The organism is Microcoleus sp. AT8-A3, assembly GCF_036705675.1.
Taxonomy (GTDB): domain Bacteria; phylum Cyanobacteriota; class Cyanobacteriia; order Cyanobacteriales; family Microcoleaceae; genus Microcoleus.
The window spans coordinates 142,700-183,198 of the sequence record NZ_JAUBVD010000007.1 but is presented as its reverse complement, the minus strand read 5'-3'; the positions used below and the strand labels follow the sequence as shown (position 1 = coordinate 183,198).

The window sequence follows — 40,499 nt, the reverse complement described above, 5'->3', positions numbered from 1 at the left end:
CCGCCCGTCCAAAACGGACGGGCGGGACGCCCATCCCACAATAACAATGAAAATTGTAAGTTATTTAATTCGCGATCCTAAGTGGACTGAATGATACAAGAATCTCTGCCCTTCTAGGGCCCAGAGTTGTCAAATTAACAGCCTCCCAGCGTTCCGCGTTTTTCTGCAAACTTCGATCGGGGGGCGCGATCGAAAACGCTTGATTTCACATGAGAGGAGAAGCCTCTGTCCCTGGGAACCCTTGCCTGGTTAGCGCTAGGTACAGCTACTGTATAGTCCATTTCCTCCCTCTCTACACCACCGCCTGAGAGGATTTCATCTACTGTAATCTTTTTCAGGGAATCCTGGTCTACACTGTGAAAATTTTCTTCAAATTCTTGATTATTTTCCATACCGACCGCCATTGAAAAAAGTGACTAAATAAAAAATTACTAAATATAATATATCCTCAAATCAAGGATCGAGCAATACCCGAAATTTATTTTTTGCTATGAACTCTATGTGTTATTCTGAGTTTGGTAAAAGCTGTTTCTGCTTAGACCGCGATCGCCCCCTTCCCAAATTAAGAAATTTACCCTCTAAAAATTGACATGATTACTGTTGCACTTCCCAAAGGCGGACTGTTAGGAGATAGCATTCGGCTGTTTAAATCGGTTGGATTAGACTTCAGTGCTTTTCTCGATTCCTCGAACCGACAACTTCAAATTTATGACCCGACGGGCACTGCCAAAGCTTTGCTAGTAAGGACGCACGACGTACCTGTTTATGTGGAATACGGTCAAGCGGATTTGGGGATTGCTGGCTATGATGTTTTGCGGGAAAAAAAGCCGAAAGTTGCCAATTTAATTGATTTAAATTTTGGCAAGTGTCGGCTGTCTGTGGCGGTGAAGGAATCTAGTTCTTATCGACGAACTGTGGATTTGCCTCCTCACGGTAGAGTTGCTTCTAAGTTCGTACACTGTGCGAGGGAATATTTTCACAATTTGAATTTGCCGGTGGAAATTGTGCCGCTTTACGGTTCTGTGGAATTGGGGCCGATTACGGGTATGTCGGAGGCAATTGTGGATTTGGTTTCGACTGGCAAAACTTTGCGAGAAAATGGTTTGGTGGAAATTGATGTTTTGTTTGAAAGTTCGGCTTATTTAATCGGTCATCCTCTGAGTTACCGTTTGAATACGGGGGGGGTGAATGAGTTGATCGGAAAGTTGAGAGAGCAAGTTTTGACCGCTGTTTGATGGTCTAAAATTAGAGTAGACTTATGGCATAAATCTTTCAGTAATAGGGAAATCACAGACGCAACGCAGATACAATTCACGATAGTTAGGAATGAGAATTAAATAACTTCCACTCTTGAAAGTGGGATGGGCTCTTATAGCCCGTCCTTTTTGGATGGGCTATAAGAGCCCATCCCACAATAACAATTAAATTTGTAAGTTATTTAATTCACGATAGTTAGCGACTTTTTCCAGAGTTCTAAACTCTTGTGGGAAGTATGGGTTGGGCTTCTCGCCCGCCCTAAAAGTTAAATCTTTATGAGCTAGTATTTGCCGTAAGAAATAGGACTGAAATCCTCAGTACGAACTGGTTCTATTTAGTTGATTTCTGAGCGCTTACTTACAGGTATAAAACCTAGTTTTTCCTGGCAGCGATTGATATAAAAACTGACGACTGTATCAGCAGGGTTTTGTTCGATTAGTTGCTGAAAATATCCCAAGGCTGCGACAAATCTTTCGGATTGCCATCCTTGAATTCCTTTGTCAAATAAACCCTGGGTAAGCTGCTTTGCCTCAGAGTCGGGACAAGAGGCTGCCCAGATTTCGTAGATTTCAATAGCTTGCTGTTTGCCGCGCGGCGTTACTCGATCGATCCAGCGATAGTAATAATTGTTGCTGGGCAAATGGCTGTCAGCAGCAGTCGCCCCAGAAGTAGAAATAATACTCTCCTGTGTTTCCATTTCTAAGTCGCACTTTAATAATAGACTTTCTTTTGAGTGGGAGTTGGAACTTATGCCATTTAGAAATTCTCTCGCATGAACAATGGCATTTTCGCTAACAATAATTTGGCAGCCGTATATTTTAGTTAAATTTTCTAACCGAGAAGCTGTATTTACCACATCGCCGATGACTGTAGAGTCCATGCGGCGATCGGAACCTAAAGTGCCGATCATGCCGATACCTGTGTTAATTCCCGTACCAATATTGACGGGAGATTCTAAATTGTATTGGTGGCGACTGGCATTAAATTCTTGCAAGGTTTCTTGCATTGCTACTGCGGCTTCGATCGCATTCATGGCGTGAGAATTGGGCTGGTCAAATACTGCCATGATTGCATCGCCTAGGTATTTGTCAATAAACCCGCCGTGAGACGTTATGCACTCGTTCATTTTAGTAAAAAAAGCGTTCAACCATTCAAAAGTCTTTCGAGCTTGTTGAGATTCGGCGATCGCAGTAAACCCGCGAATGTCGCAAAATAAAACAGTCAGCTCTTCTTCTGTGGCATTGCCCAACTGAATAGATTCTATTCCTTGCGGCGCAATTCGTTCGAGAAGTTGCTCTGGCACAAATAGCTGAAATTTTTCTGACAGATATTCGTTGGCTTCCCAAGCTGCGGCGATTTGGCGTTTGCTTTGCTCTTTTACCTGCTGGTGGAATTGGGAAGATACTGCTTGCGATCGCATTTGACTCAACTGCAAAATATTTTCCACTTTCGCCAGCAACAAGCGACTGTTAAAAGGCTTTGTCAAATAATCATCTGCCATCATTTCTAACCCTTTGATGCGAGATATATCGTCATCGAGGGCAGTTAAAAAAATCACCGGTACAGTTTGCAATTCCGTATCCTTCCGTAGGATATCGCACACATCAAAACCGTCCATCTCCGGCATCATAATATCTAGTAAAATTAAATCGGGTCGAGAGGCGCGGGCAAGCGAGAGCGCTTCATGGCCAGATAGCGCTGATACTGTAGCGTATCCTTTTAGGTGCAATAACTCTTCCAGTAAAATAAGATTAGCTGGCTCGTCATCAACCAACATGATGCAGGGCGACTTGTTTGACATGGAATATGATAGGTAAAGTTTGGCCACCGATCGGCAAGGACAAAGGATTTAGGTATTTAGCTAGGATTGACGCACGATCGCCTAGAAATCGGATTTTTTCCGAAAATACTGCATACAGACTTTTAATCGGGGTAAAAAACCCGGTTTCTTTAGTCTAATAGCGTCCAGAACTGATTGTGTTGTGTTCTTTAGTCTTTCCCCTCGTTTCTGAAAAGAGATGTCCCCGATCGATCGCCGAAATAGTTGAGTTAGGTTAATATAAGTTGATTTTACATTCAATCTAAAATTTATCTACTATTGAGTTTAGCGTTTCGCATCATGAAATGTAATAAATTACACCTCTGTGGCAGTGAACCCAGCATTAGTGGCAGTTGGAAAAGTCGGAGGCCCAGCAGTGGCAAATACAATAGTGCGATCGAAGACAGCCTCACGTGGGGCTGTTTTCTTTTTCCCTAATAGTCTTGGACGCACGGGTGGCCAGAAACCGGGTTTTTTTACGAAAATCCTCTGCTGTAGTCCGCAGATTAGGTAAAAAACCCGGTTTCTTTGTCGGCCCTGGCGTAAGTTCTGTCTAAAAAACCGATTCCTACGATCGGTTATCGGCCATGAGGTGTCAAATCAGTGCGATCGGGCAAAGCAAACACAACTTTTAATCGGATATTGGGGACTCGCTGGCGACACAACTGAAGATGTCCGTCAGCGTCCGATCGATTGCGGTATCGCCCGACAATCGCCCATTGCAAATTGGGAAGTAAACGGGCAACCGCCCAAGGCTTGAGGCACTCTTTGTAAGTCATAATGGTTTTGTCTCCATTGCATAAGGGAGCCAGAGCCAGCGCGGACACTTGGTAGGTAGAGGCGCTGGCTTTTGATTTATTACTCATATTATGACGCTAGCGTGTATATGTCAATATGTAATTATTAATATGTATATGCGAAAGTTATAGTTCTGACACTGAAATACTCATAAGCTAATGAGTATGTACAGAGTAAAAATCAAAGTAAAAGAGCTTAGCGAGGAGCGGAACTGGAGCCTGAGCGAACTAAGCAGGCGTTCAGGCGTCCCATACAATACCGTTCGCCGTTATGCTATGCAGCCAATGGCAAAAATAGAAATAGACCCAGTTAGTCGCATTAAGGAAACTTTTGGTTGTTCTTGGGATGAGTTGTTGGAATTGCTTGGGGATGATTCTTTTGATGAGTGAGTGCGATCGCTTGTTCATTTTTATAGGAGGGGTGCGATCGCCCCCACCCTCATCAAATCAATCCACTTGGATGCGATCGCCCTCCGAGACATTACAGAGTGCGATCGCTCAATTGAACAAAAACAACCCCGGATCGACGTGAAAAAACCTCCCCAAAGCCTCAGCTTGTTTCTTGCTGATTTCTAGCCGATCGTTAATTACCTCAACTACCGCCTCACTCGAACCCATAATTTCTACTAAATCCTCTGCTTCTAGACTCCGAGCATCCATCAAATGCAGCAGCCTTGACTTTGGCGTTGATGTATTAAGTTGATAGTGCCGCTCTTCAAAATCCTCAATCAGTTTTACCAGCAGTTCCAACAGCGCATCTTCTTCTGGAGTCAGATTTGGACGAGAGAGTAATCCTTCAACAATCTCCAAAAATATCTCGTTTTCCTCTTCAGTTTTGATAATTCGAGGCTGATATTGAGAGAGCAAGCTACTGTAAATTTTTAGATCAAAAGTAACAGTCATTTTTCCAGGTTTCCTTATCATACTCGGCATGAGTGAAAACGTATTTTATATAAATAATTTGCTTCTCATAGTTAATACTCGCGATTAAGCGATATTTATTTCCTTTGATATTAAAAACTGTAAAATTTCCAACTGCTTCAGCTTTGAGATAAACAGCTTGAACTTCAACAAGATTAGTCCAGGCTGCTTTACTGGCAATTTTATACCAGTCATCGAGCGCTTCGCAGGAATCAGCGTGACTTTGGCAGTAGTCTCTTAATTTTTTCCGACTGATAACGTGCATTTAGCTATCATTATGATATTTTCTAGATGTCTGAATCGCGTCATCATCTATTATATAGCGCGTCTAAATCATTTTAAGCAAATTTTTATTGGCACTTTGATGGACAAGCTTTTCTCATCCCGCGCCAGCTAAGAGTTACTTTGACAAGCTTTGTATAAATGCTGTTTAAGTGAGAAAAGAACGGACAGTAGCGATCGTCAAATTCAAATCCAGCGGCTTGCTCAAATAAGCAGAAGCGCCAGCTTCCAAACATCGCTCACTGTCACCGGGCATAGCCATCGCCGTCACCGCAATCATCGGTACCGAATCCCAGACAGGATCTGCTTTAACTCGGCGCATCAACTCAAAGCCGTCAACATCCGGCAACTGAATGTCCATCAAAATCAAATCCGGCAGCAACTCCGGGGCTGCAGAGGCTGCGAGAATACGATCGGCCATCGCCTTCCCATCCGCGAGTATCTCTACCCCGTACCCCTCCAATTCCATCACCTCAGAAATTAACATTTGGTTAAAAAGCTGGTCTTCAACAACCAAAATTCGCTTGCTGGCAATTGGTAAAGCGATCGCAGAAGCAGGAACTAACTTGGTATCCAAAGCACAAGAAGCAAAGTTTCCCAACTGTTGACGCATCTCCGTCAACGGCAGCCAAACGCGGAAAAGACTTCCCCGATCGCAAACAGATTGAAAAGAAACAGTTCCCCCGTGCAATTCTGCCAAACGCTTAGTCAAAGCCAAACCCAAACCTGTACCTTCGTGCCTCCGAGTCAGGGAAGAATCCACCTGTTGAAAAGGTCGAAATAGCAAGTGCCAGCGGTCTTGAGGAATGCCGATGCCGGAGTCTTTTACCTCAAAACAAAAATAAGGAGTGCTGGCATTTATAGGAGAACAATCCGGTCGGTAGTCGCCGTCTATTTCACTGCCGTAGGCCAGACGCCCGCTGAGTTTAACTTGTCCCTGTTCGGGGGTAAATTTGATGGCATTGGAAAGTAAATTAATCACAATTTGTCGCACTCGCCGTTCGTCGAGCCAAACTTTAGTAATACGGTTGTCGAGTTCTAAAGACAAACCGATCCGCTTTTTGTCTGCCCGTGGCTGCATCATTTTCATACAGTCTGTCGCCAGTTCTTGAACGCGAACAGGCTGTAAGTTGAGTTCTACTTTCCCGGCTTCAATTTTAGAAAGATCGAGAATATCGTTGATTAGCTGCAACAAGTGCTGACCGCTTTTTTCGATCAGTTCTACATAGTTGATTTGTCGATCGCTCAACTGTCCGGCCGTTTGCCGCAGCAGCAAGTCAGAAAAGCCGAGAATGCTGTTGAGAGGCGTCCGCAATTCGTGGGACATTGAGGCTAAAAACTCGGATTTCAACTGAGAAGAATACTCTAATTCTTCATTAACTTGGCGCAAGTTCTCTTGTGTCTGAGCCCGCTCGATCGCCGCCCCCAGAGTCCGGCAAGCAGCTTCGAGTACGTCTTGGTGGACGGCGGCTTGCAGTTTTTTGATGTTGCGGGACTCCAGCGTCAGCACTCCGATGATTGTGCCGTTGGTAGCTGCGATCGGAAAAATACCCAGTTGTCCGATTCCCGGATGCCGAAATTCCGGCACGGCATTGGGATGTTGGGCATAATCCTCGACAAACACAGGTTTACCAGTTTTCACCACTTCCCACAGTAAACCGATGCCGTAGGGAATGCCTTGGTCGAGCAATTCTTGCATTCCTGCGACTACTGGTTCCCCGTAAGTAGCCAAAAATTGACTAGAAACTTGGTTGCAAATCCCCGACGCTTGCCGATCGTTTCCCTTGCCGTTAATCACCTTGACATCTCCGAAAGCTGCATTCATTGCCTCTACTAAATAGGTGAGGGCAAACTGACCTATTTCTTGCAAACTGTCAGACTTTTGCAGGCGTTCAGTTAAACCTAAAAGAAAGCTAAGCCGCCTGACTTCTGCGTTCAAGCTAGCTTGGGAGTTTCGGTATACCGTAACGTCTCGAAAGGTAAATAGCCGTCCGCCGCTGTTGGTAATCGTGGCGCACACCTCCAAACAAACCGCATTGGATTGCTCGAAATAAAATGATAAACTTTCATCCTGAGATTTTTCGAGTGCTTGCTGAAACTCTTGCCACTGCTGAAGGGACAAGTAACCCCGATCGACAATTTCCGCAAACAGCAAGTGGCACTTCGGCTTTGTTTCCAGCCATTCTGGGGACAGTTCCCAGATTCCCGCCAATTTTTTGTTAAACAAAACTAAGCAATCAGACGAGTCGAACAGAGCGATCGCATTGTCTACTTGATTGAGAATCAGTTCTTGGTCTGCCCTCAACTGGTGCAAGTCTCTCTCCATTTTCTCTGTGTGTGTAGCTCTTAGTTTCGTTGTCATAACTTTCTAGGGATATGGCAAGAGTTATTGTATAACCCCTTACTTAATCTGACATAACTTTACGTTTTTTGGCAGTGAGGGCGATCGATCTGCCTTGTGATCTGAGACACTTGCTAGTTTACGAGGGCGATCGGATCCCGCTTTGAACTGCGTCGCCTACATTGCTTAATCATGAGGCAATAAGGAGGGAAAGCATAATGACAGAAGCAGAATCTTTTAATAACAATACTGTCGAAATTGAGGGCATCTGACTTGAAACTATTGTGTCCAACCCTGTGCTAAATTGACCCATAATAATAAAAACTAATTCCACTGATAAGAAATCAGCATCTAGCAATCCTCGCATCATTTGTGAATTTCTTACGGACTCCCAGCGCGTTCGGGGAGGGTTGGCGTGGGGTAAAAAAAATACGACTTTTGCAAGAATTGCTATATGTCAAAATGCAATCATGACTTTACCCTTAAATTTTATTAGCAATAACTTGATGATTTGGATTAACTGGTAAAGCAAGTGTTGGATTCAAAAACCTAGGCATAAGGCTCGCTCTAAGCACCCGGAGAAAGTGATATCAGTTTCAAAAAAGCAACTTTAGGCTCGCGATCCCAACCCATACACAATCAGTTATTCCCCATAATTTAATCTAAAATTGTGCGACTGAGCGCTCACGCCGAAGTCGAAAATCTACGAGGGTATGAGTTATGACGATCGCACTTATGAGTAAGGTGTGCAGTGCACACCCTACAAATGCGAGTTAAGCTAATCCGCATTTAAATTGCAGAGTCAAATAAATCTTTACTCTTGTGGGGAGTAGGGGTTGGGCAGGAGATCCCACACTTAACATACAATTTAAATGCTGTACAGGTTAAAGCGTAAGTATGCTTAATATTTCTTAGGATTTTTCGGAAAAGGAATGCCCAAACTTTCGTGAAAAACAACCTGAGTTTTATAAGTCAAGCGCCGGTTAACTTGTTTGATGATTTTTTCCAAAAGCGCATCGCCGGTTTTTTCTATTAAAGGTTGAGACATCGATCGAATAAACTTGGGAAAGCAAACTCCCACAGCCAAATCCAGCTTCCAGCTAGTAATGGTAATCACAGGCGGCAGCTTAGCACGTTCCGAGCTCGGCCAATCGGCGGCAAACTCCTGAGACGGTATCTCCCCTAGCTTCATTGCCGATCGAAAATCCACTTCATACCCAGGCGAGGTATAATTCGGAACCGGAATAGTCTTAATCAAATAGCAGCCTTCAGCATCCGGCGGCAGCAACTCTAAACCAATTCTCGCTTCAACACGGTAGCCGAAAGCCCCAAAACGCCCGATTAATAAATCATAGCCGTTTTCGCCGATCGGCTGGGCCTTCATCGGCGAAGCGCACTGGCAAAACCAACTCTTGTGGTTGTTCAAATGCTTCGCCACCGTCTCCGCATCGGCGTACATCTCCATGCTGTCTTCAAAATGCGTGTGAAACCAAATCGGCTCAACTTCCTCTGGTGCATCCGCGCTTCCACTTTCGGGCTGTCGGAAACTCGCATCTGGGTAGTAATTTTCGTCAGAAGCTTCAAAAGTTTGATATTCAGCGGAATCTTGCTTCATTCTATACTCTCCTGTAATACGCACCGGTCGGGTTGGGGATGTGTTAAGGGAGTTTCCTCCCTACAATTGAGAAATTGATAGCAACAAAACTTACCCTAGTTCAGCATAACTCGACATATGAAAGCATTTGTAGCAGGAGCCACAGGTCAGACTGGCCGCCGCATCGTCGCAGAATTGGTCAAGCGAGGTATTCCCGTGCGCGCCTTAGTCCGAAATCTAGACACAGCGAGGCAAATTTTACCACCGGAGGCTGAGTTAGTGACTGGGGATGTATTAAATGCAACTTCCCTAGGCGATGCCATCGGCGATAGTACGGTATTGCTGTGTGCGACAGGGGCGGCCCCTGGTTTTGACCCGACAGCGCCTTACAAGGTGGATTTTGAAGGTACTAAAAATTTGGTGGATGCAGCTAAGGCTAAGGGAATTGAGCATTTTGTGCTGGTGACTTCTCTGTGCGTCTCTCAGTTTTTTCACCCGCTGAATTTGTTCTGGCTGATTTTGGTTTGGAAAAAACAAGCCGAGGAGTATTTGCAAAAAAGCGGCCTAACTTATACGATCGTCCGTCCGGGCGGCCTCAAAAATGAGGATAATTCAGATGCGATCGTCATGACTGGTGCGGACAAAATGTTTGAGAGCAGCATTCCCCGCACCAAGGTAGCCCAAGTGTGCGTGGAGGCGCTGTTTCAGCCGACTTCTCGCAACAAGGTTGTGGAAATTGTGGCGAAGTCGGAGGCTCCGCAAAAGAGTTTTGAGGAGTTGTTTGCCAGTGTGATTTGATTGAATTAGGACGCACGGGTGCCCAGAAACCGGGTTTTTTCACGAAAATACCCGTTGCAGCCAGCACAAAGGTAAAAAACCCGGTTTCTTTAGGCCCAGGTAGCGAACAAAGAAACCGGGTTTTTTTACCGAGATTGAGGGTTTTAGGCAAGTTTTTGGTTAAAAAACCCGGTTTCTGGGCATCAGCGCGCAAGTCCCATCAGTACAAACCGCAGGGGAATTGCCAGTTTTCCGATCGCCAAATCTGGCAAAATCTTAATAGTTTTACCATTCGCCCTTAAACTTTCGTTCTCCCAGCATGAAAACTCTCAAGTGGCCAGCTTGGTTCCCCTATCCGATTTCGTGGTTAAGGGCATTTGCTCTCGCTCAGAGTTTTAGTTTTGTCCTTCGCAGGGGCATTCCTTTTGTCAGCGACAATATCGGCTTTCTGAGTCTACTGCTGGCGGCTTGGCTGATTCAGTTGCCTGTGTTCTTTGTTTGTCACTTTTTAGCAGTCAAAATCTTAAATCCCTTACTAATTATGCTGCCGGGGCGCTTTCGCGTTGCGCGCAAGTTCAAGCGTCGGCATACGGGTATTCGATCGCACTTGCGAGAAGGCTTGAATGCTGTTGTAGTGATTTTTTTTGCCTTTAATCTGTCGCTGTTGGTGCAACTTGCGATTTTTTATTGGCCCGCGCGATCGATCGATCCGGCTCAATTACTAACAGGAATATCTACTCTGACAAATGTTGCCATAGCCGGTGAATTAGATTTCTGGATGATTAAATTGGCGGGGGTTTTATCGAGTCTAACGCTGGTAGCCGCGCCGCTATATCAATACGATTTTCGGGTGCGCCGGATGCGGGCGGCTCGAAAATTGGCGGAAATTTCGGAAATGGAAATGAGTTGGCTAGAAGCTGAGAAATTGAGCCGTCGCAAAAGAGGTTTGCTGAGGCGAGCAGAGATTCAAATCCTCGGATTTATACTTTTAATCGGCGCTGTGATTGGCGGCGGTGTTTTTTTGGTTGACAGTTTGCGGGGAAATCAGCAGTTGTCGCAGTCGGTAAGCGGGCGGGGAAAATTCCCGCCGCTGGCTATTAAAACGGGCGATCCTTATATTCGGGCGCTGATGCGTACTATTTCTGCTAGCGAGTCGAATGTTGCTCGCCCTTATCACGTTGTTTACGGTGGCAAATACATATTAGATTTGAGCCGCCATCCTGACTGGTGCGTGAAGATTGTTAATGGCCCGAATCGAGGCAGGTGTACTACCGCTGCGGGCAGGTATCAATTTCTGACTACGACTTGGAAGGAGAAGGCTAAGCGCTATCAGGCGCGTCGTGCTAATTTTTTATTCTGGGAAGATTACAGTTTTGAACCAGAAGATCAGGATGCTGTGGTTTATGCTTGGTTGAGCGATCGCAAGTTTTGGAAAGCTGATATTTCTGAGATGTTGCGACAGGAAAGATTAACTGACGTGTTGCGGATGCTTTCGGGAACTTGGACGAGTTTGGGATATGGAATTGAAACCAATTCTATGAGTTCTCGTTTGCCGAAAGTCTACCGGGAAATGCTGCGGGAAGAATTGGAAAATGCTGGTTCTTAGGTTAAATTAACACAAAGAAGGGTAGGGACACGGCAGTCTCCATTGGTGTCAACTTAACGTTAAACAGTCCGACTGTCCGACAGTCCGACAGGGAATGAATTCCCTGCCTCAAAGCTAAAGTCCTCGCTATGAGGACTGAGAATAAAATTTTTTAAACTCATTAGTCCTCATAGCGAGGACTTTAGGTATTAGACAGGGGTTTCAACCCCTGGCGGACTGACGGGTAGGCGGGAATATTGATGGACTAAAAGCTTAAGTTGACACCTATGGGCCAAGCCGTGTCCTAGAGATATCCGGTGCAATCCACCATATTTGATATAATTACTTCAATTTTGGTAAAAATGCTGTCAAACATTTGTACAATTCTAATCCCGGCCATGCTTGCAGGGGATAAAGCCTGTCGAAATTAATGGGGTTTCCCGGTGCTAATTTCCACTCGGTTTTCTGTGCTGTTTTTGGGGAAATTTCGATCGCTACCGTGATGTTAATAATGTTGTTGTGCTGGGGGATGCCCCGGAAGCAGTAACTTTTGCCCGTGCGTTTGTCGGAATCGCTGCCGGTGATGTATCTGTCTTGTTTGCGAAATTGAATTTCTCGAAAAGGTCGATCGAGCGCAAAGGAGTCTCGGTAGCGGTAGTCTCCGTCGCCCAAGCTTTCGACAGTCGGCTTGATTTGACTTATCACTGTTGCTGCACTAAGAGTTAGCATCATCGATCCGCATTCCTCCTGTGAAATCGGTGATTTTGGTTGCTGGTGTCTGAGTCGTCGTGGGCGGCTGAAACAAACCCGCCGTGTAACAAATTAATAAAAGCCCTTAAGCAGTTTAAGTTGATCCCTATCTATCGTGAATAATTATTTCATGCTTTCATCTCTGTTACCTATCTGAGTAATAATAGAAACATACAGCAAGCCGTGAGAAAATTTACGGGCGCATATTTAGGGATTAATTGACGATACTGCGAGGATACTGCTATGTTTGGCGTGACGCGAGAAACACAAAATTTAGGGCGGGTTGAAACCGGAAATTCCCAACGGCGAGGCTCTTTCACCTCTGCGTCTAAAAGTACCCGTATTCGGCTATCTCGAGTTTACAAAGATGAGGCTCTGGTGTCGGCTGCGCTAGCGGGACTGCCAGCTCTTTTGGCATCCCTGGAAAGCTTTCGCGAGGAGTAGAACCTGGCATTTTCTATTGCTATATATGGCGCGTGGATGCTTGTGATAGCGGCGGCCAACCGAGCAGGGGCTGTTTTGATTGCACCTAAAATCCTCCTCGATTTGAGTAGAGTTTTGCTGTGCTGAACTATTGCAAGACTCAGAAACCTGGTTGTTTATACAAAAACATTTTTACAGCCCTTTGTTATGGTATGAAAAATGGTATAAAAACCAGGTTTATTGGTATGTGTCCGTAAGTCTTGTGTTTACAAAATTTATTTGTCAGTGTCATCGGGTGCGATCGATGCCTCTACCTCTTGGGAGGAACGGCTTAACATAGAGTCGTGCAGGTGTTCGCTGTGCTGCCTTTCTTGAGCCATTAATTCTCTGGCTTTTTCTTCAGCAATTCCCTCCCCATGTGTTTCTAGCTCGTGGGAGGAACGATTGAGCATAGCTTCGTGCAAGTGTTCGCTATGCTGCCTTTCTCGTGCAATTAGTTGTCTAGCTTTTTCTTCAGCGTTCATGAGTAGTATCTCCAATTGTTTGTTTGAAGTGATTCTTATATTAAGATGCCACAATTCGAGGGTAAATGTAGCAAGATTAACATAAAATTTTACAAATAATTGTATAAAAAAAATTGAGTTGGCTGGCGGTGGGTATCGGGATCGGTGGTTGCTGAGCTAATTATTGCCAGACGCCGGAAAAGATATTCTTGACGGCGATCGCAATTCGATTTAAGTCTTCCTTCAGCAGCGGTGGCCAAGAAACTCCTCTGCGGAGTCCAGCTTCAAATTGCTGCAAACCTTCTACTGACAGTAAATGCAGTGCCGATATCAATTGTCGATCGAGCATTGGAGATTCTTGCAGACTCTCAAACAATATTTTTAAAGCTAATAAAATCGATGTCACCTGTCCGGGTACGGGCGGTTGACCTTGTTTGAGACGCATCAGGAAGGCGTCGGGATTTTTCTTGGTTTCCAGGGCGGTTCCTTGGTCGATCAGAAAACTGCGGGCGGTTTTGTAATCCATTTGACGTGCGATCGATCGGAGTGCAATTAATTAGCAGGCATTATATCACTTTTTGGCTCGCTCAATTTGGTAATATATTTCCATACAGGCTACACTACAGCTACTGGTGAGGTGCGCCCATAAGCACGCTACAGCTACTGATTAGACACGTAGCATTCATCCCACAGTCGCCTGGAGCAAAGTGAAACGGACAGGGAAAAATAAAACAATGGCAAAACACCAAAGAAATAGCAGAAAATCCAAGATTTATCGCTACTTGTGGCTGCTTTTTTTGTGTCTGAGCTTTCTGTTAGTTCCGCTCATCAAAAAAATAGTTGCCTCTACGCCATTTCCCCCACCCGCTCCTATTGAAAATAATGCTAGTTTTGGAGCAAGGATTCAAAGGACGATGGGGCTACTTGCTGCTAGCACTCCAACAGACCGCCGCCAAGTGCGTATTCTATTCTACGGTCAATCCATCACAGAACAAGATTGGTGGAAAGATGTAGTGAAGGATTTAATACAGCGATTTCCCAATGCAGATTTGATTGTGGAAAATCGGGCGATCGGAGGATTTGCCGCCCCGATTTTAATCCGTCCCAGCGAACACGATTTGTATCCTTTTTATCCAGACTTGCTAATTTTTCACGTCTACGGAGGCGGTGAAGATTACGAAGCCATAATTGCCAATGTCCGCAGCCGCACTGCTAGCGAAATACTCTTGCATTCAGACCATCTTGACTGGATGCCTACAGGCAACAGCGACGATCCAAATTCAGTCAAAAGATACGAATGGCACAACACTCATTCTACTAAATGGCTGCCGGAGTTGGCCGATAAATACGGCTGCGAAATAGCCGAAATTCGTGAACCTTGGCGCAGGTATTTGAAAGACAATCGCTTGCAGCCACAACAGCTATTGAGCGACAGCATTCACCTCAACGATTGGGGAAACTTTCTCCTAGCGGCCCTGATAAAACCGCATCTGCGATACAAGCCAAATTCTCCTCAACCGCCGCAGGATTTAGTGAAAACCTATACAGTTGGCACCGATGTTAAATGGCAAGATGGCAAGTTGGTTTTAGAATTTGAAGGAAATAGAATAGATGCGATCGCCGATAAAACCTTCAACGGCAAAGCAATTTCTGCTAGAATTGCGATCGACGGCAAAAAACCCTCAGAATTTCCTGAACTTTACAGCATCACCAGACCTAGCGTTACTCTTGGCGTCGGTTTGCCAGCAATCATCCAAATATCCAGTCAAAAACCGCTAATCGTCGAAGATTGGAAAGCCATAATCACTGAAATTAACAGCGACGCCAGCAAGTTTAAATTTGACGTTATAGGTTCTAAAACAGGTTACGACGGCAGCGGTACAAACGACGAAATGTTTGTCTCAAACTCTGGCCGCGTCGTGATTGAACCGAGAAACTGGTGGCTGAAAAATTCTTATGAAGAGTCTAAAAAACCGACGCCTAAAGGCTTTGAAATTTCCTGGCAAGTGCGACCAATGTTTGTTGATTCATACGTTCCTCCACAAATTACAGATTCAAGCCGCGAGTATTCTACAACATTGGCTCAGAATTTGAGCAACTCCAAACACACCCTCGAAATCGTCCCCGAAACAGATGGGAAAGTTCCAATCCAGGCAATTCGAGTGTATCGCCCTCCTTTCTCCTTCTCCAATCTACCATCTGAAGTTGAGAGTTTTAAACCGCAGATATCAGCGGATGAACACGGATGAACGCTGATGCAATTTTATCGGCGTTTATTTGCGTTCATCTGCGGTTTAAAAAATCTTCATGTTATTTTATAGAAATCCTGGTGGCATTCGGGTTGATGATTGTTCAAACCCTTAATATTTAAGCGTCTTGACTCCTGAATCCTGCTATAATCGCCAAGATTATCAACCTTTGAGCATCCTCAACTCGTGAAATATCAACAACGATAAAAAGAAATCTGCTACAAAAATCAACACCCAAGAAGTTACCACCGCCGCCGTTGCAGCTTGGCCTACTCCTTTCCCTCCGCCCACCGTCGTCAATCCCCAACCGCAACCGACAAGGGCAATTATCAACCCAAAAATAAAACTTTTAATCACCACAGTTACTAAATCCCCAGGCCCCAAAAAAGTCCGCACCGATTCCAAAAATACCGACGGTTCCAAATTATAAAAATGAACCGCTACAAATAGCCCGCCCAAAATTCCCACCGCTACCGCAAAAATTGTTAAAATCGGCAGCATGATGCAGCAAGCTATCACCCTCGGCACTACTAAATAATCAACCGGATTTGTTCTTAACATATACAGGGCGTCTATTTGTTCCGTCACCTGCATTTCTCCTATCTCCGCCGCAAAGGCCGAACCTACTTGTCCCGCCACCACGCCCGCCGTTAAAAGTGGTGCTAATTCGCCACAAAATGCCACAGCAAACGCACCTCCCATCGCCCCAACCGCCCCAAAGCGAACCAATTCTCTGGCGGATTGAAATGTAAAAATCATGCCGCCAAAAAAGGCTATTAGCAGCACGGATCGGAAAGAATCCAGGCCTACTGTTACTAAATGTTCCATGATTTTGCGACGGTCAATTTTGCCTTGGAGTATGCGTAGCAGCACTTGGCCCCCCAGGAACAACGTCAAAAAAAACCGCTGAAACCACCTGTTATTGAAGGTTTCATCTAAATGTCGATCGCGCTTTTCTTGGTATTTCTTAACCACTGACGGAGGGCTCGCGATTAATTGCAAACAGGGCGAAGCACTGCTAAATAGAGATTTTCGGCAATCCTACAGCAATTATTGCACGATTTGTCAACATATATTTTTTGTCTCTGGGCCCTGCGGTTGGTGGGTTAGGCGCGGTTTAAGATTTATTTATTGGTGACTTAACTTAATCGCCGCGCCCAACCCACCCTACAATATGACTAAAATCTAAAATCCTAGGACTACGGGAGCAAGTAACAAGTCGATAAACTTATCTAACTGTTCATTATTCTTTTCGGCTTGATCCTTGCCAATTCTCAGCAGTGCCGATATCTTCTCTTCCGAGGCATCATCAATCGGCAGCGGTTGTTCGTGGCTCAAATCGGGAGTAATTCTCAAATATTGATTCGGTCTTTCAACCGCATCATAAATTTGAATTAGTTGATAATTTACAGTTTCAGCAACTCCCGTCATCATGATATTAATCAAAGGCTCTACCCACTCAATTTGACCCCAATTTTTTACTTTTTCGTAGGGGTATTTTTTCTGAGCTTCTCCGGTTCCCAAGGATAAAATTACCATATCTTTTGCTTTCGGGCCTCGGTAGGAGTCATTGTCAGGAATTCTGAATTTATTTCTAACTTCTGCATAAGCACAAAGTGCGGGATTGTTGGCGAAGACTCCCCCGTCAATTAAAGCGTAGCATTCATTGCTAAAAGAATAGATTTTAGAAGCCTCAAAATAAGAGGGAGCTGCCGATGTGGCTCTGGCGATATCTCTAATAAAATAGTCTTCGGCTGGATATTCTTTAGCATCTATTTGATCGAAAAAGTGAGCTTTTCTCCTTTCGATGTCGTAACTGGAAATTAAACAAGGTTTTAGCAGTTCGCTGAGTTTGCAATCTCTAAAATTTTCCCAAAATAATTTTTCTAAGGGCTCGCTGGGATATTTCTCATCTCTCACACCATTTAGAGATCTGACTTTTTGCCACAATGAAGTCTGAAAAACGTCGCGGCCACTCTCAATCGAAAAATTAACAGCGTCTTGGGCTGCCCACCGAGGTCTGGTGGGATTTTCGGCATCGGGACACAAATAGATGCAAGTTAAAATTCCTCCTGCACTCGTGCCGGCGATTAAATCAAAATAGTCAGCTATTCTCGCATCAGGGTTGCCACTTTTTTGTTGCAGCTTTGACTCAACGCTAACTAAAATTTGCGCTGGAATAATTCCTCTAATTCCGCCTCCATCTATGGATAAAATTCTGGTATATTTCGCCATAATTGTTGCCTATTCTGAATATTTTCTCGTTTGCTAATCTCAAATCCCCAAGCCTCCGAATCCATGCACCGCTTAATCTAAAATCTAAAATTTCAAATCTAAATTTAATTGGCGGGCTGCGATCGTATAGCGAAAAATGTATTCTACAATTTCTACGTAATTGTAGGCGGCGGCTGGCGACTCTGCCCAGACTGTAATGCCGTGATCGCGAATTAACAAAGCGGGTACAGAGGGCGCAGAAATGGCAAAAAATTCGCAAATTTCCTTGGCTATCTTAGGGACTTCTAAATAATTTGTAAAGAGGGGTATCGACACTTGCGGGTTTTCCTCCCACATTCCCAAACCTTTCAGCATTTCGATCGCCGGTAAAGGCACTGCATCTCCTGCGGTTAGCCGAGAAACTAAATTTGCCTCGATGGAGTGGACGTGATAGCAAGCTTTCGCGTCTGGAAAACAATTGTAAACGGCTAAATGAATGCTGGTTTCGGCGGAAGGGCGGCTGTCAGCAACAGGTTGCTCGACAATTGCGCCGTCTAAGTTCATTCTGATAAAATCTTGTTCAGTTAACTGCCCTTTCGCGCGGCCACTAGCAGTAATCCAGAAAGTGCCATCTGGTAAGCGGGCTGAAAGATTCCCAGCAGTCCCAACCATCCAACCGCGATCGTAAAAATGTTTGGCTGCTGCAATTAAATCCGATCTCAAATCACCACTCATTCTTGACAAATCCTCAGTTTTTAATCTACTTTTTACGTTAATAGGAATTGCGCTGGTTTATCTAAACGTAGTGCACTGCGTACCTTATATCAAATCCGGTAGCATCGGACTTATATGCACGGGGGCGGGTTTATTATATTGTCTATTATGGGCAATTATTGTTTGTGAACCCGCCCCTACAAAATTTAACATCATACAATACCGATGCAAACGGAATTTATATTACCTGAGAAAGGCGATAGTTTCAATTCCATTTTTGGGACAAATTTTCCAACACATCAAAAAAATTATCCCATTTAGTATAAGGCTTTTGCTGTTCGTCTAGATACTGGGCAAGCCGATCGCGCGCAAACACCGACGAAGCCTGCAAAGCCATATTAAAATCCGTTAGCGAATCTCCGATCGCCACCTGTTCCTCGGCCGGGTGCTGGCCCATCACCCGCACCTTAGACACCAATTCCTCATCTCCTTCAAACTCAGAATTGACTTGCAAGCGAGGGCCACTAGCGTCCACATCCACAGCGTAAATAACCCTCGCCCGGTGTACCAAATCGCCCATTACCGTCTCTACCATAATCCGAAGACCGCCGGAAACGATCGCAAAATCTACCTTTTTTTTGTCCAAAAAATCCAGCAATTCCACCAATCCCGGCCGCATCAGCTTTCCCCTAGAAAATTCCACAATTTCCCCGTAACGTTCCGAGGGAATAGACTCTAGTAACTGCCGCACTCCCGATCGCAAACTCAGCCTTCTAGCGTATATTTCTGGCATCAGTTGAGACGACAGTTCCGGTGCGAAATGCTTGAGCATTGCCACAAAAGTTTCTTCAACAGTTATCGTGCCGTCAAAGTCGCAGAATACCACCCGTTGCTGATTGTTCGGGATTGAAGATTTTGGCTTGTCATCGGTCATTGTCAGTCGCACCTTTCGAGAACAGGAAAAGTTTACACAATTTATCCTACACTGTCGAGCCATCGAGCGCGACTGCCCAAAACTAATAGTGACGTGCTGTTTGTTGGCAATTTCCCGCAGGATTTTATGCAGATTCTTCGAGAGAATCTTCATCATCCAGGGAATCTTCATCATCCAGGGAATCTTCATCATCCAGGGAATCATCCAAGGAATCTTCTACCTCCTGCTTTTGGTTTTTTGTCTTTTGGGGGTTAGACTTAGCAGGCAAACAGATTAAATTATCATCCTCAGTATTAATCAAACCTTTCGATCGCAACTTACCCATCAAGCGCGTCACCGTCACCCGCGTTGAGCCAATTGCGCTGCCAATTTGAGCGTGAGTCAATGTCCAAGGCAGTCGGTAGCCCCGAACCACATCCGGTTCGCCGTCACCTATGTAAGGTTCGCCGAACTCTTCGATCAACAAAGTGAGAAATCCCAGCAGTCGGTCGATCGTCCGGCGCTGTCCCAAAGTGCTCAGCCAGAGAAGTTTCCGCTGGTGTTGGTAGCGAAACGCATCCAAAATTTCCCTACGAAAGTGAGGCCAATTATCCAAGTCGTGCCAATACATCCACACTACGTGAGTTTGATCGGCGTGGGCGTAAGCTTGGAGAGTAAACGGAGACTGAGCAACCAGTTCAAAGGGCTGACCGGCGCCAACGAAGCCCAAAAAAGCTTCTTCTGTAGTTTTGTCAGCGGATTTCGACTTCCCCGCAGCAGCGCTAACTTGAGCACTGCCTACGAGCCGCACAGAACCTTTCTGGACTAAATACAGCAGTCCGGGTCTTGCGGGAATCCGCTCGTCTTTGCTAAAAGTCCGGCAGCGGTAGTGTTCCTGGGCCCAGTCGATAATTCGCTGCCAAGTGATAAACGGTCGATCGATAGTCTCTACAGATGTGGAAGTTGATTGCATAAGTGAGGCTCTGGGATATATTTAAGAGTGAGAAAAACAGCTTCTGCCAGCAGTGCGATACCAAGTGAGACAACCAACCCCCGATCGAGCTTGCACGCTTCTTAACTGTGCTGACTTTTCTTAGTTTTACCGAAATATTTAATGTAGCAAAAAATACATCAAAATGGTATAGTTCAGCAAAAAATTTGTCGTAAATTATTGTATATTTAGCAAAAAAATCGCTATAAAGCCGATTAATTCGATGTAGCCTCGTCCGGGGGAGCCGATCGACTATCTCTGAGATCAGCAGTTTAACGTACAAGAAAAGTGCAAGCGGTAACAGTCGATCGTTGCTCTTACGGTAGGATGAGCCGATATGGATACAGCAAATATGGAGCAGTGCCCGGAAGTTACAGTGAAGTGTTTCTTGCTTTCCAGGTTCCAAAGGGCGATCGGCCAGCAAGAGGCACTAGGGAAAATTCCATTAAATCTCATAGGTGGCACCATTCTCAAGAACGGGCAAGATGCCCATTCCACAAGAGATGAATTTGTTCTCAAGAACAGGCAAGATGCCTGTTCCACAACAAGTGAATTTGGTTGTGGGGTGGGCATCCTGCCCGCCCAAGATGCCTGTTCCACAAAGAGTGAATTTGATTTTGGGGTGGGCATCCTGCCCGCCCATAAAAAGCTTATTGAGAATGGTGCAATAATTCCGTTAAATCGGAGTAAAGATAGCGCGCGGGTGCTGTACCTGTCTGCGATCGCCCTGAAATTGGCTAAAAGTTGGCAGCAGACACCGCAGACAATCGCCGCCGAGTTGGCCGAAACTCTCCAACCGCTGTGCTACCCAGATTTCGCCGTTAAAGTCGCACGGGCTGGAATTATTGAGTTGGAGTTGACTGATGCAGGTTTAGCCGTCTGGTTGCAGCGTTTAGCTCAAACGAACCTCCCACTTCCAGAATCTCGAATATTATCTCCTGTTGTGTGTGCCGATCGACTGTTTCCGATTCAGTACAGCCACGCGCGCTGCTGTTCCCTGCTGCGAATGGCCCACCGCGATCGGATAATTGCGATCGCCCAGCCAGATGTCGCTACAGCGCCGGAAATTTGGTCGCTGGAGAGTCCAAATCCTATCCCTTGGATCGACGAGGGCGATCGACTGCGGTTAGTGCATCCAGCAGAACGCCGTTTAATATCCCAACTGTTAACAGTGCTAGACAATTTATATCCTAATTTTGAGGTAAAAAAACGCGAACAACCTGTCAATTATTTCAAATTAGCCAATAGTTTGAGCGAAGCATTTCAGATTTTTTACAGCCAGTGCCGAATTTGGGGAGAAGTTAAAATAGAACAGCCACAACTCGCCCAAGCTCGATTAGGTTTAATATTAGCAACTCAATCTTTGCTGCGATTTATCCTAGAAAATTTCTTGAACGCTATTGCTCCTTTAGAACTTTGAATTAGTCCGTATAAAAAAGTAACAAGTAGCATAAAAAAAAGTATTTTACTGTATTTTGGCGCTGGTTTCGGACAAGTTTAATTTTTGAAATCGCAGCGATAAATGAGTTATTTTTGCCCGCTTAAACGAATTTCCAAAAAAGTGCGATAACCCGTTATATTATGTCCGGTCGATTCCCTCCGCTTCGCTTCGCCCAAAATCATGTAGGGGCGGGTTCACCAACAATATCTGCCAATAATTGACAATCTCAAAAACCCGCCCCGGCCGGGATATTATGGTCAATCGATCGGACATGATATTACTCTTTGACAGAGAAATAGCAGCAGCGCTATGCAGTTTAAACCAGTGTGAATTTTCCGCCAGCGGTGCGATCGCTCCTGATTAATTTCCGCTGCAATTCCCCACGAAAAAGCCATCAAAAGCGTCCCATCGAGTCCGTAATAAAAATGAGAAACCAGCCATACATTATCCCTGTGAAAAATCCCGTCTTGAAATCCCAAGAAAAAGCCTGCATCTAGTTTAAGGCGTTGCAGGCGAGATTTGCTTTTTTCCTGGTTTTGCGATCGGCAGTGTTACTGTAAATGTACTGCCCACACATTCTTCACTGCTCAACGTAATTTCGCCACCGTGCAAGTCCACGCATTTTTTAACAATGCTCAGCCCCAGTCCAGTACCGGGAATTCGACCGACATTTTTAGCCCGGTAAAATGAATCAAAAAGCCGTCCTTGGTCTGCTAAAGGTATGCCAATTCCTGCATCCTGTACCGAAAAAATAGCCTCGGTTTCAGTAACTTTTAATTCAAAAATTACTTCGGTATTGGGGGCAGAATACTTAATAGCATTGGACAGCAAATTGCCCAGAATTCGCCGGAGCAAGCTTACCTCCAAACACGCCATAGCCGATTGATGGTGATTCACAAAAATCAGCGTCACCCGATCATTTTCAGGTTTCAGCTTCAGGCTGCTCTGAAATTCGCCTACCAACTCATTACAAAACTTTGCTAAGTCTAGCGGTAGCAAGCAAAACCCGGCTTGTCCTGACTCAACACGCCCCAGCAGCAGAACATCATCTAATAACAAATCTATACCTTTGGCGGCTGCTTGAGTTTTGTCTAGAAGTTCTTGTGTTTTCTCATCTGTTAATGTCAACTTGTACTTGCTAAGAAGTTGTGTAGTGCCGATGATGAAATTCAAAGGATTGCGAACGTCGTGGGCAATCATGTACAGCAAAGATGTTTTCATCTCATTGAGTTCTTGGGCTGTTTGCAGAGTGCGATCGAGTTGGTCGTGAGACAATTTGAGAGTTAAAGACAACTGGCGCGATCGCAGCAAAATCTCCACCCGCGCTTGCAATTCAATCTTCTCGATCGGAGCGATAATCAAATCATCAATACTTTGCCAAATAAATTGCGTTGCCATCCCTACATCCGAGCGGGATGTAATCAAAAGAAAAGGCAAGCATACCGGGTGTTCTGCCTGTTTTTGGGCTGCCACCCATTGCCAGTGGCGTTTCAGGGAAATACCGTCAATTATCCCCAGGTCAAAAGATTGATTAAATGGTAAAAAATCCTCACTATTATCTGTGGAGTTTGGCAGCAATACCTCATAGTAAACAGCTAGCCATTCTAATAACAGGCGGCGATTTTCTTTCTGTTCGACAAGCAATAAAATTTGACTCACGCAGATTCTCCTAGCAAGCTGTGCACAATGGATAGCAAATCTCTAACGATCAAAGGTTTTACCAACATATTCCGAGCCCCGTGGCAGAGGCTTTCGTGCCCAATAGCAGCGCTTTGTTTGGGCGAGAGTATCAGAAAAGGGATTTGGTGATTTCGCAGTTGTTCGCAGCAGTCCCAAATCCGGCGATCGAAACCAGAAATATCTACTAAAGCCATCCCGATCCTAGCAGGCTGACTGATAGCTTGTGCAACATCTTCAAAGTTATAAGCCGCGATCATCTGGTATCCTTCTTTGTTAAGAAATTGTGCTAATAGTTCCAAGTTTCGATGATTGCGATCTACGGCTAAAATTATTGATTTGCCAGTCATTTATCAGGTTCCTGTGAATACGGGTTATACCATTTTAGATTTTAGATTTTAGATTTTAGATTGGAGAGTGAGTGATTATATATGGGTTGGGATGTGGCATAAAGTTGGATTCTTTTTCTATCTGGAATTAGCTTACTTGTCGGCGAACTATTACATAGGTTTTCAGTTGAGTGAAGTACAGATGCTGGGGTACAGGACACTGCCGCGTACCCTGTACCCCTACTGTATTTCATAGAATTAAAAACTACACTACGATAAAAGTCGAAAAATACACAAATTTACCAATATATTTAAGTTTTCCAGGACTTAGGCTAGTGGTGAGGTGCGCGGTGCGCCCCCTACTCATTAGTAGATTCACGACTGCGAAATTAGCTGCACTTGCCCAGAAACAGCAGGACAAACCCCGATTCAATCTTCATCCGCTCCCCCCTCAATCCACACCGGCGCCGAACTCAAAATGCCGCGCAGCCCCGCTATCGGTTTGCTGACTTTGATTCCGTAGCGAGTAATCTCGAGTTCTCGCAGAGTTCTCTCGAAATTGCTGACTCGTTTTTTAATTACTCCGATCGCCTTGCGGATTTCTGTCCTATTATGCAATTGGCGTTCCAGATAGCGTATAAACAGAAGATTATCCGCCAAATAGCTAATTCCGATCTCGGTCAGCCGAAAATCTCCGCTAATGGCTTCTACCTCATTAATCAAGATAACGGTGACTCCCATATTCTTCAGATACTTGCACAAAGCGTGCAAATTGTTCACCAAATCTTGCCCCTGCATCGAAAGCTGATAGCCAGAAATACTGTCAATCATCACAATCCGCGTCTTTTCCTGCTCCACCTCCTGCCGTACCATACAGGCAAACTGATCCGGCGAGTACAGCAAAGGTTCCACGGGTATCACCGAAAGACTTCCTTGTCCAATCATCGCCCCAACCGGGATGTTAACTGATTCGCAGCGGCGCAGCAGAGTAGAACTTGACTCCTCAAAAATGTAAACTACCGATCGCTCCCCCCTTCCTGCAGCTTCCTTCATAAACTGAATCCCCACCGTCGTTTTACCCACGCCGCTAGGCCCGCTAATCACCGTCACAGTCCCCCGTTCCAGTCCCCCGTGCAGCAGTTCGTCAATTTCTGGAACCCCAGAAGAAATCGCTTCCGCAACAAAATCCTGTTGAAAGTTGTCTGGAAGCAGTCGCGGAAACACCTCCATACCAGCCTGAGTCAGGCGCAGCGAATGGCGGCCGCTGCGGAAGTTAGAGCCTCGCAGCTTGGTGACAGTCAGGGCGCGTCCTTCAGGGCGCAGTTCTAAATAAATTACCCCGTCGCTGATGAATTGCAAATCGTCATCGGGAGCACTTGAAGTGCCTTCGGAGGTAAACACCACCGTCGCCCCCCCTTCGACTAAAAACCGCAGAAAAGACAAAACTTGCTTGCGAAACTGAAACTCATCCGCAGCTAAGTAGCGAAATTGAGTGATTGCGTCCAAAAACACCCGTTGTGGCTTGACAGCTTGGACTCGCTCGATAATCTTTTGTGTAGTCGGTTCTCGCTCCACCTCGGAGGGGGAGAAAATATCATAAGTCTGAACTTCTGTAAAAAATTCTGAGGATGGGCTCAAATCGAGGAACGCCATCGCTTCCATATCAAAACCGAGACTTGTGGCATTGGCCCGCAATTGCGCTTCCGGTTCTCCTAAAGTAATAAACAGGGGCGTTTCTCCCAGAGCCACACCTGCTGCCAAAAAGTGAAAGCCCAGTGTAGTCTTGCCAGTACCCGGGCCGCCGCGCACCAGATAAGAGCGTTGAGGAATCAGGCCGCCGCCAATCACTTCGTTGAGACCGGTAATTCCCACAGAAATTCGGTTTTGAGACATTTGTTTCTTCATGTTTTGAATATCGGGCCCGTATTAATATTTAATGGTTTTAGGCAGTGTTTTGATAATTTTTTTTACCGGGCGTCTGATAACCTTCATGAAATCTTTTTCTACCGAAAATTACGTAAGCATACAAGAATTAGAAAGTATTGTCGGGGCTGCTGGCATCTGTCGCTGGCAAGATACAGAGCCATTTTGGCAAGAACGGGTAGAAAAAGCAGTTGCCCCCGACACGAAAATGGATTGTACTGTTTACCCCAATACTCAGGAAGAACTGGCGGCCGTCATTGCTTGGGCACAGCAACATCGCTGTGCAGTCTTGCCTTGTGGCAGTGGCAGCAAACTTGATTGGGGCGGTTTAGTTAAATTAGACTCCGATCCCCCCCGGCCCAGGGCGGGCACGGGGGCACCGCCCCTACAAAGGGGGGAGCAAGATGTTGTCAAAGTGGGTCTTTTTAAGGGGGATTTAAGGGTATCTCCTGATGCAGCGGGGCTTGTGGCTGTCAGCACTTCGCGCCTCAATCGGCTTGTAGAACACGCTGTGGGCGATTTAACGGTGACTGCGGAAGCGGGGATGAAGTTTGCGGATTTGCAACAAATTTTAGCTGCAGCAGGTCAATTTTTGCCGATCGATCCAGCATATCCGCAACAGGCAACTTTGGGCGGCATTGTCGCTACTGCTGATGCGGGTTCCTTGCGGCATCGCTATCGGGGGGTGAGAGATTTGCTATTGGGAATTACCTTTGTGCGATCGGACGGTAAAATTGCCGTAGCCGGGGGTCGAGTTGTTAAAAATGTCGCCGGTTACGACTTGATGAAACTGTTTACTGGTGCTTACGGCACATTGGGCGTCATAAGTCAAGTAACTTTCCGAGTTTATCCGCTGCCTGAATCATCGGGAACCGTAGTGCTGACAGGGGAAATTAATGCTTTGTCCCAAACGGCTCAAATCTTATTATCCTCTGCTTTGACACCAAGTGCCGTTGATTTGCTGTCACCTGAATTAGTGGCAAAATTAGGCTTAGGAAAGGGCACGGGATTAATCGTCAGATTTCAAAGTATCGCCCCAAGTGTTAAACAACAATCAGCCCGCTTGCTGGAAGTTGGCGAAAAGTTGGGTTTGCAAGGCACTAGCTACGGCGAAAATGATGAGAATCAGTTATGGCAAAGATTGCCAGAAACAATGTGGGATTCTGGCACAAAGTCGGCAATTATTTGCAAAATAGGAATCAGACCGTCGGAAGCTGTAACGGCAATTAACACATTGCCGATACAGAACGCTTGGATTCATGCAGGCAGCGGTTTGGGGGTTTTGCGGTTTGAGAATGCGACGGCGGATACGTTGTTGCAGGTACGCAGAGGGTGCGAAGCTAAAGGCGGTTTTCTGACTGTTTTAGCAGCGCCGACCGATATCAAGCAACAGTTAGATGTTTGGGGCTATACTGGAAGTGCGATCGATTTAATGCGCCGGATAAAACAGCAGTTTGACCCGGAAAATCTTTTGAGTCCCGATCGTTTTATCAGCGGTATTTAGTTTAAAGTTTATAGTCAGGAGTTGGGTATTTCTTGAATCCCGGTCTATGTCATTTGTGAACCAGATTTGTTTTTTAACGAACCGCGAAGGCGCGAAGACCGCGAAGAAAGAGAAAAGAAGAGAAGTTTTGTTTGCTTGATGGATTTAGGCTTGCTAAGCATAGCAACCGCGCCTGACTGTTAGGAAGTTCTTTTCTTAATTGCTGAAATATAAGCAATCGATTGCTTCTGACTTCTCTCCTAGATAACTAAACTTTTTTTCTTATTCCTTCTTTCTTCTTCCGACTTCCATCGGACTGACATCCGTTACATCCGTTACATCCCGTACATTGCTCGTTGCCGAACTTTCTCCCATATATGCAAACTTCAGAAAAATCTCAACTTCCCAGCGACAATTTAAGACCTGCAAAAGAAAGCAATTTTCTAGCACAAAATCCCCACTTACAAACCCTCGAAATCCCAGGTTTCGACGCGAACAATCCGCCCGATCCGAAATTAATCGACACTTGCGTACACTGCGGCTTTTGTTTGTCAACTTGTCCGAGTTATCGCGTACTCGGCAAAGAAATGGATTCCCCCAGAGGCCGCATTTATTTAATGGATGCAATTAACGAAGGCGACGCACCTTTAAACGAAGCAACCTCACAGCATTTCGATACTTGTTTGGGCTGTTTGGCCTGCGTTACAACTTGTCCGTCTGGAGTTCAATACGACAAGTTAATTTCCGCTACTCGCCACCAAGTTACTAGAAATCAGGAACGCACTTTTTCCGACAATGTAATTCGCACTCTGATTTTTAATCTCTTCCCTTATCCTCACAGATTGCGGCCTTTGCTTGTACCGCTATTTATTTATCAAAAATTAGGACTGCCAAAACTTGTCCGCAAAACAGGTTTGCTGAAAAAAGTCTTTCCCCGCTTGGCGGCGATGGAATCAATTTTGCCGAAAGTTACTGTCGATTCTTTCCGGGATAATTTACCAGAGGTAATTCCGGCACAAGGGGAGAAACGCTATCGAGTCGGCGTGATTTTAGGCTGCGTGCAGCGGCTGTTATTTTCGCCAGTTAATGAGGCTACTGTGCGTGTTTTGACGGCTAACGGTTGCGAGGTTGTGGTTCCTAAAAGTCAGGGATGCTGTGCTGCTTTGCCGGAACACCAAGGCCAAGCCCAACAGGCGAAAGCTTTGGCGAGACAAATGATTGATAGCTTTGAAAATACGGGTGTTGATTTTGTGATTATCAACGCTGCTGGGTGCGGCCATACTTTGAAAGAATACGGTCACATTTTAGCGGATGACCCTGATTATCGGGAGAAAGCTGAGAAATTTGCTGCTAATGTTAAGGACGTGCAAGAGTTTTTGGCAAGTGCGGGAATTACGGCAAAACTCAATCCTTTGATTGACGGAGATTTGACAATTGTTTATCAGGATGCTTGTCATTTGTTGCACGGCCAAAAAATTAGTTTGCAGCCGCGTCAGTTGCTGCAACAAATCCCTGGGGTGAAGTTAAAAGAACCTGTGGATGCGGCTTTGTGCTGCGGGAGTGCGGGGGTTTACAATATGCTTCAGCCGGAGGTTGCTGATGAATTGGGAGTGCAAAAGGTGGAGAATTTGCTGAATACTGGGGCGGAGTTGATTGCTTCTTCTAATCCGGGTTGTTCTTTGCAAATTAAGAAGCATTTGGAGTTGCAGGGAAAAACAGTTACTTTGATGCACCCAATTGAGCTTTTGGATTATTCGATTCGCGGGGTGAAGTTGCTGAGGAAGTAGTTTTGTAGGGCGGGCGGTGTCTGCCCTATTTTCGCTGCTGAGTGAGATTTTTTTTATGAACCGCAGAGGGCGCAGAGGGCGCAGAGGAAGAGAAGAGAGAGAAATATGAATAGGTTATTGTATTGAGAAAGTACGCGCGGCTTAGCTATCCCGCTCTTAATCGCACTTTTCACTCTTCCTACAAGCTAAAATTAAATTAAACAGTCCCTAACCCCGGACAACAGTTATGGTAACTCAACTTAAGTCTCCTCAAAAACCTGATGTAATTTACCCCGACAGCGACGGCGAACCAATGTCAGACAATACCAAACAATTTCGCTGGATACTCATCATTCAACAAAATTTAGCGTGGCTATTTGCGGATGACCCGAATGTATTTGTCGCCGGAAATTTGCTGTGGTATCCTGTTGAAGGAGATAACAAAACTTCTATCGGCCCGGATGTGATGGTAGTCTTGGGCAGACCGAAAGGAGATAGGGGTTCTTACAAGCAGTGGGAAGAAGAAAATATCGCGCCACAAGTAGTGTTTGAAATTCTTTCTCCCGGTAACAGGCTAACAGAAATGAATAAAAAACAGGTATTTTACGATCGCCACGGGGTAGAGGAATATTACCTGTACGACCCGGAACGCAACGATTTCAGCGGTTGGATGCGTTCACAGGGGCGTTTGGACGTAATTGATGCGATCGAAAATTGGGTCAGTCCCCGACTGGGAATTCGCTTTGATTTGTCGGGTGAAGAGTTGCAAATTTATCGCCCTGACGGCCAACCGTTTACAAGTTATGAGGATGTTTCTCGCAGCTTGGAACAAGAACGACTGCGGGCAGAACAAGCTGAACAGCGGGCTGCTGTCCTAGCAGAAAGACTGCGATCGATGGGAATTGACCCGGAACAATTGTAAACTAGATGGGGGAAAAGACCATCGCACTTTTAAATTTTAGCAAAAGTGCGATCGGCATAATGACTAATGACTAATGACTATTTCCCGTCTTCTAACCTCAAAAAATGCACCTGTCCCGAAGCTTCCGCCACTAAGATTGTCACCCCATCCGGTGCAATAGCGCAAGCTTTCAAAGCACTATCTCCGCTGAAACTAGCAATTACTTCTCGACTTAACAAATCCCAAACTTTGAGAGTATTATCGTCCGAAACAGAAATTGCCTTTGTTCCCATAGTCGCCACCGATGTTACCGCATCTGCATGACCTGCCAAAGTAAAAACTTCTTTTCTACTTGACAAATCCCAAACTTTCAAATTCTGTTCCCGCCCTCCTGAAATCGCCCATTTGCCATCCGCCGTAACTGCCACAGCATTCACAAAACTCTCATGACCTTTGAGAGTGAAAAGTAGATTTTTGACGGCTAAATTCCAGAAATTTGCCAAAATATTCTTTTCTTTACCCAAACTCCAAATTTTCAGAGTTTGGTCGCCGGAAGCCGAAATAACCCGCTTGCTGTCGGGAGTAACTGCCACAGCTTTTATCCCGTCCTCATGACCTAAAAAAGTAAAAACTTCCTCTCCTGTTTCTAGATTCCAAACTTTAATAGTTTTGTCTCCAGAACCGGAAATCGCCATCGTTCCGTCTGGCGTCACTGCCACAGAATTTACCCAGTCTGTGTGACCCGTGAAAGTAAAGATTTCTTTTCCGGTTTCTATATCCCAAACTTTCACAGTTTTGTCGCCGGAACCCGAAACTACTCGCTTGCTATCCGGTGTGATTGCGATCGCTTTTACCCAATCTTGATGCCCCGAAATAGTTAAAATTTCCTGTCCCTTTTTGAGATTCCAGACTTTAATGCTGTTGTCTCCTGAACCGGAAATCGCTTTCGTACCGTCCGCCGTCACTGCTACGGCATTTACCCAGTCATCGTGACCTGCAAATGATAAATTTTCTTTGCCTGTTTCTAAGTGCCAAACTTTGAGAGTTTTGTCAGAGGAACCAGAAACTATCCTCTTGCCGTCCGGGGTAACGGCCACAGCATTCACTGGGGCTATGTGATTGGTAAAAGTGAAAAGTTCTTCTTTTGTTTCGAGATTCCAAACTTTCAGCGTTTTGTCGCCGGCAGCCGAAATTACCCGTTTGCCGTCGGGGGTAACAGCCACAGCTTGAACGAAACTGCTGTGTTTTCCTAAAGTGAAAAGTTGCTTTCTTTCTGACAAACTCCAGACTTGAACAGTTTCGTCGTAGCTGCCGGAAATTATTTTTTCGCCGTCGGGAGTAACGGCTACACTTTTTACCCAGTCTGTATGACCGGTGAGAGTAAAAAGTTCTTTTCCGGTTTCTATGTTCCAGACTTTCATGCTGTTGTCTCCCGACCCGGAAATTAACCGTTTGCTATCAGGACTTACTGCTACGGACTGGACAAAACTGCTGTGACCTTTGAAGTTAAAAATTACTTCCCTGCTTGTCAAATCCCAAACTTTAATACTGCCATCCCAAGAACCTGAAATTACTCGCTTGCCGTCGGGAGTTACTGCTACTGCTTCTACGGCAAAAGTATCGCCTGCAAAGGTAAATATTTCTGTCGCTGTTTCTAAATCCCAAATTTTAATTGTATTGTCCCAAGAACCGGAAATTACTTTAGTACCGTCGGGGGTTACAGCTACAGCATTGACGTAGGTAAGATGACCTTTGAGGGTGCCAAGTTCTTCTCCTGTTTCTAAGTGCCAAATTTTAAGAGTGTGGTCGGAGGACGCAGAAATTGCCCGCTTGCCGTCGGGGGTGATTGCTACACCTTGTACCCAGTCTGTATGTCCGGTGAGGGTACGCAGCAATCTCCCGCCGGGAGGGGTAAAGCTGGGCGTTAGCGGTCGCAGCCAGGGGGTTGTTTGATGTTTTGCCTGTGCTAGCAGGGCTTGAATTTCTGGACTTTCAAAGCGCATCAAGCGGGCTATTAGTTGGGTGGCTAGTTGGCTTTTATCTGCGGCTAGAATGTGGGCTGACAGCCGAATTGCTTCTTGGATTAATTTGAGTCGTTCGGCTTTTTGGTCTGAAATAATATCGGGACTTGTTGCTAAATCGTAATCTTCTATTAGCGCCTGTACTCCCGATGCTGACAGCTTGGCTTTAATAAAATTGTAATCTGTTAGTAAGCTGTATAATTTTTCGGAGTCTGAAGTCGCTGCTAGCTGACTGGGCAATATTCCCAGGTAGTTCGTCTGTTCTGCGGGCTGGATTTGATCCAGCCCTTGTTTAAACTCGGTCATAAATTTACGGATGTGTTCTTTAAATGTATACGATCGCTAGCTGCACCCTACCGAAAAGCCGATCGAGAATCTTTTCTCTTAGACTTAGCATGACATATTTGAATGCTATGTGCTATAGGCTTGCTGTCCTCGGTTTGGTGATGGTTCGATGAATTGCTTGTTTTTTAGTCGAAGTCTGCTTTGAGAATTTTCAAGCAGTGCGATTACAATAAATCGCGGCCAATATAATTCAACTCAGCAACGCCCAATTTACCGATTGAGCGACAAAAGCTGACATATATCTTTGTTTTTCTTAACATAGCGGCTCTTTGGGCAATGGTCGATCAATAAACACTCTCAAGCTAAAAATTTTCAGGTATCGCAATCCTATTGAAAGTGCGAAAAAGACTTTTTATAACGAAACATGATGGCGGATGCTCTAATTTTCTCTCAAGTCGGCCACATCAGGGAGGCAGATGTCCCCCTGGTTGGGTTTGCTACCAGGGCGGCATCTGCAATCTGTTTCACCTAAAGCTCTCAGAAAGCTTTGCAGGTGCGCCCCCTTCCTCTAAAATATAGAAAAGGACTTGCACTATTAAACCGGGTTTCTAGACAAAATCATTGGTTTGACCGCTAGGTACGTAGGAAGAAACCGGGTTTCTGACTCCATAGCGCGCAAGTCACGATCGCAAATAAAGCAGTATTGACTTTAGAGACAAATTTCATGGATGTTATCGAGTTTTTCGAGTTAAGTGCAGGTAAATGGTTTTCTCAGCGTACCGTACACAATCTCCATTCTGGGGAATTGCAGGCAGGTAAATCCGACCTCAAAATAGAAATACTGACAGCTAGCGATGCAGCAGTCGTTAAACTTTGCCAACAACACTCGATTAACCCGGCTTCAACTAAGCTAACTAGCGTTCGGATTAGTTGGGACGGTATTCCCGATCGCGACCAAGCTAAACAAATCGGTTCTACAATACTAGCGATCGTACCAAATCCCGACAATCCAAGCGTTGGCAAAGTGTTGCAAGACAAGGGTAACAGTCGCTACGTGATGGGCGATGACGTGCTGACATTGATTACAGAATCAGACACCCTCCATGCGGAAGAAAGGCTGTGGTATCTCATGCCCAATTTGCGGCTGCGGACTAGCGTTGTTAAGCAAGCTAACGGTACGGAACAAGCTTCTTTTTGTTCGGAAATTCGGATGGGAGTAAGTGCCCCAAGTGAAAAGTGAAAAATAACTATATAGTTCCCAAAGTTTACACTCTATTTCTGCTTTCTCCCTTCTTTCTTCGGCCTTCTCTGGCAATCGCTTTTAACTTGGTATGAAAATCAGTGTGTTTGACAACTGGGAATGATTTTGCCACAGGTTTGTCCGCTAATTTGTGCTCGGCTTCGGCGCGATCGGCGAGGGCAGTAACAGCCACATCTTCATATACTACAAATTCTGTATTTTCTTTGGTGCGATCGTCGGCAGCAGGTAATTTTCCTGTTTCCTGGGCCTCTGTGTTTGGGACTTCTGCTTGAAGCGCCACATCCAGTTGCGCCTCTGACGGCCCACGCAAATCTAACTCTGCGGCACTTACTTCCGGTTCCTGGTGCGATAAAAGTATATCTTCCGGTGACAGTTGAGCAGCACTTTCCCCCGTTAAATTTTGAGGAAAATTATTGCATACCAAGCGTTCAAACTCGCGATTGAAATGATAGAGAGGTTGACCTATCCGATGCCACATACTCAATAGCTGTCCCACAGAAACAGCCTTGTAGCGCCCTTGATAAAGCGCTTCAACCACTGCTAAACGCAGCCAATAGCCGGGATACTTGGTCAGCCATTCACCCGCCAATTTCTCGGCTTTTTTGCCACCTAGGTCAAAACCGTAGTGAACCAGCAGAGCCGCTGCTTGTGCAGATATTGCGGTCACTTCTGTCATGTGTTGTCTGTTGACTGTTGACTGTTGACTGTTTTCTGTGGACTGTTTTCTGTTGACGGTTGGTTCAAAATTCCCAATGACCAATTCCCAATGACCAATTCCCAATCACTAATTACCAATTAGCCCATTGAATTAATCGGATAAACGCACTCCTCCTTCTACAGTTCGCGCGTCCCCGGAAAAAGGTTGGGGAGTCCCATTCCAGTTGAAGTCGCTAATTCTAAAAGTCAGGCTGCCGACTTGACGCTCAGGATTAAAACGCAAAATGATTGCGTAGCTGCGGCGGCTGTATTCTAGAGTGTAATTCGTACTGATTGTTTCCCCGCTTTCTAAATTAATAGCACTTTGAAATCCAACTCGAAAGCCTCCGTAAACTTGCTGGACAAGTCCAAAAGACAGGACTCTCAAATCTACTAGGCGATCGAATAAAAACGGCGATACACCGTCGCGCCCCACTTGGGTATAAGTCACGTTAAACCCAGTGTAATCGAGGAAAGGGCGGGAGAAATGACCGAACTGCCCTTGAATGCCGACGCTGGGGGCGAGGGAATTTTGTCGATCGCCACTGCTGTAATAAGTACCAACTCCCCGGAGTCCCAAGGCTAGTTGCAAGAAAGGAACCACCGGCGTCCGCGTGTACTTCAAACCTTGGGTGGGAGTGCGGGGCAGCGGTTCGCCCTCCCACAAGTTGAAGCCGCGACTCAAGGCAAAGCTAACTTGGGAACGGCCCAGATCGATGCGGTTGTTTTCCCGCACTGGTTCGAGCAAGTCTGGTCGATCGGTGTCAGCATTGATAAATTGATACCCAGCTTGGTAGCTGAGATTGATGCCCGTGCCTCCGAGTGGGATGACTGGGGAAGTCAGGACTGCCCCCAGGCTGCTCTGCACGGTTTGAAAGCCCAGAGAACCGTTAAACAGTCGATCGCGATAACTGTATTCTGCGGCCAGAGTGTGAGTGCCGATCGACTGTCGCAGGCGCAAATTGCCCCGAAAGCTGTCTTCCGGCAAGTTCGGGAAATTTTCAAAACTCAGAAATATTGCCGATCCGTCCAGCCTGGTACGCGGGCCCAGACTAGCGCCCAACCTCGCTTTCAGCCCGTAGCTGTCGGGAGAAAACGGATTGCCGCCGTTCTCTGCCACGAGACGCTGCAGGTAAATTTGGGGCGTCAGAGTCAGCCGCACCGGCCCGTTTTGCAACACCTCAAAACCGCACTCGGCATACAAACCGCCGCGTTCGCCTCCGTCGTAGCCAAAGGTCAAACACGGGCCGCTCTGCTGCCTGCTGTCAAACACTTGCCTGCGGGGATACACGGGTATTTTCACTCGGTTGTCGAACACCAAGCGGGGTTTCGTTGTGACTAATTCCTCTGCCGTGGGCGAAATCCTTCTAATCGTCGCCGTCCGGGCCCTGTATTCAAATTCCGGGGGGGAAAACGGGTCGTTAGTAAGCCGAATGTTGGTTGCTACCCTCGCGCCGTCTGGCAGCAGTTCGATGCGTTCTGCTTCAAAGCGGATGCGGTTGACGGCGCCGACCACTTGGGGGGCTGCTAGCTGTCCACCCCCACCGAGAGTTACTGTAGCAGCGCCGGGGGATCTGACTCCGCGCAGGGGCTGCTGGCTGGTAATTCGATCGCTCAGTGGCTGTTCGAGAATCGTCCCGGCACTAATATCTGTCGGCAGTGTGGGAGTCAATTCGCTACCTGCTGCGGGCAGGAATATTTCGCCTCTTGCTTGTTCGACTGCGCCGCTGTTGAGGCCGAGATTGAACTCCATCCGCTGGCCGCGCACTACTTGTTGCCCGCGGGTATAGGCGACATTGCCGGATGCTACCACTTGGCGGGTGACTAAGTTGACAATCGCTCGATCGGCATCAATCACAGTTTGCCGGAACCGCACGACGACATTACCAACCGCCGTCACAATTTGCTGCTTGTCGTCGAATTCTTGGCTGTCAGCCTTAACTTCGATAGTATCGGCTGGAGTCACGGGAAAAGGCACCGTCCGCCCAGAAGGGGCGGTGCGGACTCCCGGCGCGGCTGGTTTAGGTTTCGGTGTCGGCGCAGGGGGGGTTCTGGGTGCGGGGGTGGTTGCTGGTGCGGGAATGTCGAACTGCTGTTGCCCGCTGGGTTCTGGTTCTAGGGCGGGTTCTGGAACGGGAATTTCAGCAGGTTGGGGAGAGTTATCTTCTAACTGTCGGCCTTGGGCCTGATACCAACTTTCCTGCTTTCCGGCAAGATTTCTCTCCTGTTTTCTCTGCGCCTCTGCGGTTCGTTCCCGATTCCGAATGGCAATGGCATTTTCTACCGAACCCAATTGGTAAGCTGTAAACGAGGAATCTTTCGGAGTTTCCGCAGTTTCGGGTTCTTCCACAGGGGCCTGACGCTGAAATCCCACCACTGCGTGGCCGCTTTCGACTTCCGCTAGGGGGTCGGCGATTTCTGGAGGCCCATCGGTGGCTGCAGTGGTGCCGAGGAGTGTGGCTGCGGGTTCTGCTGGGGCTGGTGTGGGTTCTGGCTGAACGATATCTGGGCTTGGTTCCGGTATTTCTGCGGGGTTGCGGAGGGTGTCTCCATCGCCGGCCGCGACAGTGAGGGCGACTTTTTTTGGCTTTGCGATGTAGATGATGCCAGGGGGTTCTGGCGGCGGTACCGGATAGGGCATAGTTACTACAGGTAAGTCATCCGATTTTAGATTTTAGATTTTAGATTTTAGATTTTATAGGGTGCAATTTATTGAAAATTTTGCATCTAAAAGGTAACTGTTTAGAGATTAATCTGACATCTAAAATTTGCAGTGGCTTTGGCGCGCCGGAATAGGGCTGCTTTCAGAACTTGCTTCCGCCACAAGATAACCTCGCTGGCGGTGCGAGGTCAATCGATTTTAGATTTTAGATTTTAGATTTTAGATTTGAAGCATTTACCCCACGGATCAATTCGGGGGCTCCTTTATCGGATACAGGTTTTTTATTTCTGGACTGATGAATCAGGGGGCTTGTATCCTGGATGCTTGGATTGTCAAGTTTTGTCCGACTAATTTTTGCGGGTTTGTCGGCTGTTGCAGGGGCTGCGGTGACGCGCCCCTACTCTGCGGGCGAGATAAGTTGTTTATTCCATGTCTCTGCGGTTGGGGTTCCGGGCTGGGTCATTGGACAAAAATCCAAATATGAACAGGGAAACAAAAAATAAAACAACTACATTAACTACGATTTTGAGGGTTAGCACTGTGGGAGTCTCCAAAGATGGCCTAATACTGAGCTGATTTGCTGCTGTTGCCGCAACTTTTTTATCATAAGCTAAAGATTAGTCAATTTTATCTTTGCTTTTGAGGATTTTTGGCAAGTTGATTTTTGCCCAATTCCAGAGTTGCTCGGCGATGTTTTCTAGCCGCAGCATAACTCGATCGAGCCATTCGAGCACTTGTTCTAGGGGGTGCTTAATGTATCCCATCGATTCTGCTTTTGTTTCTAAGTATTCGCCCTCTGGTGGGACGCCTGCGCTGGGATTTTTTGGTTCAGCAGCAGCGCGGGTTGGGGCGGTGTATCTGCTGGTTTGCGGGGTGATTGCTGCTGGGGATTTGTTGTTTTGTGCGGTGTTCGGGTTGGTGTTTTTTGGCACTTGGGTTTCCGGCGCGCGCCCTGGGGTTGATTCTGCTGCGAGTGCAGAGCTATTTTTTTGAGTAACTGCTAAATCTGATAAATCAGATGCTGTTTGGGGTTGAGTATTTGGGCTTTTTGTGAGCAAGCTCTGTTTTAGCTGCCCTAGCAGGCGGTGAAGTGCTTCGGGGTAAGGGGATATTGAGACTGCGATCGATCGACCTTCGGGCAATTCTCCTACTTCTGCTATTTCCTGCTTGACTTTTGGGCTAGTTTGTGCTACATCGGTTTCGGAACTGCCGTCGATTAAATGCGGCGGTGCTGCTTCCCCGAATAAGTCTTGCCAGTTGAGCCACGGTCGATCGACCTCTGGGCTATTTTGGGTATTTTCTTGTTCTCGCTGTTTCAAATAATACTGAATAGCAACTGATTTCTCCGTATTATCACTGGCTGCCGTTTCTTTGCCCAAAAGGTGGTCTACTGACGACCAAATCATTTGTTCGATGTTTCGCGCGTATTTTTCGAGGATGTCACGGGCGGAAAAATCTACATTGGCATCTGTGCCGGATGTGTCAATTTTTACTCTGGGGGCTTCCGTGGGTGCGGCGATTGTTTTTGCCGATGGCGGGAGGGTTAATTCCTCGATGTTGACGGCGGCGCGATCGAGTAATGTAACAAAGGAGAGAGGAGTTGGGGGTCGATCGAACTTGCTGTTAAAATTAGTTTCTAGTTTTGGGGTATTGTGGTCGATCGAATTCGATGCCGCAATTGACTGCTGTGCGGTTTTTGCTTCGATCTGCGCGCGGGCTTTTTGGACTAGGATGGCATTGCGGTCGATCGATTTTTTAACTGCGAGGATTGATTCTCCAAACTGATTTCTTTTGAGGGCAACCGGACTCGTCTGAAGCCAGGCCATCAATTCCCAAAAACGACGCATCGGCGGTAACTGCGCTTTTTTCGCCGCTGACTCCAAACCGAGATTAAATTTTAATTCTTTTTGGGTAATTTCCCGTCGTTCCGGCCCGCTGTTGGCTACTTCCCAAGTTATGCAACCTTCAAGCATTTCCTGCTGTTCGGGTGTCAAAATATCTAATATCTGATTTTCTCTTCCCACCAATACTAAAGTGCGGGCTGGTATAAAACTGGCAATTCCCTCAACTTTCGGCTGGGGTTTTAATTCAGTTTTAGCCAGCGGGTGTTCTAAGACGGAAGTGGTTTGATGCTTGGCGATTTGTCCGCTAAAATTGATAGCCGGATGTAAATCGCTAGCAGCATTTCCCTGATTTATTAACAGCGGGAAGCTGGCTAAAGTTTTCGCGGTTTGCGACGAGGTTAGTAAATTTTCGGCGAGGTGCAAAATTTCGGCGATCGAACTTTCTTCGGAAACTTCCCCCTGATACCAATTTTGTGGCAAATCGGCATTTTCGTCACCGCCAAATTCTTGCAGTTCCGGTAAATCTATTTTTTGACTTGATGCCCGCAACTGTCGGCCCAGCATTCGGGAACTTTGCACCAGCAAATAAGCTGGATAAAGCAGAATTTGGGTGGCGGTGAGAGTTGTTTCTTTAATTTGACGCCAAGTTCGATCGCAATTGTCAGCGACTTGGCGGGACTGTTTCGATATAAAATTTAATAGTCGGCTTTGGTATGGGCCGTAGTAACCGTTGGACATAAGTTTAATTCTTGAATTCAGATTTTTGATTCGCGCCGGAATTGCTGAATATTGCTGTAAAATCAAAGCGATATCTTAATCGAAGCTTCAAACCCTCTGAAACCTTTATTTCTTCGCGTCCTACCCTTCGGGAACGGCTTCGCCGAACGCGTCTTCGCGGTTCGATATAAGATATTGCACCCATGTCAATAAGCCTTTTACTGGCTGCAGGATGCCCACCCCCTACTCCCCACAAGAAAATTCACTCTTTGTGGAACAGGCATCTTGCCTGTTCTTGAGAATAGTGCAAGATGTGAGTTCAATCCGATTTTTGATTAATACACAATTCCTATTTTAGCGAAATATGAGCGCTTCTGTGTCACCTGCTAGCAATAATATTTCTGAAGTTGTCGAAAAGTTGCGCCGCCTCAGCCAAGTGGAGGTTCAGTCTGGTTGGAGGTACTGCGATTCTGACTCGGCTGTCTCTTCGGTAAATATTTGTAACAGCCCCGTTGCCGAACTTAACGGGAAAGGACATATTGCTTGGCCGTCTGGGAAGCAAGTTTTGTATTTGGGCCAGCAATTTGTAATTCCTGACAATTTGCACGGCTATCCTGTGGTTGGTTTGCGGTTGCTGCTGGGTTTGACTTGGTGGGCTGAAGATGCTCAAATTTTTGTCAACGGCGAGTTAGTCGGACAGGGAGATTTATTTGATTTTGCCGATCGAGTTTTGTTGAGTTCGTCGGCTAATCCGGGAGATGAATTTTTAGTAATTTTGCGGTTGGTAAGTCCGGGTCACGATAACGGTGCTTTAGTGCGATCGATTTGTTTGTACGAAGCTGCTGATTCTTGTTGTTTCGATCCGGGTTTTGTGGCTGCCGAATTAGAGATTTTGCAAAATTCGCTTAGTCGAAATTTAGAAATTGAAAATTCCCAATACCTCCCCACCGAAATAATAGCAAATCGCCCCAGGTTTGTCAAGGGGGAAATGCTGAAATCTGAGATTGATTTGGCGATGGGTTTGATTGATTGGGCGGCGGTGGGCGATCGCGAAAAGTTCGATCGCTCGCTGTCTGTTTTGCGGCACAATTTACTGGGATATCTGCGGGCTTTTTCTGGGAATTTAGATGTGGGAACCGCAGAGGACACAGAGGGCGCAGAGGGAGGAAGAAGGGAGGAGGTTTCTCAGGTTGGAGACAATAGCGATGCTACATCTATATATATAGGAGAAAGCGGTGAGCTGACATCTTTTTCTGGGAATTTAGATGTGGGAACCGCAGAGGGCGCAGAGGGCGCAGAGGGAGGAAGAAGGGAGGAGGTTTCTCAGGTTGGAGACAATAGCGATGCTACATCTATATATATA

34 protein-coding genes and 1 pseudogene are annotated in these 40,499 nt (G+C 46.1%); 11 read left to right on the top strand and 24 right to left on the bottom strand.

Annotated elements, in window-relative coordinates:
- Positions 1 to 134 precede the first annotated feature (134 nt).
- A complete protein-coding gene (locus QUB51_RS06595; RefSeq protein WP_333053123.1) occupies positions 135 to 392 on the bottom strand; it encodes a hypothetical protein in 258 nt (85 codons plus the stop codon).
- Between the two features lie 198 nt (positions 393 to 590).
- Here QUB51_RS06595 and hisG point away from each other — a divergent pair, with 198 nt between their 5' ends.
- Entirely contained in the window at positions 591 to 1,235 is a 645-nt protein-coding gene (hisG, locus tag QUB51_RS06590; protein ID WP_333260184.1) for an ATP phosphoribosyltransferase, read from the top strand.
- A gap of 356 nt (positions 1,236 to 1,591) precedes the next feature.
- Here hisG and QUB51_RS06585 read toward each other — a convergent pair whose 3' ends face one another.
- Entirely contained in the window at positions 1,592 to 3,058 is a 1,467-nt protein-coding gene (locus QUB51_RS06585; RefSeq protein WP_333053119.1) for a response regulator, read from the bottom strand.
- Between the two features lie 596 nt (positions 3,059 to 3,654).
- Entirely contained in the window at positions 3,655 to 3,942 is a 288-nt protein-coding gene (locus QUB51_RS06580) for a hypothetical protein (RefSeq protein WP_333260181.1), read from the bottom strand.
- A gap of 96 nt (positions 3,943 to 4,038) precedes the next feature.
- Between QUB51_RS06580 and QUB51_RS06575 the strand changes: the two genes are divergently transcribed.
- Positions 4,039 to 4,263, top strand: coding sequence for a helix-turn-helix transcriptional regulator (locus tag QUB51_RS06575; protein WP_333053116.1), 225 nt, complete (start codon positions 4,039 to 4,041; stop codon positions 4,261 to 4,263).
- A gap of 108 nt (positions 4,264 to 4,371) precedes the next feature.
- On the opposite strand, the gene QUB51_RS06570 is transcribed toward QUB51_RS06575, so the two are convergent.
- The 4 genes from QUB51_RS06570 to QUB51_RS06555 form a co-directional block, all read right to left on the bottom strand.
- Positions 4,372 to 4,776 (bottom strand): transcriptional regulator, encoded by a 405-nt coding sequence (locus QUB51_RS06570; RefSeq protein WP_333260178.1) that lies wholly within the window; start codon positions 4,774 to 4,776, stop codon positions 4,372 to 4,374.
- Complete coding sequence (locus tag QUB51_RS06565; protein WP_333260176.1) at positions 4,760 to 5,059, bottom strand: type II toxin-antitoxin system HigB family toxin; 300 nt, start codon at positions 5,057 to 5,059, stop codon at positions 4,760 to 4,762. Before QUB51_RS06565 ends, QUB51_RS06570 begins: the two co-directional genes overlap by 17 nt.
- Before the next feature lie 165 nt (positions 5,060 to 5,224).
- Positions 5,225 to 7,438, bottom strand: coding sequence for an ATP-binding protein (locus QUB51_RS06560; RefSeq protein ID WP_333260172.1), 2,214 nt, complete (start codon positions 7,436 to 7,438; stop codon positions 5,225 to 5,227).
- A gap of 880 nt (positions 7,439 to 8,318) precedes the next feature.
- On the bottom strand, positions 8,319 to 9,032 hold the full coding sequence (locus QUB51_RS06555; protein ID WP_333053111.1) for a DUF1997 domain-containing protein: 714 nt from the start codon (positions 9,030 to 9,032) through the stop codon (positions 8,319 to 8,321).
- Between the two features lie 117 nt (positions 9,033 to 9,149).
- Between QUB51_RS06555 and QUB51_RS06550 the strand changes: the two genes are divergently transcribed.
- Both QUB51_RS06550 and QUB51_RS06545 read left to right on the top strand, forming a co-directional pair.
- On the top strand, positions 9,150 to 9,809 hold the full coding sequence (locus QUB51_RS06550; protein ID WP_333053110.1) for an NAD(P)H-binding protein: 660 nt from the start codon (positions 9,150 to 9,152) through the stop codon (positions 9,807 to 9,809).
- Positions 9,810 to 10,107: 298 nt separating this feature from the next.
- Positions 10,108 to 11,394, top strand: a complete 1,287-nt coding sequence (locus tag QUB51_RS06545; protein ID WP_333053109.1) for a glycoside hydrolase family protein — start codon at positions 10,108 to 10,110, stop codon at positions 11,392 to 11,394.
- Between the two features lie 321 nt (positions 11,395 to 11,715).
- On the opposite strand, the gene QUB51_RS06540 is transcribed toward QUB51_RS06545, so the two are convergent.
- The 3 genes from QUB51_RS06540 to QUB51_RS06530 all read right to left on the bottom strand — a co-directional run bounded on the left by QUB51_RS06540 (position 11,716) and on the right by QUB51_RS06530 (position 13,575).
- The gene (locus tag QUB51_RS06540; RefSeq protein ID WP_333260168.1) at positions 11,716 to 12,105 is read right to left on the bottom strand and encodes a hypothetical protein; all 390 of its coding nucleotides are present in this window, start codon (positions 12,103 to 12,105) and stop codon (positions 11,716 to 11,718) included.
- A 716-nt stretch (positions 12,106 to 12,821) separates the two neighbouring features.
- Complete coding sequence (locus tag QUB51_RS06535; protein WP_333053105.1) at positions 12,822 to 13,070, bottom strand: hypothetical protein; 249 nt, start codon at positions 13,068 to 13,070, stop codon at positions 12,822 to 12,824.
- 160 nt (positions 13,071 to 13,230) lie between these two features.
- Positions 13,231 to 13,575 (bottom strand): Dethiobiotin synthetase, encoded by a 345-nt coding sequence (locus QUB51_RS06530; protein ID WP_333170930.1) that lies wholly within the window; start codon positions 13,573 to 13,575, stop codon positions 13,231 to 13,233.
- 208 nt (positions 13,576 to 13,783) lie between these two features.
- Between QUB51_RS06530 and QUB51_RS06525 the strand changes: the two genes are divergently transcribed.
- Positions 13,784 to 15,298, top strand: coding sequence for an SGNH/GDSL hydrolase family protein (locus QUB51_RS06525; protein ID WP_333260165.1), 1,515 nt, complete (start codon positions 13,784 to 13,786; stop codon positions 15,296 to 15,298).
- Between the two features lie 162 nt (positions 15,299 to 15,460).
- Here QUB51_RS06525 and QUB51_RS06520 read toward each other — a convergent pair whose 3' ends face one another.
- The 5 genes from QUB51_RS06520 to QUB51_RS06500 form a co-directional block, all read right to left on the bottom strand.
- Positions 15,461 to 16,273 carry an MlaE family lipid ABC transporter permease subunit gene (locus QUB51_RS06520; protein ID WP_333053101.1) on the bottom strand — a complete coding sequence of 271 codons (813 nt, stop codon included), beginning with the start codon at positions 16,271 to 16,273 and terminating at the stop codon, positions 15,461 to 15,463.
- A 210-nt stretch (positions 16,274 to 16,483) separates the two neighbouring features.
- A complete protein-coding gene (locus QUB51_RS06515; protein ID WP_333053100.1) occupies positions 16,484 to 17,533 on the bottom strand; it encodes a patatin-like phospholipase family protein in 1,050 nt (349 codons plus the stop codon).
- 84 nt (positions 17,534 to 17,617) lie between these two features.
- Positions 17,618 to 18,247 carry a methylthioribulose 1-phosphate dehydratase gene (mtnB, locus tag QUB51_RS06510; protein WP_333209678.1) on the bottom strand — a complete coding sequence of 210 codons (630 nt, stop codon included), beginning with the start codon at positions 18,245 to 18,247 and terminating at the stop codon, positions 17,618 to 17,620.
- Positions 18,248 to 18,491: 244 nt separating this feature from the next.
- Positions 18,492 to 19,334: an HAD-IB family phosphatase gene (locus tag QUB51_RS06505; RefSeq protein WP_333240624.1), complete on the bottom strand. Its 843-nt coding sequence runs from the start codon at positions 19,332 to 19,334 to the stop codon at positions 18,492 to 18,494.
- Positions 19,285 to 20,112 (bottom strand): Crp/Fnr family transcriptional regulator, encoded by an 828-nt coding sequence (locus QUB51_RS06500; RefSeq protein WP_333232006.1) that lies wholly within the window; start codon positions 20,110 to 20,112, stop codon positions 19,285 to 19,287. Before QUB51_RS06500 ends, QUB51_RS06505 begins: the two co-directional genes overlap by 50 nt.
- Before the next feature lie 355 nt (positions 20,113 to 20,467).
- Between QUB51_RS06500 and QUB51_RS06495 the strand changes: the two genes are divergently transcribed.
- Entirely contained in the window at positions 20,468 to 21,550 is a 1,083-nt protein-coding gene (locus QUB51_RS06495; RefSeq protein WP_333053096.1) for a DALR anticodon-binding domain-containing protein, read from the top strand.
- 278 nt (positions 21,551 to 21,828) lie between these two features.
- On the opposite strand, the gene QUB51_RS06490 is transcribed toward QUB51_RS06495, so the two are convergent.
- The 4 genes from QUB51_RS06490 to QUB51_RS06475 form a co-directional block, all read right to left on the bottom strand.
- Entirely contained in the window at positions 21,829 to 22,050 is a 222-nt protein-coding gene (locus tag QUB51_RS06490) for a DUF4079 domain-containing protein (RefSeq protein ID WP_333053095.1), read from the bottom strand.
- Positions 22,051 to 22,069: 19 nt separating this feature from the next.
- Positions 22,070 to 23,230, bottom strand: a complete 1,161-nt coding sequence (locus QUB51_RS06485) for an ATP-binding protein (RefSeq protein WP_333053094.1) — start codon at positions 23,228 to 23,230, stop codon at positions 22,070 to 22,072.
- On the bottom strand, positions 23,227 to 23,598 hold the full coding sequence (locus QUB51_RS06480; protein ID WP_333053092.1) for a response regulator: 372 nt from the start codon (positions 23,596 to 23,598) through the stop codon (positions 23,227 to 23,229). Before QUB51_RS06480 ends, QUB51_RS06485 begins: the two co-directional genes overlap by 4 nt.
- Positions 23,599 to 24,006: 408 nt before the next feature.
- Positions 24,007 to 25,470, bottom strand: a complete 1,464-nt coding sequence (locus tag QUB51_RS06475) for an ATPase domain-containing protein (protein ID WP_333053090.1) — start codon at positions 25,468 to 25,470, stop codon at positions 24,007 to 24,009.
- Between the two features lie 97 nt (positions 25,471 to 25,567).
- On the opposite strand from QUB51_RS06475, the gene QUB51_RS06470 reads away from it, so the two are divergent.
- From QUB51_RS06470 to QUB51_RS06460, 3 genes are all read left to right on the top strand, one after another.
- On the top strand, positions 25,568 to 27,004 hold the full coding sequence (locus QUB51_RS06470) for an FAD-binding oxidoreductase (RefSeq protein ID WP_333053089.1): 1,437 nt from the start codon (positions 25,568 to 25,570) through the stop codon (positions 27,002 to 27,004).
- Positions 27,005 to 27,360: 356 nt separating this feature from the next.
- Complete coding sequence (locus QUB51_RS06465) at positions 27,361 to 28,770, top strand: heterodisulfide reductase-related iron-sulfur binding cluster (protein ID WP_333232009.1); 1,410 nt, start codon at positions 27,361 to 27,363, stop codon at positions 28,768 to 28,770.
- 226 nt (positions 28,771 to 28,996) lie between these two features.
- Positions 28,997 to 29,671: a Uma2 family endonuclease gene (locus tag QUB51_RS06460; RefSeq protein WP_333053086.1), complete on the top strand. Its 675-nt coding sequence runs from the start codon at positions 28,997 to 28,999 to the stop codon at positions 29,669 to 29,671.
- Positions 29,672 to 29,748: 77 nt separating this feature from the next.
- Here the strand turns inward: QUB51_RS06460 and QUB51_RS06455 are convergent, their stop codons facing one another.
- The gene (locus QUB51_RS06455; RefSeq protein ID WP_333053084.1) at positions 29,749 to 31,977 is read right to left on the bottom strand and encodes a hypothetical protein; all 2,229 of its coding nucleotides are present in this window, start codon (positions 31,975 to 31,977) and stop codon (positions 29,749 to 29,751) included.
- 703 nt (positions 31,978 to 32,680) lie between these two features.
- Here QUB51_RS06455 and QUB51_RS06450 point away from each other — a divergent pair.
- Positions 32,681 to 33,196, top strand: coding sequence for a phycobiliprotein lyase (locus QUB51_RS06450; protein ID WP_333209689.1), 516 nt, complete (start codon positions 32,681 to 32,683; stop codon positions 33,194 to 33,196).
- A 25-nt stretch (positions 33,197 to 33,221) separates the two neighbouring features.
- On the opposite strand, the gene QUB51_RS06445 is transcribed toward QUB51_RS06450, so the two are convergent.
- The 4 genes from QUB51_RS06445 to QUB51_RS06430 all read right to left on the bottom strand — a co-directional run bounded on the left by QUB51_RS06445 (position 33,222) and on the right by QUB51_RS06430 (position 39,157).
- Positions 33,222 to 33,893: a hypothetical protein gene (locus QUB51_RS06445; protein ID WP_333209691.1), complete on the bottom strand. Its 672-nt coding sequence runs from the start codon at positions 33,891 to 33,893 to the stop codon at positions 33,222 to 33,224.
- 132 nt (positions 33,894 to 34,025) lie between these two features.
- Positions 34,026 to 36,554: a DUF3769 domain-containing protein gene (locus QUB51_RS06440; RefSeq protein WP_333260162.1), complete on the bottom strand. Its 2,529-nt coding sequence runs from the start codon at positions 36,552 to 36,554 to the stop codon at positions 34,026 to 34,028.
- Between the two features lie 443 nt (positions 36,555 to 36,997).
- On the bottom strand, positions 36,998 to 37,114 hold the full coding sequence (locus QUB51_RS06435) for a photosystem II reaction center protein I (protein WP_039887172.1): 117 nt from the start codon (positions 37,112 to 37,114) through the stop codon (positions 36,998 to 37,000).
- Positions 37,115 to 37,192: 78 nt separating this feature from the next.
- A complete protein-coding gene (locus QUB51_RS06430) occupies positions 37,193 to 39,157 on the bottom strand; it encodes a hypothetical protein (protein ID WP_333260159.1) in 1,965 nt (654 codons plus the stop codon).
- Positions 39,158 to 39,500: 343 nt separating this feature from the next.
- On the opposite strand from QUB51_RS06430, the pseudogene QUB51_RS06425 reads away from it, so the two are divergent.
- A pseudogene (locus QUB51_RS06425) lies at positions 39,501 to 40,499 on the top strand (alpha-mannosidase); the annotation flags it as partial.

Bases quoted from the DNA above. Each gene is read 5' to 3' on its own strand.
- QUB51_RS06545 (WP_333053109.1), top strand. From the start codon at position 10,108: ATGAAAACTCTCAAGTGGCCAGCTTGGTTCCCCTATCCGATTTCGTGG.
- QUB51_RS06555 (WP_333053111.1), bottom strand. From the start codon at position 9,032: ATGAAGCAAGATTCCGCTGAATATCAAACTTTTGAAGCTTCTGACGAA.
- QUB51_RS06470 (WP_333053089.1), top strand. From the start codon at position 25,568: ATGAAATCTTTTTCTACCGAAAATTACGTAAGCATACAAGAATTAGAA.
- mtnB (WP_333209678.1), bottom strand. From the start codon at position 18,247: ATGAGTGGTGATTTGAGATCGGATTTAATTGCAGCAGCCAAACATTTT.
- QUB51_RS06595 (WP_333053123.1), bottom strand. From the start codon at position 392: ATGGAAAATAATCAAGAATTTGAAGAAAATTTTCACAGTGTAGACCAG.
- QUB51_RS06460 (WP_333053086.1), top strand. From the start codon at position 28,997: ATGGTAACTCAACTTAAGTCTCCTCAAAAACCTGATGTAATTTACCCC.
- QUB51_RS06480 (WP_333053092.1), bottom strand. From the start codon at position 23,598: ATGACTGGCAAATCAATAATTTTAGCCGTAGATCGCAATCATCGAAAC.
- QUB51_RS06565 (WP_333260176.1), bottom strand. From the start codon at position 5,059: ATGCACGTTATCAGTCGGAAAAAATTAAGAGACTACTGCCAAAGTCAC.
- QUB51_RS06580 (WP_333260181.1), bottom strand. From the start codon at position 3,942: ATGAGTAATAAATCAAAAGCCAGCGCCTCTACCTACCAAGTGTCCGCG.
- QUB51_RS06550 (WP_333053110.1), top strand. From the start codon at position 9,150: ATGAAAGCATTTGTAGCAGGAGCCACAGGTCAGACTGGCCGCCGCATC.
- QUB51_RS06500 (WP_333232006.1), bottom strand. From the start codon at position 20,112: ATGCAATCAACTTCCACATCTGTAGAGACTATCGATCGACCGTTTATC.
- QUB51_RS06575 (WP_333053116.1), top strand. From the start codon at position 4,039: ATGTACAGAGTAAAAATCAAAGTAAAAGAGCTTAGCGAGGAGCGGAAC.
- QUB51_RS06465 (WP_333232009.1), top strand. From the start codon at position 27,361: ATGCAAACTTCAGAAAAATCTCAACTTCCCAGCGACAATTTAAGACCT.
- QUB51_RS06540 (WP_333260168.1), bottom strand. From the start codon at position 12,105: ATGATGCTAACTCTTAGTGCAGCAACAGTGATAAGTCAAATCAAGCCG.
- hisG (WP_333260184.1), top strand. From the start codon at position 591: ATGATTACTGTTGCACTTCCCAAAGGCGGACTGTTAGGAGATAGCATT.
- QUB51_RS06440 (WP_333260162.1), bottom strand. From the start codon at position 36,554: ATGCCCTATCCGGTACCGCCGCCAGAACCCCCTGGCATCATCTACATC.
- QUB51_RS06495 (WP_333053096.1), top strand. From the start codon at position 20,468: ATGGATACAGCAAATATGGAGCAGTGCCCGGAAGTTACAGTGAAGTGT.
- QUB51_RS06525 (WP_333260165.1), top strand. From the start codon at position 13,784: ATGGCAAAACACCAAAGAAATAGCAGAAAATCCAAGATTTATCGCTAC.
- QUB51_RS06505 (WP_333240624.1), bottom strand. From the start codon at position 19,334: ATGATGAAGATTCCCTGGATGATGAAGATTCTCTCGAAGAATCTGCAT.
- QUB51_RS06570 (WP_333260178.1), bottom strand. From the start codon at position 4,776: ATGACTGTTACTTTTGATCTAAAAATTTACAGTAGCTTGCTCTCTCAA.
- QUB51_RS06430 (WP_333260159.1), bottom strand. From the start codon at position 39,157: ATGTCCAACGGTTACTACGGCCCATACCAAAGCCGACTATTAAATTTT.
- QUB51_RS06515 (WP_333053100.1), bottom strand. From the start codon at position 17,533: ATGGCGAAATATACCAGAATTTTATCCATAGATGGAGGCGGAATTAGA.
- QUB51_RS06535 (WP_333053105.1), bottom strand. From the start codon at position 13,070: ATGAACGCTGAAGAAAAAGCTAGACAACTAATTGCACGAGAAAGGCAG.
- QUB51_RS06530 (WP_333170930.1), bottom strand. From the start codon at position 13,575: ATGGATTACAAAACCGCCCGCAGTTTTCTGATCGACCAAGGAACCGCC.
- QUB51_RS06560 (WP_333260172.1), bottom strand. From the start codon at position 7,438: ATGACAACGAAACTAAGAGCTACACACACAGAGAAAATGGAGAGAGAC.
- QUB51_RS06585 (WP_333053119.1), bottom strand. From the start codon at position 3,058: ATGTCAAACAAGTCGCCCTGCATCATGTTGGTTGATGACGAGCCAGCT.
- QUB51_RS06475 (WP_333053090.1), bottom strand. From the start codon at position 25,470: ATGTCTCAAAACCGAATTTCTGTGGGAATTACCGGTCTCAACGAAGTG.
- QUB51_RS06445 (WP_333209691.1), bottom strand. From the start codon at position 33,893: ATGACAGAAGTGACCGCAATATCTGCACAAGCAGCGGCTCTGCTGGTT.
- QUB51_RS06455 (WP_333053084.1), bottom strand. From the start codon at position 31,977: ATGACCGAGTTTAAACAAGGGCTGGATCAAATCCAGCCCGCAGAACAG.
- QUB51_RS06450 (WP_333209689.1), top strand. From the start codon at position 32,681: ATGGATGTTATCGAGTTTTTCGAGTTAAGTGCAGGTAAATGGTTTTCT.